The 56536-nt window shown below is 66.9% G+C and carries 55 protein-coding genes and 1 other RNA gene (2 of these 56 only partly in view); 30 read left to right on the forward strand and 26 right to left on the reverse strand.

All coding sequences use genetic code 11. From position 1 onward, the window contains the following. The 4 genes from DFLDMN_RS10085 to purN all read right to left on the reverse strand — a co-directional run. Positions 1-989: the 5' portion of an acyl-CoA desaturase gene (locus DFLDMN_RS10085; protein ID WP_423194834.1), read on the reverse strand. Its footprint begins 202 nt before the window's first position; only the first 989 of its 1191 coding nucleotides appear in the window; it begins with the start codon at positions 987-989; the stop codon falls past the left edge of the window. A 260-nt stretch (positions 990-1249) separates the two neighbouring features. Further along, on the reverse strand, positions 1250-2638 hold the full coding sequence (locus DFLDMN_RS10090; protein ID WP_423194835.1) for a mechanosensitive ion channel family protein: 1389 nt from the start codon (positions 2636-2638) through the stop codon (positions 1250-1252). 4 nt (positions 2639-2642) lie between these two features. Then, entirely contained in the window at positions 2643-4034 is a 1392-nt protein-coding gene (locus DFLDMN_RS10095; protein ID WP_423198371.1) for an RsmB/NOP family class I SAM-dependent RNA methyltransferase, read from the reverse strand. 2 nt (positions 4035-4036) lie between these two features. Next, entirely contained in the window at positions 4037-4702 is a 666-nt protein-coding gene (gene purN / locus DFLDMN_RS10100; protein WP_423194836.1) for a phosphoribosylglycinamide formyltransferase, read from the reverse strand. Positions 4703-4940: 238 nt separating this feature from the next. On the opposite strand from purN, the gene DFLDMN_RS10105 reads away from it, so the two are divergent. Continuing rightward, entirely contained in the window at positions 4941-5600 is a 660-nt protein-coding gene (locus DFLDMN_RS10105; protein WP_423194837.1) for a response regulator, read from the forward strand. A 102-nt stretch (positions 5601-5702) separates the two neighbouring features. Here the strand turns inward: DFLDMN_RS10105 and DFLDMN_RS10110 are convergent, their stop codons facing one another. Further along, positions 5703-7493 carry an ATP-binding protein gene (locus DFLDMN_RS10110; protein ID WP_423194838.1) on the reverse strand — a complete coding sequence of 597 codons (1791 nt, stop codon included), beginning with the start codon at positions 7491-7493 and terminating at the stop codon, positions 5703-5705. Positions 7494-7813: 320 nt separating this feature from the next. On the opposite strand from DFLDMN_RS10110, the gene DFLDMN_RS10115 reads away from it, so the two are divergent. From DFLDMN_RS10115 to DFLDMN_RS10150, 8 genes are all read left to right on the forward strand, one after another. Continuing rightward, positions 7814-8830, forward strand: a complete 1017-nt coding sequence (locus tag DFLDMN_RS10115) for a bifunctional riboflavin kinase/FAD synthetase (protein ID WP_423194839.1) — start codon at positions 7814-7816, stop codon at positions 8828-8830. 126 nt (positions 8831-8956) lie between these two features. After that, positions 8957-11836, forward strand: a complete 2880-nt coding sequence (ileS, locus tag DFLDMN_RS10120) for an isoleucine--tRNA ligase (protein ID WP_423194840.1) — start codon at positions 8957-8959, stop codon at positions 11834-11836. Continuing rightward, on the forward strand, positions 11836-12363 hold the full coding sequence (gene lspA, locus DFLDMN_RS10125) for a signal peptidase II (protein WP_423194841.1): 528 nt from the start codon (positions 11836-11838) through the stop codon (positions 12361-12363). Before ileS ends, lspA begins: the two co-directional genes overlap by 1 nt. A gap of 99 nt (positions 12364-12462) precedes the next feature. Continuing rightward, positions 12463-13662 carry a bifunctional phosphopantothenoylcysteine decarboxylase/phosphopantothenate--cysteine ligase CoaBC gene (coaBC, locus tag DFLDMN_RS10130; protein WP_423194842.1) on the forward strand — a complete coding sequence of 400 codons (1200 nt, stop codon included), beginning with the start codon at positions 12463-12465 and terminating at the stop codon, positions 13660-13662. A 63-nt stretch (positions 13663-13725) separates the two neighbouring features. Further along, the gene (locus tag DFLDMN_RS10135; protein WP_423198372.1) at positions 13726-14769 is read left to right on the forward strand and encodes an LLM class flavin-dependent oxidoreductase; all 1044 of its coding nucleotides are present in this window, start codon (positions 13726-13728) and stop codon (positions 14767-14769) included. A 59-nt stretch (positions 14770-14828) separates the two neighbouring features. After that, positions 14829-15329: a dUTP diphosphatase gene (gene dut / locus DFLDMN_RS10140; RefSeq protein WP_423194843.1), complete on the forward strand. Its 501-nt coding sequence runs from the start codon at positions 14829-14831 to the stop codon at positions 15327-15329. Positions 15330-15439: 110 nt separating this feature from the next. Further along, on the forward strand, positions 15440-15847 hold the full coding sequence (gene gloA / locus DFLDMN_RS10145; RefSeq protein WP_423194844.1) for a lactoylglutathione lyase: 408 nt from the start codon (positions 15440-15442) through the stop codon (positions 15845-15847). A 53-nt stretch (positions 15848-15900) separates the two neighbouring features. Further along, on the forward strand, positions 15901-16752 hold the full coding sequence (locus DFLDMN_RS10150; RefSeq protein WP_423198373.1) for a DMT family transporter: 852 nt from the start codon (positions 15901-15903) through the stop codon (positions 16750-16752). A 67-nt stretch (positions 16753-16819) separates the two neighbouring features. Here the strand turns inward: DFLDMN_RS10150 and trpS are convergent, their stop codons facing one another. The 5 genes from trpS to DFLDMN_RS10175 are packed head-to-tail and all read right to left on the reverse strand — an operon-like array spanning position 16820 to position 23883. Then, a complete protein-coding gene (trpS, locus tag DFLDMN_RS10155) occupies positions 16820-17842 on the reverse strand; it encodes a tryptophan--tRNA ligase (protein ID WP_423194845.1) in 1023 nt (340 codons plus the stop codon). A gap of 37 nt (positions 17843-17879) precedes the next feature. After that, positions 17880-18710, reverse strand: coding sequence for a ribosomal RNA small subunit methyltransferase A (gene rsmA, locus DFLDMN_RS10160; protein WP_423194846.1), 831 nt, complete (start codon positions 18708-18710; stop codon positions 17880-17882). An 18-nt stretch (positions 18711-18728) separates the two neighbouring features. Then, complete coding sequence (pdxA, locus tag DFLDMN_RS10165; RefSeq protein ID WP_423194847.1) at positions 18729-19853, reverse strand: 4-hydroxythreonine-4-phosphate dehydrogenase PdxA; 1125 nt, start codon at positions 19851-19853, stop codon at positions 18729-18731. A gap of 22 nt (positions 19854-19875) precedes the next feature. Further along, a complete protein-coding gene (locus DFLDMN_RS10170) occupies positions 19876-21363 on the reverse strand; it encodes a peptidylprolyl isomerase (protein WP_423194848.1) in 1488 nt (495 codons plus the stop codon). Positions 21364-21372: 9 nt separating this feature from the next. Continuing rightward, on the reverse strand, positions 21373-23883 hold the full coding sequence (locus DFLDMN_RS10175) for an LPS-assembly protein LptD (RefSeq protein ID WP_423194849.1): 2511 nt from the start codon (positions 23881-23883) through the stop codon (positions 21373-21375). 180 nt (positions 23884-24063) lie between these two features. Here DFLDMN_RS10175 and DFLDMN_RS10180 point away from each other — a divergent pair, with 180 nt between their 5' ends. From DFLDMN_RS10180 to DFLDMN_RS10260, 17 genes are all read left to right on the forward strand, one after another. Further along, positions 24064-25110 carry an aminoglycoside phosphotransferase family protein gene (locus tag DFLDMN_RS10180; RefSeq protein ID WP_423194850.1) on the forward strand — a complete coding sequence of 349 codons (1047 nt, stop codon included), beginning with the start codon at positions 24064-24066 and terminating at the stop codon, positions 25108-25110. A 3-nt stretch (positions 25111-25113) separates the two neighbouring features. Then, on the forward strand, positions 25114-25890 hold the full coding sequence (locus tag DFLDMN_RS10185) for an AzlC family ABC transporter permease (RefSeq protein ID WP_423194851.1): 777 nt from the start codon (positions 25114-25116) through the stop codon (positions 25888-25890). Continuing rightward, positions 25887-26222, forward strand: coding sequence for an AzlD domain-containing protein (locus DFLDMN_RS10190; RefSeq protein ID WP_423194852.1), 336 nt, complete (start codon positions 25887-25889; stop codon positions 26220-26222). The genes DFLDMN_RS10185 and DFLDMN_RS10190 overlap by 4 nt, the downstream gene beginning before the upstream one ends. Further along, positions 26219-27031, forward strand: a complete 813-nt coding sequence (locus tag DFLDMN_RS10195) for a nucleotidyltransferase family protein (protein ID WP_423194853.1) — start codon at positions 26219-26221, stop codon at positions 27029-27031. Before DFLDMN_RS10190 ends, DFLDMN_RS10195 begins: the two co-directional genes overlap by 4 nt. An 88-nt stretch (positions 27032-27119) precedes the next feature. Further along, a complete protein-coding gene (locus tag DFLDMN_RS10200; RefSeq protein ID WP_423194855.1) occupies positions 27120-28514 on the forward strand; it encodes an aminopeptidase P N-terminal domain-containing protein in 1395 nt (464 codons plus the stop codon). Continuing rightward, the gene (locus DFLDMN_RS10205) at positions 28511-29041 is read left to right on the forward strand and encodes a hypothetical protein (protein ID WP_423194856.1); all 531 of its coding nucleotides are present in this window, start codon (positions 28511-28513) and stop codon (positions 29039-29041) included. The genes DFLDMN_RS10200 and DFLDMN_RS10205 overlap by 4 nt, the downstream gene beginning before the upstream one ends. A 7-nt stretch (positions 29042-29048) precedes the next feature. Next, a complete protein-coding gene (locus DFLDMN_RS10210; RefSeq protein WP_423198374.1) occupies positions 29049-30368 on the forward strand; it encodes a UbiH/UbiF/VisC/COQ6 family ubiquinone biosynthesis hydroxylase in 1320 nt (439 codons plus the stop codon). 312 nt (positions 30369-30680) lie between these two features. Continuing rightward, positions 30681-31757, forward strand: coding sequence for a tRNA dihydrouridine synthase DusB (gene dusB, locus DFLDMN_RS10215; protein WP_423194857.1), 1077 nt, complete (start codon positions 30681-30683; stop codon positions 31755-31757). After that, the gene (locus DFLDMN_RS10220; protein ID WP_019447044.1) at positions 31754-31987 is read left to right on the forward strand and encodes a Fis family transcriptional regulator; all 234 of its coding nucleotides are present in this window, start codon (positions 31754-31756) and stop codon (positions 31985-31987) included. The genes dusB and DFLDMN_RS10220 overlap by 4 nt, the downstream gene beginning before the upstream one ends. 21 nt (positions 31988-32008) lie before the next feature. After that, a complete protein-coding gene (gene purH, locus DFLDMN_RS10225; RefSeq protein WP_423194858.1) occupies positions 32009-33583 on the forward strand; it encodes a bifunctional phosphoribosylaminoimidazolecarboxamide formyltransferase/IMP cyclohydrolase in 1575 nt (524 codons plus the stop codon). A gap of 202 nt (positions 33584-33785) precedes the next feature. After that, the gene (gene ruvC, locus DFLDMN_RS10230) at positions 33786-34331 is read left to right on the forward strand and encodes a crossover junction endodeoxyribonuclease RuvC (protein ID WP_423194859.1); all 546 of its coding nucleotides are present in this window, start codon (positions 33786-33788) and stop codon (positions 34329-34331) included. 6 nt (positions 34332-34337) lie between these two features. Further along, positions 34338-35564: a glycerophosphodiester phosphodiesterase gene (locus DFLDMN_RS10235; protein WP_423194860.1), complete on the forward strand. Its 1227-nt coding sequence runs from the start codon at positions 34338-34340 to the stop codon at positions 35562-35564. 21 nt (positions 35565-35585) lie between these two features. Continuing rightward, positions 35586-36167 carry a Holliday junction branch migration protein RuvA gene (ruvA, locus tag DFLDMN_RS10240; protein WP_423194861.1) on the forward strand — a complete coding sequence of 194 codons (582 nt, stop codon included), beginning with the start codon at positions 35586-35588 and terminating at the stop codon, positions 36165-36167. A gap of 37 nt (positions 36168-36204) precedes the next feature. Next, a complete protein-coding gene (gene ruvB / locus DFLDMN_RS10245; protein WP_423194862.1) occupies positions 36205-37287 on the forward strand; it encodes a Holliday junction branch migration DNA helicase RuvB in 1083 nt (360 codons plus the stop codon). A gap of 216 nt (positions 37288-37503) precedes the next feature. Continuing rightward, entirely contained in the window at positions 37504-38091 is a 588-nt protein-coding gene (locus DFLDMN_RS10250; protein WP_423194863.1) for a hypothetical protein, read from the forward strand. 35 nt (positions 38092-38126) lie between these two features. Further along, the gene (locus DFLDMN_RS10255) at positions 38127-38711 is read left to right on the forward strand and encodes a BPSL1445 family SYLF domain-containing lipoprotein (RefSeq protein WP_423194864.1); all 585 of its coding nucleotides are present in this window, start codon (positions 38127-38129) and stop codon (positions 38709-38711) included. Between the two features lie 293 nt (positions 38712-39004). After that, positions 39005-39667 carry a queuosine precursor transporter gene (locus DFLDMN_RS10260; protein WP_423198375.1) on the forward strand — a complete coding sequence of 221 codons (663 nt, stop codon included), beginning with the start codon at positions 39005-39007 and terminating at the stop codon, positions 39665-39667. A gap of 13 nt (positions 39668-39680) precedes the next feature. Here DFLDMN_RS10260 and DFLDMN_RS10265 read toward each other — a convergent pair whose 3' ends face one another. Genes DFLDMN_RS10265 through tyrS form a run of 4 tightly spaced genes read right to left on the reverse strand, consistent with a single transcriptional unit; the run spans position 39681 to position 42777 of the window. Beyond that, entirely contained in the window at positions 39681-40355 is a 675-nt protein-coding gene (locus DFLDMN_RS10265) for a histidine phosphatase family protein (protein WP_423194865.1), read from the reverse strand. Between the two features lie 40 nt (positions 40356-40395). Continuing rightward, positions 40396-41049 (reverse strand): YbhB/YbcL family Raf kinase inhibitor-like protein, encoded by a 654-nt coding sequence (locus DFLDMN_RS10270; RefSeq protein WP_423194866.1) that lies wholly within the window; start codon positions 41047-41049, stop codon positions 40396-40398. Between the two features lie 19 nt (positions 41050-41068). Next, positions 41069-41539 (reverse strand): D-aminoacyl-tRNA deacylase, encoded by a 471-nt coding sequence (dtd, locus tag DFLDMN_RS10275; protein WP_423194867.1) that lies wholly within the window; start codon positions 41537-41539, stop codon positions 41069-41071. Further along, positions 41536-42777: a tyrosine--tRNA ligase gene (gene tyrS, locus DFLDMN_RS10280; protein WP_423194868.1), complete on the reverse strand. Its 1242-nt coding sequence runs from the start codon at positions 42775-42777 to the stop codon at positions 41536-41538. The genes dtd and tyrS overlap by 4 nt, the downstream gene beginning before the upstream one ends. A 282-nt stretch (positions 42778-43059) precedes the next feature. On the opposite strand from tyrS, the gene DFLDMN_RS10285 reads away from it, so the two are divergent. Together DFLDMN_RS10285 and DFLDMN_RS10290 are read left to right on the forward strand one after the other, a co-directional pair. Further along, entirely contained in the window at positions 43060-44442 is a 1383-nt protein-coding gene (locus DFLDMN_RS10285; RefSeq protein WP_423194869.1) for a M23 family metallopeptidase, read from the forward strand. Between the two features lie 4 nt (positions 44443-44446). Beyond that, entirely contained in the window at positions 44447-45595 is a 1149-nt protein-coding gene (locus DFLDMN_RS10290) for an anhydro-N-acetylmuramic acid kinase (protein WP_423194870.1), read from the forward strand. A gap of 92 nt (positions 45596-45687) precedes the next feature. On the opposite strand, the gene erpA is transcribed toward DFLDMN_RS10290, so the two are convergent. The 5 genes from erpA to rplM form a co-directional block, all read right to left on the reverse strand. After that, complete coding sequence (erpA, locus tag DFLDMN_RS10295) at positions 45688-46056, reverse strand: iron-sulfur cluster insertion protein ErpA (protein WP_423194871.1); 369 nt, start codon at positions 46054-46056, stop codon at positions 45688-45690. Positions 46057-46225: 169 nt separating this feature from the next. After that, on the reverse strand, positions 46226-46738 hold the full coding sequence (locus DFLDMN_RS10300) for a bactofilin family protein (protein WP_423194872.1): 513 nt from the start codon (positions 46736-46738) through the stop codon (positions 46226-46228). Between the two features lie 74 nt (positions 46739-46812). Further along, the gene (locus DFLDMN_RS10305; RefSeq protein WP_423194873.1) at positions 46813-47562 is read right to left on the reverse strand and encodes a DUF6776 family protein; all 750 of its coding nucleotides are present in this window, start codon (positions 47560-47562) and stop codon (positions 46813-46815) included. Positions 47563-47745: 183 nt separating this feature from the next. Next, positions 47746-48138, reverse strand: coding sequence for a 30S ribosomal protein S9 (gene rpsI, locus DFLDMN_RS10310; RefSeq protein WP_423194874.1), 393 nt, complete (start codon positions 48136-48138; stop codon positions 47746-47748). 12 nt (positions 48139-48150) lie between these two features. Further along, on the reverse strand, positions 48151-48579 hold the full coding sequence (gene rplM / locus DFLDMN_RS10315; RefSeq protein WP_423194875.1) for a 50S ribosomal protein L13: 429 nt from the start codon (positions 48577-48579) through the stop codon (positions 48151-48153). Between the two features lie 726 nt (positions 48580-49305). Here rplM and DFLDMN_RS10320 point away from each other — a divergent pair. Then, on the forward strand, positions 49306-49728 hold the full coding sequence (locus DFLDMN_RS10320; RefSeq protein ID WP_423194876.1) for an OsmC family protein: 423 nt from the start codon (positions 49306-49308) through the stop codon (positions 49726-49728). A gap of 1 nt (position 49729) precedes the next feature. On the opposite strand, the gene rnpB is transcribed toward DFLDMN_RS10320, so the two are convergent. The 5 genes from rnpB to DFLDMN_RS10345 all read right to left on the reverse strand — a co-directional run bounded on the left by rnpB (position 49730) and on the right by DFLDMN_RS10345 (position 54600). Continuing rightward, positions 49730-50067, reverse strand: an RNA gene (gene rnpB / locus DFLDMN_RS10325) — RNase P RNA component class A. 15 nt (positions 50068-50082) lie between these two features. After that, positions 50083-50991 (reverse strand): DUF3025 domain-containing protein, encoded by a 909-nt coding sequence (locus DFLDMN_RS10330; protein WP_423194877.1) that lies wholly within the window; start codon positions 50989-50991, stop codon positions 50083-50085. A 197-nt stretch (positions 50992-51188) separates the two neighbouring features. Beyond that, positions 51189-52232 carry a dihydroorotase gene (pyrC, locus tag DFLDMN_RS10335; RefSeq protein WP_423194878.1) on the reverse strand — a complete coding sequence of 348 codons (1044 nt, stop codon included), beginning with the start codon at positions 52230-52232 and terminating at the stop codon, positions 51189-51191. A gap of 2 nt (positions 52233-52234) precedes the next feature. Beyond that, entirely contained in the window at positions 52235-53530 is a 1296-nt protein-coding gene (locus tag DFLDMN_RS10340; RefSeq protein WP_423194879.1) for a glycerate kinase type-2 family protein, read from the reverse strand. Then, entirely contained in the window at positions 53527-54600 is a 1074-nt protein-coding gene (locus DFLDMN_RS10345) for a tartrate dehydrogenase (RefSeq protein WP_423194880.1), read from the reverse strand. The genes DFLDMN_RS10340 and DFLDMN_RS10345 overlap by 4 nt, the downstream gene beginning before the upstream one ends. A gap of 174 nt (positions 54601-54774) precedes the next feature. Between DFLDMN_RS10345 and DFLDMN_RS10350 the strand changes: the two genes are divergently transcribed. Next, entirely contained in the window at positions 54775-55605 is an 831-nt protein-coding gene (locus DFLDMN_RS10350; protein ID WP_423194881.1) for a class II glutamine amidotransferase, read from the forward strand. A 111-nt stretch (positions 55606-55716) separates the two neighbouring features. Here DFLDMN_RS10350 and DFLDMN_RS10355 read toward each other — a convergent pair whose 3' ends face one another. Then, positions 55717-56451 (reverse strand): amino acid ABC transporter ATP-binding protein, encoded by a 735-nt coding sequence (locus DFLDMN_RS10355; protein ID WP_423194882.1) that lies wholly within the window; start codon positions 56449-56451, stop codon positions 55717-55719. Continuing rightward, positions 56448-56536: the 3' end of a glutamate/aspartate ABC transporter permease GltK gene (gene gltK / locus DFLDMN_RS10360; RefSeq protein ID WP_423194883.1), read on the reverse strand. 595 nt of this gene lie beyond the right edge of the window; 89 of the gene's 684 nt are visible here — the last part of the coding sequence; its start codon lies beyond the right edge, outside the window; the stop codon is at positions 56448-56450. The genes DFLDMN_RS10355 and gltK overlap by 4 nt, the downstream gene beginning before the upstream one ends.

Genomic DNA, 56536 nt, shown 5'->3' on the forward strand with positions numbered 1-56536 from the left:
TCGCGCTGCGTGGCGGCCAGCTTGGCCTCGTCGCGATGGAACCACTTGCGCGCCGGCTTCAGGTTGGCGTACTCGGCCACGCGCCCTTCCTTGAGCTTTTCGAGCTCCTGGCGGAACGCGCCCTTGACGGCCTTGGTGTAGCGCGCCATCACATCGTAGCGATTGGCGATGATGGCCTCGAGCGTATTGTGATCCACCGGGCGGGCATCGACCAGACGGGCCTTGGGCGGCGTCTTCTTGACCTTGGCCAGGCCGACCGACTGCATCGCGCGGATATACCACCAGCCCACGTCGAACTCGTACCACTTGACCGAGAACTTGGCCGAGGTCGGATACGTATGGTGGTTGTTGTGCAGCTCCTCGCCACCGATGATGATGCCCCACGGCGAGATGTTGGTCGAAGCATCCTCGCAATCGTAGTTGCGATAGCCCCACCAGTGGCCGAGACCATTGATCACGCCGGCGGCATGGATCGGGATCCACAGCATCTGCACGGCCCACACGCTCATGCCGACCAGGCCGAACAGCGCGAGATCGATGATCAGCATGATGGCCACGCCCTGCCAGCTGAAACGCGAATAGATGTTGCGCTCGATCCAGTCGTCGGGCGTGCCATGGCCAAACTTGGAGATGGTCTCCTTGTTCTTCGCCTCGGCGCGATAGAGCTCCGCGCCCTCGAGCAGCACCTTGCGGATACCGCGCGTCTGCGGGCTATGCGGATCTTCCTCGGTTTCGCATTTGGCGTGGTGCTTGCGGTGGATCGCGGTCCACTCCTTGGTCACCATGCCCGTGGTCAGCCACAGCCAGAAGCGGAAGAAATGCTGGGCGATCGGATGCAGGTCCAGCGAGCGGTGGGCCATGCAACGATGCAGAAAGATGGTAACGCCCGCGATGGTGATATGCGTCACCACCAGCGTAAAGATGACGATCTCCCACCAGGACCAGTTGGCAAGGCCGTTGGCGGCCCAGTCAAGAATTGTGTCGAACAAACTGTTCTCCGTCCATTAAACAGGGGTCTTGCGGCAAGGCATGACAATGCCAGCCACACACACGCAGCAGAAAAAAAACTGCAAAATCACCTGATTGCGATAGCTATCTTGACGCGCCTGGGGAACATGGGTTCCACGAGAATCTTCCCGCGGGGGGCCCAGGCGGTACACGGTACGAACCGCTGCAATCTGGCGGTTGTCTGGCGTGAGGTGTGGCGGTGCTGCGGCCCGCGACAAGCGACCCGCGACAAGCCATCATTCTACCGGATCGCAGCAGGCGGGACATCCGCTTTTTCCCCGACTTTGAGAGCCCTGTCGGGGGATGGTTCCGCGAGTGACGCTGGCAGCGCCCGAATCTCGCGCTGCGGGTACGGAATCGAAATGCCGTGGTCGCGGAAAACCCGCCAGATGGCGCGGTTCATTGCCGATTGCACGCCCAGCTTGCCGTTCTGCGGATCGGCGATATTGACCGCCACTTCGTATTCGATGCCGCTTTCGGCAAACGATACCAGGAACGCCGACGGTCTGGGCTCGGCCAGCACACGTGGCAGTTCCCGCACACAGCTCTCGAGCAGGCCAAGCACCATTTCGGGGTCCGCCGCATAGTCGGCCTGCACCCGCGTGGCCACGCGCACATTGGTATTCGAGAACGAGTGGTTCTGCACCGGCTGCGCCACCAGTTGCTCGTTCGGCACCAGCGTCTCGCCATCGCCGTTGCGCACCACGGTGTAGCGCGTGCGGATCTGCGCGACGATACCGGTGTACTTGTCCACCGTGATCTGGTCGCCGAGTTTGACCGAGCGGTCCAGCAGGATGATGAAGCCAGAAATATAGTTGCTGGCGATCTTTTGCAGCCCCAGACCGAGACCGACCCCCAGCGCGCCGCCGAACACCGACAGCACGGTGAGGTCGATGCCCACCAGCGACAGGCTCAGCAGGAGGGACACGAGCAGCAGCAATGCCTTGGCGATGCGGGTCAGCACCACCTTGAGGCTGGTGTCGATGCTGGTCGCGCCCATCAGGCGCTCTTCGAGCCACGAGCCGAACCACATCGCCACCAGCACCGTCAGCAGGATCCAGACCACTGCCAGCAGCGTATCGGCAAGCGTGACATCCTGCTTGCCGCCCACTGAGAAGCGTACCGCCTGCATCCACGCCACCACGTCCCAGAACAGCCCCAGCACGTAAAGCGCCATGGCAAGCCATACGACCGTGGTCAGCACCTTTTCCACCAGCACCAGCATGCCGTGCAGCTGCCCGTTGGCGGACAGCACGCGGCGCAGGATGTAAAAGGCGAAATACAGGAACATGATGCCGAACAACGGCACCAGCGCCAGCCGCAGCACGCTGACCGAGAGGAACGGTTCCAGCGCGAAGCGGGCACCGAGCACCAGCAGCCAGCCGAACAGCGGGAACATGGCCCGCTCCAGGCTGGTGGCGGCAAAGCGCAGCGCAAAGCTCGACGAGGCGTGGCGCTCGTCGAGCCGCTTCACCACATTGCGGGCCAGCAGCCACGCTACCGCGAGACAGCCGCCCAGTACCGCCAGTTGCCAGAAGAAGGCATGGCCGCCGGCATCGCGGAAGAGATCGTCCAGCATCTTGCCAAACGCGGGATGCGAGCGTGCAGGCTCGCCGGCGGGCTCGGCCATGGCGTCAGCGGGTCCGCTCCAGCACCGCCGCGAAGAAGCCGTCAGTGTGATGAATATGCGGATATAGCGCCAACATGCCGCTATCGGCAGGCAACGACGGGACTTCGATCTTTTGCTCCGCGAGCACCTCCTGCACCGGCACAAGGCGGAAATTGTCGTGGTTGGCGAGGAAATCGCGCACGATGGCTTCGTTTTCGGCTTCCAGCACGCTGCAGGTCGCATAGACCACCCGTCCGCCCCCTTTCACCAGACGGGCCGCCGAATCGAGAATCGCGCGCTGCTTGGCGGTCAGCTCCAGCACCGACTCGGGCGTCTGGCGCCATTTGAGGTCGGGGTTACGCCGCAAGGTGCCCAGGCCGCTGCACGGAGCATCGACCAGCACGCGATCGATCTTGCCGGCCAGACGCTTGATCTTGGCGTCACGTTCGGAGTCGATCAGCACCGGATGCACGTTGGACAGACCACTCCGCGCCAGCCGCGGCTTGAGGTTGGCCAGACGCTTCTCGGAGACGTCGAAGGCGTACAGGCGCCCGGTCGAGCGCATCGCCACGCCCAGCGCCAGCGTCTTGCCGCCGGCGCCGGCGCAAAAGTCCACCACCATCTCGCCGCGACGCGGCGCCACCAGGTGACACAGCAACTGGCTGCCCTCGTCCTGTACCTCCACGCCGCCGTTGATAAACAGCGGCAACTGGTTGAGCGCGGGCTTGCCGGCCAGGCGGATCCCCGCCGGAGCCATCGGGGTCGGGGCGGCCTTGATGCCGGCCGCCTCAAGCTCGGCCAGCGCCTGTTCCCGTGACACCTTGCCGAGGTTGGCACGCAGGTCGAGCGGTGCCGGGCGCAGCCAGGCGTCGCCCAGCTCGGCGGTGAAGGCCTCGCCGTGGCGCGCCAGCAGATCGTCGTAGAGCCACTCCGGCAGGTTGGTGCGCACGCGCGGGGCCAGGCTCGCGCGCTCGATCGTGGTCAGGCGGTCGAGCCAGGTGGCTTCGTCGGGATACAGAAACGGCGTGAGCGCATCGCGGCCGAGCGTGGCGGCGAGGCCGAGCAGGGCCAGCCGGCGCGTTGCCGCGCCCGTACCACTTTCGGCAAATTGACCAAATTCGACACGACGGCGCAATATTGCAAAAATGGCTTCCGCGATGATGCCGCGCTCGCGATGACCGAGCTTGCTGTTTTCGCGGAAGTAGTGGCTGACCACGGCATCGGCCGGCCGCGCAAACAGCAGGACCTTGCCGAGCAGGCGGTCGATGTGCTGCAGATGGAACGCCTGCAGGCCGCTGTGGCTGCGCGCGGAAGCGCCATCGGCACCAGCGGCGGCTGGTTTGCGGATCGGACTGGACTTGCCTTTGCTGCGCGAACGCTGGCGGTTGTCCTGGGGTGTTGCGGGATTACGACTCATTGTCATGATGGATTGCCTGCCGCGACTGGGCCTTGGGATAAAGCCAGCAGCCATTGCGGCTCGGCCGGTTGAACGTGTACGACGCCGTCCCGCACATGCAGGCGGTCTTCGACGAACCAGCGCACTGCGCGCGGGTAGATGATGTGCTCGCTGTCCAGCAGACGCGTCGCAAGCGACTCTGGCGTATCATTCTGCAGGACATCGAGTGCCGCTTGCATCACGATTGGGCCGTGATCGAGCTCCGGCGTGACGAAATGTACCGTCGCACCGTGCAGCTTGACCCCGGCATCGAGCGCCTGGCGGTGCGTGTCAAGACCGGGAAAACTGGGCAGTAACGACGGATGGATATTCAGCATGCGACCCGCATAATGCTCGACAAAAGCCGGCGTGAGAATACGCATGAAGCCAGCCAATACCACGAGATCGGGCTGCCATGCATCAATCGCCGCGCGCATGGCGGTATCGAATGCGGTGCGGTCGGGATAATGCTGATGGTTGACTACGATGGTGGGGATACCATGCTCGGCGGCAAATTGCAGGCCGGTGGCATCGGGGCGATTGGACAGCACGCCCGCCACGCGCGCGGGCCACTGCTCGGCGGCGCAGGCGCGGACGATGGCTTCCATATTGGTGCCACGCCCCGATATCAGGATCACAATATTTTTCATCGCGCAATTCTACCAAGCGATTGCGCAAACTCCCGCAAAGCGAGCAGATCAGGCGCTTAATTCACGGGAAACATGCATGAGCTGGCGTTTTGGCACGCCGGGGTGCCTGCAATTTACCCCGTGCGACGGATTGTGACGCCTCACTCGCTCTGTTAGAGTGGTCGCTACGTCCACGCGCCCCCTATGCCAAGGCGAGGTGACAACAAGGACGAGGCTGGGAAATTAGACGGGAATACGCATGTCGAACACTGCACCGACTTTGTTGGTGGTCGATGATCATCCTATGGCCCTCTCAGGCACTACCGCGTTTCTCGCGGAAGTCATGCCGGACGTAGCGGTACACGCCGCCGGCAGTGCCAAGGAAGCGCTCAATACGCTGCAACAGGGGTTACGCCCCGATATCGTGCTGCTCGATATCTGGCTAAACGACGGCACGGGCTTCGATGCCATGCAGACGTTCAAGACGGTGATTCCCGGAGCGCGATTCATCTTCATGTCGGCCGAGGCCACGCCGGAGATCGTGGGACGCGCGCGTGCGCTGTCCGCATGCGGCTTTGTCGGCAAGCACCTCGATGCCAACGCATTCACGGCCGCGGTGCGCAAGGTCCTGGCCGGCGATACCAGCTTTCCTTCCGACGAGGCCCTCAACGGCCGTGCCCAGTCGTTCGGCCCGGCCCACGGGATTCCCGTCACGCCCGCCGAGCTCGGCCTGACGCCGCGCCAGGGCTCGGTCCTGGCGTTGGTGCTGGAAGGCTTGCCGAACAAGGTCATCGCGCGCAAGCTCGGCCTGACCGAGAACACGGTCAAGGAACACGTCTCCGCCATCCTGCAACGCCTGGGTGTGCGTACGCGCATGCAGGTGATGTCGCGGATGGAGCGGTTCCGTCTGCGGCAGTAACGTCGCGGTCGCCCGGGCGCGGTCACTGCGCCGCCCGCGCGACGTGGGCGCCATCAGCCTCCCGCTACGTTACCCGCCGCCCCCCTCATTACCCGCCCCCCCTCAGGCAGCATGCAGCCAGCGCCGTAGCAGCATGCGCAGCGCCGCCGGGTCTACCGGCTTCGGCAACACGAAGTATCCCGCCTCTTCCGCGGCCGCCAGCGCGGCCGATTTCAGATCGCCGGTCAGCAGCGCGCTACGCGCCTGCGGCTGCGTGGTCTGCCAGCGTTCCAGCAGATCCAGCCCGTTTTCGCTTCCCGGCAGGCGCAGGTCGCAGAAAATGATGTCCGGCTTGAGCCCCTTCTGGAACAGCGCATCGGCTTCCGCGCCATGCGCGGCGCAGGCCACGCGAATGCCCCATGCCTCCATCAGCGCGATCCAGGCCTTGCGGATCTGGTTGTCGTCGTCCACCACCAGCACCGTGCCGCGCATGCGGTCCGGTTTGGCATCCTCGGCCCGCGCGTTGGCGCGCATGGCGCGGATGCTGGCGATCGACTCGGCCGGCGCCGGCGCCAGCGCGAACCAGAACACCGATCCCTTGCCCGGCACCGAACGCACGCCATAGGTACCGCGCATCAGGCGCACGCATTCCTTGAAGATCGCCAGGCCGAGGCCGAGTCCCTGGGAGGGATCGCGCTGGGGGTTATGGACCTGGTAATACGGCGAAAAGATATCGGGCAGATGCTCGGGCGTGATGCCCGCCCCGGTATCCCATACCTCGAGCCGGATATGCTTGCGGCGCTGGCGCGCCGTCACCAATATGCCGCCGCGCCTGGTGTAACGCAGCGCGTTCTGCACGAGGTTGAACAGCGCCCGGCGCAGCAGCACGGGCTCGGCCATCGCAAAGATCTCGTCGGGTACGCGCGGGTTGAGCGAGAGCCCGCTCTCGCGCGCGTCGGCCGCGAACTGGCTCATCACGTCGTGGATCAGTGCGTTCAGGTCGCAGGGTTCCAGCGTCGGCAGGACCTTGCGGCCTTCGAGCTTGGACAGGTCCAGCAGCGACCGGAACAGCAGATCGATGGTCTGCGTACCTGCCGCGACCTGTTCCACCAGCGGATGCAGCGAACTCGACTGGTTGCGCGCGCGCAACGCCTCCACCAGCATCACGAGCGCGTGCACAGGCTGGCGCAGGTCATGGCTCGCCGCGGCCAGGAAGCGCGACTTCTCCTCGCTGGCATGGAGCGCCCGCTCCTTTTCCTCCTGGAACTGCTTGGCCAGGCGGCGGGTGTCGCTTTCCACCTGGATCGCGCGCACCAGCGTGTGCTGCAGGTTCAGCACGTGGCGCGCCAGCATCAGCGCGTAGATGGCCAGCAGTAACTGGACATAGCCGCCGTGCCCCGGAAAGGCGAACTCCGCCAGCAGCACGTTGGGCACCAGGATGGGTACACCCGCGAAGACGAGGTTGGACGGCACCGGCGATTGCGAGGTGGCGCCGCCGGCCAGCACCCCAAGGGTCAGCAGGTAGAGCACGCTCGAGAACACCACCGAATGCGCATACAGGTGCAGCAGCGCCGAACTGCCCCACGTCACGCCGGTGACGAACGCGATCAGGCGCATGTTGTTCCACCACTTGCGCGTATGGGCGGAGCGGCTCAGCTTGCCGCTGTCGCGCTTGTAGCCGAAGTAGAACCAGCTGGCGCCGACCGTCAGGCCGAGCATGACGGCGCACCAGACCAGCAGCGCGACATGGTCGGCCTCATGCCAGAACGCCGCCGTGGTCAGGGCCGGCAGGATCAGCGAGGCGGCGATGGCCGTCGGCGAGACCCGGTGGACCGTGGCCAGCAGCCTGGCGCGCGTTTCGGTATCGAGCGGCGGTCCGGGTGGGGGCAGAAACTTGTTGAGCAGCGCGTTCAAAAGGGGAGCCCTGGCATCTGACGCGATTCACCGCCGCCGCGCACCCTGCCCCGCCAGATCGACAAAATCGACAGGATCGACAAGGCGCGCCGCTGGCTTCAAGTGTCGCGCGATTGGTATTCCGAGTGGCGCATATCATGCCGGCTTTTGCGCGCCGACGCCACGGCCGCGGCGGCACGATGGCGCACAAATGCCCCGGTTGTGGGCCGCGCGCCGCGCGCAGGCGGGCAACCGCCCGCCCAGGTCGCCACCAAATGGGGCAGGACGGGGCATTCGCCTTATAATGCCCCTTTTTCCCGAATCGCTTTTTCGCCGTCCTCGTGAAAGTCTTCCGCGGCTTGCCCAATGCCGAAAGCCGGGCGCCCTGCGCGCTCACCATCGGCAATTTCGACGGTGTGCACCGCGGCCACCAGTCGCTGCTCGCGCGCGCGCGCGCCGCGGCGGACGCGCGCGGCCTGCCGCTGTGCGTGATGACCTTCGAGCCGCACCCGCGCGAGTTCTTCACGCCGGACCGTGCGCCGACCCGTATCGCGCTGCTGCGCGACAAGCTCGACGCGCTGCGCCGCAACGGAGTGGACCGCGTCGTGGTGGAGCACTTCAACGCCCATTTTGCCGCCCAGTCGCCGCAGGCCTTCGTCGAGAACGTGCTCTGGCACGGTCTGCACGCGCGCTGGGTGCTGGTGGGCGACGATTTCCGCTTTGGCGCGCGCCGTGCCGGCGACGTGGAGTACCTGCGCGAGGCCGGCCGCCGCTTCGGCTTCGACGTCGAGCAGATGGGCTCGGTCTCGGAAGGCGGGGTGCGCATTTCCAGCTCGGCGGTACGCCAGGCGCTGGAGGAAGGCGACCTCGAACACGCGCGCCGGCTGCTTGGCCACGGCTATGCCATCAGCGGCCACGTGATCCACGGCCGCAAGCTGGGGCGCGATCTCGGATATCCCACGCTGAACCTGCGCATTTCGCACAAGCGCCCGGCCGTCAATGGCATTTTCGTGGTGCAGGTGCACGGGCTGGCCGAGCAGCCGCTGCCCGGCGTGGCGAGCATCGGCGTGCGGCCTACCATCGAGGACGCCGGGCGCGTACTGCTGGAGGTGCATCTGTTCGACTTCAGCGGCGACCTGTACGGCAAGCTGGTGCGCGTGGAGTTCATGAAGAAGCTGCGCGACGAGGCCCGCTTCGACAGCCTGGACGCGCTGACGGCCGCCATCGCCAAGGACAGCGCCGATGCGCGCGCGTTCTTCGGCCTGACCGCGCCCGACGCACCGGGCGGCGGCACTGCCCCGGACGCGCAGAGCCGCCGCCGCGACTTTGCCACTTCCGCCACGGACCGAATTAGGTAGCGGCGCCGGTACCGCCTGAGCGGTACCGGTGGCCCGCTTTCCGCCTGCTACCGCCCCTTACACCCAATGGATCGCGCGCGGCGATCCCAGTACCCGCCGCGCCCCACGAATCGCCCGAGAATCGACATGTCCGACGACAAACGCGCCAAGCCCGAGAAAAGCAAGTATCCGGTCAACCTGCTGGATACGCCCTTCCCCATGCGGGGGGACCTGCCCAAGCGCGAGCCGCTGTGGGTCAGGCAATGGCAGGAAAAGCAGCTGTACAAGAAGATCCGGGCAGCCCGCAAGGGCGCCCGGAAGTTCGTGCTCCATGACGGCCCGCCGTATGCCAATGGCGACATCCATATCGGCCACGCGGTCAACAAGGTCCTCAAGGACATGATCGTCAAGGCGCGCGGCCTGAGCGGGCTCGACGCGGTCTATGTCCCCGGCTGGGACTGCCATGGCATGCCGATCGAGATCCAGATCGAAAAGCAGTTCGGCAAGGGCCTGCCCGTGCAGGAAGTCCAGTCGAAGGCGCGCGCCTACGCGACCGAGCAGATTGCGCGCCAGCGCAAGGACTTCGAGCGGCTCGGCGTGCTCGGCGACTGGGCCAATCCGTACCTGACCATGAACTTCAGCAACGAGGCGGACGAACTGCGCGCGCTCGGCAAGATCATGGAGAAGGGCTATGTGTTCCGCGGCCTCAAGCCCGTGAACTGGTGTTTCGACTGCGGTTCGGCGCTGGCCGAGGCCGAGGTCGAGTACAAGGACAAGACCGATCTCTCGATCGACGTCGGCTTTCCGTTTGCCGAGACCGACAGGCTGGCCCATGCCTTCCACGTGCCCGTGGCGCAGCTCGAGGGCAAGCCGGGCTGGATCGTGATCTGGACCACCACGCCGTGGACGATCCCGTCCAACCAGGCGCTCAACGTGCATCCCGAAGTCGAATACGCGCTCGTCGACACGCCGCGCGGCTTCCTGATCCTGGCCACGGAACGCGTCGAGGAGCAATTGAAGACTTATGCGCTCGAAGGCAAGGTGGTGGCCACCGCGCGCGGCGATGCGCTGTCGGAGATCCGCTTCCACCATCCGCTCGCCAGGATGGACGCTGGTTACGACCGCCTGTCGCCGATCTACCTGGGTGACTACGTGACCACGGACACCGGCTCGGGCATCGTGCACTCGGCGCCGGCCTACGGCGTGGAAGACTTCCAGTCGTGCAAGGCCCACGGCATGCGCGACGAGGACATCATCAGCCCGGTCATGGGCGATGGCGTCTATGCCAGCACGCTGCCGCTGTTCGGCGGCCTGTCGATCTGGGACGCCAACCCGAAAATCGTGGCAACGCTGGAAGCGTCCGGCAACCTGTTCAATTCGCACCGGTACGAGCACAGCTACATGCACTGCTGGCGCCACAAGACGCCGATCATCTACCGCGCCACCTCGCAATGGTTTGCCGGCATGGATGTGGTGCCCGCCAACGAGGGGCCGACGCTGCGCGAGACCGCGCTGGCCGGCATCGAGGCGACCGAGTTCTACCCGTCGTGGGGCAAGCAGCGCCTGCACAATATGATCGCGCACCGTCCCGACTGGACGCTCTCGCGACAGCGCCAATGGGGCGTGCCGATGGCGTTCTTCGTTCACAAGGAAACCGGGGCGCTGCATCCGCGCACGCCCGAGTTGCTGGAGGAAGTGGCGAAGCGCGTCGAGCAGCATGGCATCGAGGCCTGGCAGGCGCTCGATCCGAAAGAGCTGCTCGGTGACGAGGCCGCACTGTACGAAAAGAATCGCGACACGCTCGACGTGTGGTTCGACTCCGGCACCACGCACTGGACCGTGATCCGCGGCTCGCATCGCGAGGACCTCTACGATCCGTCCGCCGACGAGGCCGACGGGCGCCTTGCGGACCTGTACCTGGAAGGGTCCGACCAGCACCGCGGCTGGTTCCATTCGTCGTTGCTGACCGCCTCGATGCTCTACGGCAAGCCGCCTTACAAGGCGCTGCTGACGCACGGCTTCACTGTCGACGGCGAAGGCCGCAAGATGTCGAAATCGGTCGGCAACACGGTCTCGCCGCAGGACATCGCCAACAAGATGGGTGCCGAGATCATCCGCCTGTGGGTGGCATCGACCGACTATTCGGGCGAACTGTCGATCTCCGACGAGATCCTCAAGCGTGTGGTGGAGGGCTACCGCCGCATCCGCAACACGCTCCGCTTCCTGCTTGCCAACCTCGCCGACTACGATCACGCCGCACACGCGCTGCCGGCGAGCGAATGGCTGGAGATCGACCGCTACGCGGTGGCACTGACCGAGCGCCTGCAGAAGGAAGTGCTGTCGCACTACCAGGCCTACGAGTTCCACCCGGTGGTGGCCAAGCTGCAGACGTTCTGCTCGGAAGACCTTGGCGGCTTCTACCTCGACGTGCTCAAGGACCGCCTGTACACCACGGCGGCCGACTCGCGCGCGCGTCGCGGCGCCCAGAATGCGCTCTACCACATCACCCAGGCCATGCTGCACTGGATGGCGCCGTTCCTGTCGTTCACGGCCGAGGAAGCGTGGCAGGTGTTTGCGCACGGCACCGAGCACCAGGACACCATCTTCACCAGCACGTACTACACGGTGCCGGCCATCGACAATGCCGACGACCTGCTGCAGAAGTGGCACGAGATCCGCAGCGTGCGCGCCGAGGTAACGAAGCAGCTGGAGGCCGTACGCGTGGAAGGCGAGATCGGTTCGTCGCTGCAGGCGGAAGTCACCATCGCCGCCGGCGGCCCGGTGCTGGCCGCGCTGCAGAGCCTCGACGACGACCTCAGGTTCGTCCTGCTGACCTCGGCCGCGCGCGTCACGGCGGCGCCCGAAGGCGGCGATCTGCTGGTCACGGTCACGCCGTCCGCGCACGCCAAGTGCGAGCGCTGCTGGCACTACCGTGCCGACGTGGGCCACAATCCCGCTCATCCCACCCTTTGCGGCCGCTGCGACAGCAACCTGTTCGGCGCCGGCGAACACAGGAGCCACGCCTGATGGCATCGTCCACGACGCGCACCTCGCGCCCCGCGCGCCGCGCCAAGGCCGCCAGCAGCACCACTCCGCTGCTCTGGATGGCCTTTGCGGTGCTGGTGGTGATCCTCGACCAGTTCTTCAAGATCGTGATCAGCCGGACCTTCCAGTACGGCGAATCGCGGCCTGTCACGAGCTTCTTCAACCTCGTGCTGGTCTACAACAAGGGCGCCGCATTCAGCTTCCTGGCCGATGCCGGCGGCTGGCAGCGCTGGTTCTTCACGCTACTGGCCGTGCTGGTCGCCGGTTTTATCGTATGGCTGCTGTATCGCCATAACGGGCAGAAGATGTTTTGCCTGGCCATCTCGCTGATCCTTGGCGGGGCGATCGGCAACGTGATCGACCGGGTGCTCCACGGCCATGTGATCGATTTCCTGGATTTCCACCTGCGCAACACGCATTTTCCGGCCTTCAACGTGGCCGACTGCGCGATCACGGTGGGCGCGGTCCTGCTGATCGTGGACGAACTGCGCCGCGTGCGCCGACATTGAAGCAAGACACCGCGCGCGGAAGGGTTGGGGAGGCGTGCCCGGGCGCCCGTCGCGCCGCGGCGGTATGATGCGCCATCCCCCTTCCAGAAGAGCTTTTCCATGGATCTGCGCGGCAAGCATATCGTCCTCGGCCTGTCCGGCGGCATCGCCTGCTACAAGTCGGCCGAACTGGTCCGGCTGCTGACCAAGGCCGGCGCCACCGTCCAGGTGGCCATGACCGAGGCGGCAACGCACTTCATCACGCCGGTGACCATGCAGGCGCTGTCCGGGCGCCCGGTCTACCTGTCCCAATGGGACGCCCGCGTGGACAACAACATGGCGCACATCGACCTCTCGCGCGAGGCCGATGCCATCCTCATCGCGCCGGCCTCCACCGACCTCATGGCCAGGCTTGCCCATGGCCTCTGCGACGACCTGCTTACCACGTTGTGCATCGCACGCGACTGCCCATTGCTGCTGGCGCCCGCGATGAACCGCCAGATGTGGGCGGCGCCCGCCACGCAACGCAACGCGGCCCAGCTGCGCGCCGATGGCGTGGCGATCCTGGGCCCGGGCAGCGGCGACCAAGCCTGTGGCGAGATCGGCGATGGGCGCATGCTCGAACCCGAGGAGATCGTCGAGGACCTGATCGCGTTCTTCCAGCCCAAGCCGTTGCAGGGCAAGCGCGTGCTGATCACAGCCGGGCCGACCTTCGAAGCCATCGATCCGGTGCGAGGCATCACCAATCTCTCGTCGGGCAAGATGGGCTTCTCGATCGCGCGCGCGGCACGCGAGGCCGGCGCCGAAGTCCTGCTGGTGGCGGGCCCCACGGCGCTGCCGACGCCGCGCGGCGTGGCGCGGACCGACGTACGCAGCGCACAGCAGATGCACGATGCGGTACTGGCTCAGCTGCGCGATATCGACGTCTTCGTGGCGGTGGCCGCGGTGGCCGACTGGCGGCCGGCCGAAGTCGCGGACCAGAAGCTCAAGAAAGCCAACGACACCGATACGCCGACGCTCCGCTTCGTGCAGAATCCGGACATCCTGGCCACGGTGGCGGCGCGTGCGGACGCCCCCTACTGCGTCGGCTTTGCCGCCGAGAGCGAAAACCTCGCGCAGTATGGCGAGCAGAAACGCCAGCGCAAGGGCGTGCCGCTGCTGGTGGGCAATATCGGCCACCACACGTTCGGCATGGACGACAACGAGATCGTGCTGTTCGATGCGGCCGGCATGACCCGGCTGCCACGCGCCGACAAGCTGTCGCTGGCGCGCCAGCTGGTTGCCGCCATCGCCACGCGTCTGCCGCGCGCACTGCCTTGACCCCCGCATCATTCGCCGGAAATCCGCATGACCACGCCCCCGTATGGCACTCCTGAACCGGGCATGCCCCCATCGACCACGCCGTCACCGGGCCGCCCGCGCCTGCGCCTGTCCGTACTCGATCAAAGTCCGGTGATTGCCGGGCACACCGCGCGCGACGCGCTCGCGGCCACGGTCGACCTCGCGCAGATGGCCGACGAGCTTGGCTATACGCGCTACTGGTGCGCGGAACACCATGGCCTGCACGGCGTCTGCAATCCCGCGCCCGAGGTCATGCTGGCGCGCCTCGGCGCGGCCACGCGGCGTATCCGGCTGGGGTCCGGCGGGGTGATGCTGCCGTACTACAGCCCGTTCAAGGTCGCCGAGCAGTTCCGCATGCTCGAAGCGCTCTTCCCGAACCGCATCGATCTCGGCGTGGGCCGCGCGCCCGGCGGCGATATGCGCACCGCGCAGGCGGTGGCCATGGGCCAATACAATCGCGGCGACCAGTTTGCCGAGCAGGTGCGCGACCTCGCATGGCTGCTGGGCGGCGAAGTCCCCGCCGGGCATCTCGCGGACGGCGTGCTGCTGCAGCCGGTTATCGATACGCGCCCGGAACTCTGGGTGCTTGGCTCGAGCGACTACGGCGGCGCGCTGGCCGCACAGCTCGGTCTGCGCTTTGCATTCGCACACTTCATCAACGCCCATGGCGGCCATGCGGTGGCGCGGCAGTATCGGGAACGGTTCGAAGCCGGCTACGCGGACGCGCCCTACAGTGCGGCAGCCGTGTTCGTGATCTGCGCCGATACGGAACGCGAAGCTGACGCGCTGATGCAGGCGGTCGATATCCGACGCCTGCAGATGGCGTATGGCGTCAACGCACCCATCCCGTCGCTTGCGCAGGCCGCCGACTTCGCGCCCAATGAACGCGACCGCATGATCATCGAGCGTGAACGGCCCCGCACGATCTGCGGCACCCCGCAGACGGTGACGGAGAGCATGCTGGCATTGCGCGAGCGCTTTGCCGCGGACGAGCTCGTGGTGCTCAGCGTGACCGCGAGCTATGCGGCGCGCCAGCGTACCTACGAGCTGCTGGCGGCCGCCTTCGAGCTGGACCCTGCCAATTAGCGGGGCGCGGCCCGACTCGCGCTATCATCCCCGTTTTGCCGCAGCCAAACCCGATATCCATGAGCGCTCCGCTGAACCCTTCCGTTGAAATCAAGGTCCTCGACACCCGCCTGAACGACTGGGGCCTGCCGGCCTACCAGAGCGACATGGCCGCCGCCATCGACCTGCACGCGTGCGTGGACGGCCCGGTCACGATCGAAGCCGGCACGCCCGCCCAGCTGATCCCGGCTGGCATCGCCGTGCACATGGGCAACCCGTACATGGCCGCGACGATCGTGCCCCGCTCCGGCCTGGGCCACAAGAAGGGCCTCGTGCTCGGCAATTCCATCGGCGTGATCGATGCCGACTACCAGGGTCAGATCATGGTCAGCGTGTGGAACCGCAATGCGGCGGGAACCGAGCCGATCGTGATCCAGCCGGGCGAACGGATCGCACAGATGATGTTCGTACCGGTGCTGCGCCCGGTCTTCACTACGGTCAGCGAGTTCTCCGCGGACAGCGCCCGCGGCGCTGGCGGCTTTGGCTCGACGGGCGTGCATCACGCCGGCACCCGCGCCTGAGCGGCGGTGGGGCCCGTCTGCGGCGATCGGCGTAACCGGCATAAAATGGCGGGGATAACGTAACGCCGCCACTCCGGCAGGCGTCCATTCCTCCTCAGAAGGCCCCCATCATGCGAATTCTCCATACCATGCTCCGCGTTGGCGACTACCAGCGCTCGATCGACTTCTATACGCGCGTGCTCGGCATGCAGTTGCTGCGCGAGAGCGACAACCCGGAGTACAAGTACCGTCTCGCCTTCGTCGGCTATGGCCCCGAGAGCGAAGGCGCGGTGATCGAACTGACCTACAACTACGGCGTCGACAAGTACGATCTCGGCTCGGCCTACGGCCATATCGCGCTGGAAACCGATAATGCGGCCGCCGCGTGCGACCGCATCCGCGCAGCCGGCGGCAAGGTCACGCGCGAGGCTGGTCCGGTCAAGGGCGGCACCACGGTCATCGCGTTCGTCGAGGATCCGGACGGCTACAAGATCGAGCTGATCGAGCGTCATTCGACGCGCGACGCCGCGCGTCCGTGAGCACGACGGCGCCGGCCGTCCGGCGTCCACTCGATGGCCTGGCCGTTGGCCTGATGGTCGTGTTGTGTGCGGCGTGGGGTCTGCAGCAGGTGGCCATCAAGGTCACCGCCCCGCATGTCGGCCCGGTACTCCAGGCCGGCCTGCGTTCGGCGGTCGCCGCGCTGCTTGTCTTCGCCTTTGCCTCCTGGCGCCGGACGCCGCTCTGGCAGCGCGACGGCACCCTCGGACCGGGCTTGCTCGCAGGCCTGCTGTTCGGTGCCGAATTCCTCTGCATCTTCATCGGCCTGGGCTACACCACGGCGTCCCGCATGGCCGTGTTCCTCTATACGGCACCCATCTTCACCGCGCTCGGCCTGCACCTCACGGTGGCGAGCGAACGGCTGCGCGGTGCGCAATGGCTCGGTGTCGTCGCCGCGTTCGGCGGCATGGTGCTCGCATTTGCCGACGGCATGACGGCCTCGGTATCGCACGCGAGCACGCTGCCGGGCGATGCGCTCGGCGTCCTGGCCGGGGCGCTATGGGCCGCCACCACCATCGTCGTGCGCGCCAGCAAGCTGGCCGGCGCACCCGCCAGCAAGACGCTGTTGTACCAGCTCGCGGTCTCCGCGGTGGGACTGATCGTGCTGGCGCTGATGATCGGACAGCATCACGACGCGCGCGTGAACGGCCTGGTCCTGGCCAGTCTGTTCTATCAGTCGGTATTGATTGCGTTTGCGAGTTATCTCGCCTGGTTCTGGCTGCTGCGTCAGTACCTGGCGTCGCGGCTGGCGGTATTCTCGTTCCTTACGCCGTTATTTGGCGTCGCCTTTGGCGTGCTGCTGATGAACGATGTGGTGGGGGTACGGTTTGCCGTGGCGGCGATGATGGTCCTGGGCGGGATCGTGCTGGTCAACCGCAAGGGTTGAGCCGGACGCCCTCCCCCGCTTGCGCGAGGAGAGGACAGGCCGCGGTCACGCTTGACCGCGACCGGGGTCAGAACGAGAACATGCCCAGCGCGGCACGCACTTCGTCGAGCGTCTGCTGCGTCAGCTCGCGGGCTTCGGCGGTTCCCTTCTTGAGAATGTCGAATACATAGCCGGGATCCTTCGCCAGTTGTTCGCGGCGCTCGCGGATCGGGCGCAGCAGCTCCTGCAGGATGCCCTCGACCCGGCGCTTGAGCACCATGTCGCCCAGGCCACCACGGCGATAGTGCTCCTTGAGCGCTTCCACTTCCTCGACATTCGGGTCGAAGGCATCGAGGTAGGTGAATACGACGTTGCCTTCGACCTGGCCGGGATCGGACACCTTGAGGTGATTCGGGTCGGTGTACATGCGGTGCACCGCTTCCTTGATCTGCTCCGGCGAGGCGCCCAGCGGAATCGCGTTGCCCTGCGACTTGCTCATCTTGGCCTTGCCGTCCACACCCGGCAGGCGGCCGTGCTTCGGGATCAGCGCGGCCGCTTCCGGCAGCACCGTGCGTCCCACCTGATGATTGATGCGGCGCACGATCTCGTTGGTCTGCTCGATCAGCGGCGCCTGGTCCTCGCCTACCGGCACCAGCACGGCCTTGAAGCCCGTGATGTCGGCGGCCTGCGATGCCGGATAGCACAGGAAGCCCGCCGGGATATCGCGGCCGAAGCCGCGCGCCTGGATTTCTTCCTTGATGGTCGGATTGCGCTCGAGGCGCGCCACCGTGACGAAGTTCAGGTACATCAGCGTCAGCTCGGCCAGCGCGGGCAGGTGCGACTGCACCGTGATGGTGGTCTTGGCCGGATCGATCCCCACCGCGAGGTAGTCGAGCGCGACCTCCAGCACGTTGCGGCGCACCTTGTCCGGGTCGTGCGCGTTATCGGTCATGGCCTGCGTGTCCGCCAGCAGCAGGTACTGCTTGTGCGAGTCCTGCAGCGACACGCGGCTCTTGAGCGAGCCGATGTAGTGGCCGAGGTGGAGCGGGCCGGTGGGGCGGTCGCCGGTCAGGATGACGGGACGCGGATCGGAAGTCGTTTGGGCTGTCATGGCGTCACAGGGGAATCGAGACAAATTCTTTTGGGGCTTACAGGGCGGCACGCGTGCCGGCGCCAACCAGTCGTGCGAGTTCGACGTATTCGGCGACCGGGACCTCCTCGGCGCGGCGGCCGAGATCGAAGCCGAGCGCGTCGAAGTCGACCTGGTCGCGCAGAAACGACAACGTATTGCGCAGCACCTTGCGTCGCTGCGAAAACGCGGCGGCCACCACGTCGCCGAGCACGTCGACGTTGCAGGCGGCATACGGCGACTGCAACTGGCCGTCGGGCAGCCGCGGCCAGGGAATCATGCGCACCACCGCCGAGTCGACCTTCGGCGGCGGATTGAACGACGCGGGCGGAACGTCGAGCACATGCTCCATGTGATAACGCACCTGCAGCATGATCGACAGGCGGCCGAACGCCTTGCTGCCGGGCGTGGCAACCATGCGCTCCACGACTTCCTTCTGCAGCATGAAATGCTGGTCGCGCACCTGGTCCGCAAAGTTCATCAGGTGAAACAGCAACGGGCTGGAGATGTTGTACGGCAGGTTGCCGACGATGCGCAGCGTGCGCCCGGGCTCGACCAGCCTGGCGAAATCGAACTGCAGCGCATCGCCCGCATGCACATCGATGCGGTTGCCATAACGGCGACGCAGCCGGTCGACGAGATCGCGGTCAAGCTCGACCACGTGCATGCGCGGCAGGCGCTCGAGCAGCGGATCGGTGAGCGCGCCGAGGCCGGGACCGATCTCGACCATCACGTCGTTGGGCTGCGGATCGATGGCATTGACGATGCCATGGATGATGCCGTCGTCGACGAGAAAGTTCTGACCGAATCGCTTGCGGGCCACATGGCCCTGATGAACGTTTGAACGCATGATATCTGGAGCCTGGCGTCAGCGCGGCAGATGCCGTCCGCCGCCATCGCTCGCCTGGTGGTCTCCCATGGTGCCGTTGCCGCCGTTGCCGCCGATACCGTTGGCATGGCCCGTCATGGCGATTGCACAGAGTATGGCCTCGATCATGCTGCCATGCTCGGCGCGGCCGCTGCCGGCCAGGTCGAGCGCGGTACCATGGTCCACCGAGGTCCGGATGAACGGCAGCCCGAGCGTCACGTTGATGCCGTGCCCGAACGTGCCGTATTTGAGCGGCGCGAGTCCCTGGTCGTGGTACATCGCCAGCACGCAGTCGGCTTCGCGCAGGTGGCGCGGCTGGAACAGCGTGTCGGCCGGATACGGGCCGCGCGCGTCGATGCCGGCGTCGCGCGCCAGTTCCAGCGCGGGCCCGATGATGTCGATTTCCTCGCGCCCCATATGGCCGCTCTCGCCCGCATGCGGGTTGAGGCCGGTCACGAGAATGCGCGGACGCGCGATACCGAAGCGCCGGCGCAGGTCGCTGTCCACGATGGTGAGCGTCTCCAGCAGCAACGGCACCGATAACGCGTCCGGCACCGCGCGCAACGGCAGATGGGTCGTGGCCAGCGCCACGCGCAGCATGGCGTTGTCATGCGCGGGTTGCGGCCCGGCGAGCATCATCACCACGCGCGGCACGCCGGCACGCTCGGCAAGATATTCGGTATGCCCGGTGAACGGGACGCCGGCGTCGTTGATCGTGCTCTTCTGCACAGGCGCCGTGACCAGCGCGGCAAACCGCGGCGCGGTACCCGGCTCGCCCAGCAGACCGTCGATGGCGGCATCCAGCAGGGCCAGCACATAGCGGCCATTGCGCGCATCGAGCCGGCCCGCTTGGCAGGGCACGTCCAGCGGGATGTCCTCGATCACCACGTCGCCCTCGCCCAGCCGCCGTGCCCACGCGTTGCCCACCCCGAGCGCCGCGGCACGGGCCGCCAGCAGGCGCGCATCGCCAAGCACGTGAAAGCGGTAGCGGCCGTCGTGATTGCCACCGGGCCGGCGCCCGTTATGGTGGGGCCCGGCCAGCTGCAACAGCGCGCCGATCGTGATGTCGGGGCCGATGCCGGCGGGTTCGCCGGTGGAGATGGCAAGCGCGAGCGGTTCAGGCATGTCTGGTCACGAGCCGCGCGTCTCAGCGCTGGCGGTTGATCCGGTATTCGACGTACGCGGCGCTGCGCAGCTGGCGCACCCAGTCGTCGTAGGCGGCGCGCAGCTTCTGCTCGCGTACCTCGGCGCGGGCGAAATCGCGCTGCTTCTCGGGCGACACCTCGGTCTCGCGGCGGTTGAGCACCTGGATCAGGTGCACGCCGAACTGCGTGACCACGGGCTCGGAAATCTCGCCCGGACGCAGCCGGTTCATGGCCTGTTCGAACTCGGGCACGAGCTCGCCTGGCGACACCCAGCCCAGCTCGCCGCCGTTGGAGGCGGAGCCGTCCTGCGAATAGCGGCGCGCGATGTCGGCAAAGTCCGTCCCGTGCGTGATGCGGTCACGCAGGCCCTGGAGCTGGCGCGTGGCTTCGGCCTCCGGCATGTTGGGGCCGGTGCGAATGAGGATATGGCGCACCTGCGTCTGCGCGATATGGTTGGTGGCCTGCGGCGTCGAGGCCGACGGCGCCGTGCGCTTGGCGGCCAGCTTGATCACGTGGAAACCGTTGGCGCTTTCCACGACCTCCGGCGCCACTGCGCCCGGCTGCAGATCGACCACGGCATTGGCGAACAGCGCCGGCAGGCGGCCAATCTCGCGGAAGCCGAGCTCGCCGCCCTGGGCCGCTTCGGGGGCCTCGGAGTTGGCCTTGGCCAGCGCGGCAAAGTCTGCGCCACCCTGTGCCTGCTTGAGCAGACCTTCGGCCTTGGCCTTCAGTTCGGCCTTCTGCGCCTCCGAGGCGCTCTCCGGCACGCGCACGAGAATCTGCGCGACGTTGAACTCGGTGGGGCCGCTCACGGCCGCCGGCTGGCCGCTGCGCGCGGCCAGGTAGTTGTCGATTTCGCCGTCGTAGACCTGCACCTTGGCATCGACCTCGCGCTCGCGCAGGCGGATCACCTGCACCTGCTTGCGCAGTTCGTCCCGATACTTGGTCCAGCTCATGCCGCTGGCCTCCACGCGATTGCGCAGTTCGGTCGCGCTCAGGCGGTTCTGCTGCGCCACCGACTCGATGGCGCGGTCGACTTCCTGGTCCGTGACGCGAATGCCGGCTTCCTGCGCGGCCTGCGTCTGCACGCGTTCCATCACCAGGCGCTCCAGCACTTCGCCGAGCAGGTCGGCGCGCGGCGGCACGTCGCGCTGGGCGGTGCGCAACTGGTTTTCGATCTCGTCGGCGCGGTCGAGCAGTTCGCGACGGGTGATCACGCTGTTATTGACGATGGCAACCACCTCGTCGACCAGCTGCGAACGCTTCTCGCCCGACTGCGCCGACGGCACGCCCAGTTGCGGCTGGCTCGGCGCCACCGTGCGCTCCTGTCCGGCCTGCGGCAGGAAGATGCCGGTGGTGCGGCCGCCACCGCCGCCGGGGGCACGCAGTTGCGCCGCCGCAGGCACCGCCATGGCAGCCAGCACAGCCGACAGCAGCACGCGCTGCCACGAAGAAAACAGTGAAAACACGGCAAAAACTTGACGTTTCATCTTGTTCCGTCATTCATAGTGATCGAACTGGGATGTCGGCACCGGACGTGCGGAAACGGGCTCGTAGCCCGGCACGTTCAGGCGCAACATGTCCAGCGGATTGGAGCCGATCTTCGACAGCCCGCGGAATTCCACCTGCAGGAAGAAGCGCCCGGTGTAACCATCCGAAGTGTTGCGGAAGCGCTGGTAAACGAAGCGGCCCACCCAGCAGTCCGCCGCGTACTCAAAACCTGCCAGGGCATCGACGAGCTGATTCGCCGCCTTGTCGAATGCCACCCGGCCGATGCCGTAGGTGCGGCGCGTCAGCGGCCACTGGCCCGACAGCTCGATCTGGTCGATCGCGGTATTGTCCGTCACCGAGGTGGGACGGCGGTAGCGGTAGCCCACATTGACCAGCTTGCGCGATTCCGGACGCCACGAAAACGCCACGTTGGAGTAGTTCACGCGGTCATCTTCAGGACTGTACTGGATTCCGGCATCCAGGTAATAGCCCCGGAATAGCTGGACGGTCGTGGCCGCCAGCAGGTCGGAGTAGCTCGGCTTGGTATCCTGGGCCGTGCCCGATAGTTGCACGCGCTGGCCCGTGAAGTCGAAGCGCTGCGCGATGGTGCCGCGGAAACGCTCGACACCGGTATCGGATTCGATCAGGCGCGTAGTCAGGCCCGCCGTCAGCTTGTTGTTATCGGCGATGCGGTCGTAACCCGTGAACGGATTCTCGGTGAATATCTGACCGTAGCCAAAGTCTGTCTGCGAGGTATCGAACAGCGGAAACAGACTCTGGTCGCGGAACGGCGTGTAGACGTAGAAAAGGCGCGGCTCCAGCGTCTGCGTGAAACTGCGGCCAAACAGCTTGCTGACACCAGGCGCATCGCGCTCGAAGGTCATGCCCGAGTCCAGGCTGATGGTCGGCACGGTCCGGTTCAGGGTATTCGGTGCACCCGGCGTATTGGTGCCCGCATCCATGTTGTACTGGGCGGCATTGAAAATGACCTTGGGCGTCACGAACCAGCCGGCGCGCACGATCGGGTAACTGATCGACGGCTGGAGGAACAGGCGATCGCCCTCTGGCTGCTGGAAGCCCGTGGTCAGCAACGGAATGCGGAAGCGCGAGTAGTCCCCTTCAACCTGTACATCAAAGCCACCGAGGTTGTAGCGTGTATAGCGCGCGTTCAACTGCGGCTCACGCTGATACGACGGCTCGCTTGGCGACAAGGTCTGGAACTTCTGCACGCGTGCCAGGAACGTGAAGTCCTGCCAGTTGTACACCACCCCGCCTTCCTGGGTGTACTGCCGCAGCGTCGACTGCGCGACCGTACGCGTCAGGTCGTCGGGAAACTGGTCGTCCGAGACCTTGTTCACGTTGGCATAGGCGGACAGCCCTGGCGCCAGCTTCTGCGTATGCTGGATCGAGTACGACCACCGGTTGCGGTCCGCCTTCTTGTCATCCGGCAGGATGTCCGCGCGGATGCGGCCGCTGTAGGTCTCGCCCAGGTACCGATAATCGCCACCAAGCTGCACCCCGCGCGATGACAGGATCCGCGGATACAGCGTCAGGTCCCGGTTCGGCGCGATGTTGAAGTAATACGGCGCGGTCAGGTCGAAGCCAGAGCGCGAGCTGTAGCCGAACAGCGGCGGCAGGAAGCCGCTGCGCCGTTCCTCGTTGAGCGGGAACGTAAAGGCGGGCGATGCCGCGATCGGCACGTTGAAAAAGTGCAGCACGCCGCCATAGGCGGTGCCGACCTGCCGATCGCTGTCGAGATCGATCTTGCTCGCGCTGAAATACCAGTCCGCGTTGTCGGGCGAACAGGTCGTGTACGACGCGTGCTTGATGGTGCTGCGGTCCGGATCGAGAAAATCGATGCGTTCCGCGTGGCCACCGCCGCCCGTCTGCTGGAAATAATAGTCCGGCGACAGCATGTAGCCTTCGTTGGCCTCGATGCGCATCTTCGCCTCGGGACCGACCGCCACGGTGCCGTTCTTCGACAGCCGCGCGTTGCCCACCACGTGCGCCTCGTCGGTGTCCTGGTCGTAGGTCAGCCTGTCGCCCTTGACCACGGCGCCGTCGCGCCGCAGTTCGGCATTCCCTTCCAGGTCCACTCCCTTCTCGCTATACCCCGTCATGCGATCGCCCGAGACGAACGCCGGCGCATTCGGATTGGGCGCGCTCTTCTGCGGCGTCAGGCCAAAGTTGCTTGCCGCCCCCGGCGCAGCCGTCGCCGTGGCGGGCTCGGCCAGGCGCGGCACCAGTTCGCCCGCTTGCGGCGGCGGCGGCGCGGCTTCCGGGGTCTGGGTGACGGTGTCTTCGGGCAGGATGTCCGGAATCGAGGACGCGGCCCCGTACTGGGCATGAACATTCACCGACAGACCGGCCATGGCCAGCACGAGCGGCCGCAAGGCACTGGCCGGCAGCACGGCGCGCAGGCGCCGATACACGTCCGCGTGGCGTCCGGGCGTTCGGGTAGCCGTCTGGTGCGGTGATCGTAGCGGTGATCGTTGCGGTGATCGTCGTTGTTCGGTCATGCGAGCGGGTGGTCGTTCAGCCGGGGGCGGGCAGCGCGTGCGGTCCGCCAGAAGCAGGCCACAACGCCCGCCAACCCTTGCCGGAGCAGGCTGCCGGGCACAGGCGGCCCCTCCCGGAGGCCACCCGGTGCCCGGGTTCGGTCGGGTATTATACGGGCCATCCCATTCACCCTTTCCGGCATGGCAGCACTTTCTCTCGAGTCGGGCCACGACCCGCGTCTCGCCCAACTGAAAACCTGGGTCTCCGGACTCGGCCCGGCCTGGACGATCGACGCCGATTCCTGCGCCCCGGCCTCCGCCGATGCGAGCTTCCGGCGCTATTTCCGCGTACGTACCGGCCACCCGCGCCATCCGACCGCGATCGTCATGGACGCACCGCCCGCGCACGAGGACTGCAGGCCGTTCATCCACGTGGCGGCGCTGTTCGGCGCGGCCGGCGTGACGGTGCCCACCGTGCTGGCGCAGGACCTCGATCAGGGCTTCCTCCTGCTGGCGGACCTCGGTAACCAGACCTACCTGTCCCGCCTCGACGAATCCTCGGCCCACGGCCTCTATGGCGATGCCGCCGCCGCGCTGGTCAGGATCCAGGCCGCCACGCGCGCCGGCGAACTGCCGGCATACGACCGCGCGCTGCTCCAGCGCGAGCTTGACCTGTTTCCGCAGTGGTACATCGCGCGCCATCTTGGCGTCACCCTCGACGACGCCCGGCAGGCGGACCTGCGCGAGGTCATGGACGTGCTCATCGCCAACAACCTGGCCCAACCGCAGGTATACGTCCATCGCGACTATCACTCGCGCAACCTGATGGTGATGCCCGATGGCACCAACCCCGGCATCCTCGATTTCCAGGATGCCGTGATCGGCCCCATTACGTATGACGCGGTCTCGCTGTGGCGCGACGCCTATATCGAATGGGACGAGGAGCGGCAGCTCGACTGGCTGATCCGCTACTGGGAACGCGCGCGCAAGGCAGGTCTGCCGGTCGCGGCCGACTTTGGCGAGTTTTACCGCGACTTCGAGTGGATGGGCCTGCAGCGGCATCTCAAGGTCCTGGGCATCTTTGCCCGCCTGTATCACCGCGACGGCAAGGATGGCTATCTTGCCAACCTGCCGCTGGTGCTCAAGTACACGCGCCAGGTGGCGGGCCGCTATACCGAACTGCGTAAGCTGGTGCGCCTGCTGGACGCACTCGACGGAACCGAGAGCCCGGCCGGCTACACGTTCTGACCGATGCCTGACGCGCTTCCCGACGCAGGTTCCGACCCTGTCACCATCGCCACCCCGGGCGCCGAATGGTGGGCCGGGGTCCGCACGCTGCTGCCGATGCTGATCGGCGTGGCACCGTTCGGCCTGATCTACGGCGTGCTGGCGGTCAATGCGGGCATGCCCGCCTGGCTGGCCTGCGCGATGAGTGCGACGGTGTTCGGCGGTGCCTCGCAGATGATCCTCACCCAGTTGTGGGCCGGGGGCACGCCGGCACTCATCATGGTGTTCACGGTGGCGATGGTGAACCTGCGCCATGCGCTCTACTCCGCAACCATGGCGCCTGCGCTGGCGCATCTGCCGCGCCGCTGGAAGGCGCTGATCGCCTATCTGCTCACGGACGAAGCCTTCGCCGCCATGACGCGCAGGCTGGCCGATACCGGCGCGCGCATGCGCTACCGTCACTGGTTCTTCTTCGGCGCGGGCATGTCGCTGTGGACGTGCTGGCAGCTGTCGACGCTTGCGGGCGTGCTGGTGGGGGCGCAGATCCCGACCGACTGGCCGCTCGACTTCTTCCTGCCACTCACCTTCATCGCGATCATCGTGCCGGGGCTCCGGCACCGCGCCCAACTGGCGGCCGCGCTCGTAGCCAGCGGGCTGGCCGTGGCGTGCCATGGCATGCCGCACAAGCTCGGCATCATGGCGGCCGCCCTCGGCGGCATCGCCGCCGGCATGCTGCTGCTGGGCGGTGAGCGTGGCCGGCACGACAGGAACGGGCGCCCGCGCGAGGAGACCGCCGCATGAGCCCGGCCGCGCTGTTCATCGTCTTTCTCGCTGCCGGTGCCGCCACCTACCTGATCCGGCTGTCCTTCATCGCGGTGGAAGGCCGCGTGCGGCTGCCCGCCTGGTTCCGCATCGCACTGCAGTTCGTGCCCGCGGCCATGCTGTCGGCGCTGATCGCGCCCGACCTGCTGATGCGGGACGGCGCGCTCTTCCTGAGTCCGCACAACACGCGGCTGCTGGCCGGCCTGGTGGCGATCGGGGTGGCGGCGCGCACGCGCAGCGTCGGCTGGACCATCGTGGCCGGCATGGCGGCGCTGCTCGCCCTGGAATCCTTGCTGCAGGTGTCACCATGAAAGCCATGATCTTTGCCGCGGGCCGCGGCGACCGTATGCGCCCGTTGACCGATACCTGCCCCAAGCCGCTGCTGCCGGTCGGCGGCAAGCCGCTGATCGTATGGCAGATCGAGGCGCTCGCCCGCGCCGGCCTGACCGATATCGTCATCAACCACGCCTGGCTGGGTGCGCAGATCGAAGCCACGCTTGGCGACGGCGCGCGCCATGGCGTGCGCATTGCCTATTCGGCTGAAGGCACCGCGCTGGAGACCGCCGGCGGCATCGCGCGCGCGCTGCCGCTGCTGGCTGACGGCGCCGATTCGGCATCCACCGCATGGGGCGGGACCGCCGGCAGAGCGGCCGGCAGGACGGTCGACATGAGCGCAGGCATGAGCGCAGGCACGAGCGCCGGAGACACCGCCGGCGACATTTTCCTTGCGGTCTCCGGCGACATTTTCTGCGACTACGACTACCGCGCGCTGCTACCTCGCGCCGAGGCCATGCGCGGCGCGGACCGGCCGCGCATGCACCTGGTGATGGTGCCGAACCCGCCGTTCCATCCGCGCGGCGATTTCCTGCTCGATGGCGCAGGCCGGCTCCACCTGCCCGACGGCGCGGCCGCGGGCGAGCCCATGACCTTCGGCAATATCGGACTCTACGACACGCGCCTGTTCCGCGACATCGAGCCCGGACAGAAGGTGCCGATGACGCCGTACTACCGGGCCGCCATCGCCGCCGGCAGCGCCACCGGGGAACGCTTCGGGGGGCGCTGGGAAAACGTCGGCACACCGGCCCAGCTGGCCACGCTGGACGCGGCGCTGCGCGGCTGATATCGGACCCGCGCGCCGCGCGGCGCACGCATCACGCGGCCGGGAGGTTTAGAATCGGGATCATTCGCCCACAGCATTCCCGAACTCCATGACCGCTCCCGATCCCGCCCTTCTCGATGCCTGCCGCGATCGCCGCAACCGCGTGCTGCAACAATTGCGCAACGGCGGCGGTGGCGTCGCGATCGTGCCGACCGCGCCCGAGGCCATGCGCAACCGCGACAGCGACTATCCGTACCGGCACGACAGCTACTTCTACTACCTGACCGGCTTCACCGAGCCCGAGGCCGTGCTGGTGCTGGTGGCCAATGCCGACGGCAGCGGCCGCAGCATCCTGTTCTGCCGCCCCAAGCACGAGGAACGCGAGATCTGGGACGGCTTCCGCCACGGCCCCGAGGGCGCGCGGGCGGCATTCGGCTTCGACGAAGCGTATTCGGTCGAGGAAATCGACGCCAAACTGCCCCCGCTGCTGGCCAACCGCGCGCAGATCGCCTATCCGCTGGCGGCTTCCACGCGCACCGACATGCAGGTCAGGCGCTGGCTCGACGGCGTGCGCGCCCAGGGCCGGGCCGGGGTGTCGTCGCCCTCGGTTGCGCTGGACGTACGCACCTGGCTCGACGAAATGCGCCTGTTCAAGGATGCCGGCGAGGTGGCCATCATGCGGCGCGCGGCGGAGATTTCGGCGCAGGCGCACGTACGCGCCATGCGCGCCTCGCGCGAAGGCCTGCGCGAATACCATCTCGAGGCCGAGCTGCTGTACGAATTCCGCCGCCATGGCGCGCAGAGCGTGGCGTACAACTCGATCGTCGCGACCGGCGCCAATGCGTGCGTGCTGCACTATCGCGCCGGCCCGGCGGAACTGCGCAACGGCGACCTGTGCCTGATCGATGCCGGCTGCGAACTCGATGGCTACGCCTCCGACATCACGCGTACGTTCCCGGTCTCGGGCCGTTTCTCGCCCGCGCAACGCGAACTCTACGACCTCGTGCTGGCGGCGCAGGATGCCGCCATTGCGCAGACGCGTGCCGGCGTACCCTACAACGTGCCGCATGACGCCGCCGTGCGCGTGCTTGCCCAGGGCATGCTCGATACCGGCCTGCTCGACCGCAACAAGGAAGGCACGCTCGACGACGTGCTTGCCAGCGGCAGCTATCGTCGCTTCTACATGCACCGCACCGGCCACTGGCTCGGCATGGACGTGCACGATGTGGGCGAGTACCGGGTGCCGGGCCCGCCCCCGGCCGAGCACGACGGCGAGCGCCCGTGGCGACCGCTGGCGCCGGGCATGGTGGTCACCGTGGAGCCGGGCCTCTATGTGCGGCCGGCCGAGGATGTGCCCGAGCGCTACTGGCATATTGGCATCCGCATCGAGGACGACGCGGTGGTGACCGCCGGCGACTGCGAACTGCTGACCCGCGGTGTGCCAGTCAAGGCCGACGAGATCGAGGCCATCATGCGCGACAACGCCACGGGGGGCGCACGATGATCGGCTGGTTGCGCAAACTGTTTCCCTCCGCCCAGCCGGGCGGCCAGGCTCACGACCACGCGGGCGACCGTGCCCCCGTTACGGCGCGCCGCGCCAGTACCGGCGATCCGTTCGTCATCAATCTCTACGACGACCGCGCCGTGGTGCACCGGCCCGACGGGCAGCGCGAGGAAATCGCCTGGGACGCGCTCGAACGCGTAGTCGTGCGCGTCTCCGACCGTGCACCGTGGGCCGGGACCGCATGGTTGATCCTGGCCGGCGATACCGGCAGCAAGCAGGGCTGCGTGGTGCCGCTCGATGCCGCCAATCACGACGCGCTGGTCGCGCACCTGCGGACGCTGCCGGGCTTCAATCAGCAGAAGCTCGATAACGCGCTGCGCGACGCCGCGGCCGGCCGCTCCCGCACGGACGCAAATCTCTGGAAGCGCGGCGACGCGTCGCGCAACGTCGGCGAGACACCTGCCACGCCCGACAGCCATGGAGCAGAACATGGAACCGACCACAGCGAGCGCGGCGGCCATGCCTGACCGGTCCATGACGCCCGCGGCGCCGGCGGTGCCCGGCGCGCCCGAGGGGGCCGAGCCGCGCGATATCGTCATCGTCGGCGGCGGGCCGGTGGGCCTGGCGCTGGCGGCGCGGCTGCTGCGTACCACCGCATGGCGGCTGACGCTGATCGACGCAGCCACGCCCGCGCGCGCCGCGCGCGATCCGCGCGCCATCGCCCTGTCGCACGGCAGCCGGCAACTGCTCGAGCAGATCGGGGCCTGGCCGGTGCCGATGCAGCCGATCGAACATATCCACGTCTCGCAGCGCGGCCGCTTCGGCCACGTCAAGCTCCACCACGATGACTACGGTGTGCCGGCGCTTGGCTATGTGGTGCGCTATGGCGACCTGTGCCAGGCGCTGGAGCGCGCCGTGGGCCGCGCGGCGGAGGCTGCCCCGGGCCGGCTGGAACGCGTCTTCGAAACCCGTATCGACGACGTGATGCAGGAGCGCGCGCCCAGCGATCGGGCCGCGGGGAGCGGACAGCGGGCACACACCGCACACCCGGCGCATGCCGCCCATGCCGACCGCACCGCGGTACGCCTGACCGGCACCTCGCACGGCGACCACGAAGGCCTGCCGGTGGCCTTCTCCGCGCGCATCGTGGTGCAGGCCGAGGGCGGCCTGTTCCACCAGCAGGTGCGTCGGCACCGGCACGCCGCCGCGCAGGGCCGCCGGCGCGACTACAGCCAGACCGCGATCATCGGCCACGTCACGGCATCGCGGCCGCTCCCGGGCTGGGCGTGGGAACGCTTTACCGAGGAGGGCCCGCTCGCGCTGCTGCCACACGAGGATCACGGCACCTCCGGCTACGCGCTGGTGTGGTGCTGCCCCCCCGACGCGGCCACGCGCCGGCTCGCACTGCCGGAAGCGCAGTTCGTGCGGGAGCTCGGCGAAGCCTTTGGCACGCGGCTCGGCACGTTCGCGCTGCACGGCAAGCGCCATGCCTATCCGCTCGGGCTTAACGCCGCGCCGGTGACCGTGGACGGACGTGTCGCGGCAGTCGGCAACGCCGCGCAAACCCTGCACCCGGTGGCCGGACAGGGCCTCAACCTCGGTCTGCGCGATGCCTTCGCGCTGGCCGACTCGTTGCGTGCCGGCTGCACGCCGCAGGCGCTGGAAGCGTTTGCCGCGCGGCACCGCGTGGACCGCGCCGTGACCATTGGCGTGACCGATCTGCTGCCGCGCGTGTTCGGCGTGGGTGGCCCGCTGGCCGCGCATGCGCGCGGGGCCGCGCTGGCGGCACTGTCATGCACCGCGCCGCTCAAGCACGCGCTGGCACGGCAGATGATGTACGGCGTGCGGCGCTGATCGGCCCGTCATTCCGGCAAGGGTCCGGCCGCACTCCGGGCCATTGTTGCGGCGGCGGGCAGCGCCGCCGCGCCGATCGACGATATTTGCTCAATTCTTGAGCAGCCGCCCCGGTTTGGCGGTAAAATCGCGCCCTCTCGCCTGCAAACCCACCTCCACCGGACCACCCTCCGGCATGGAGGCGCGCCTGCATGGTGTGCCCGTCCAGTGCGCCGACTTTCCGGGCGAATGCCGTTGTCCGGACGCGTTGTGTGCCGGACGACTTTCCAACACTTCCCGACCGCGACCGGATCCGTCGCCTCGCAACCTATCGTGCAAATCGGCCCGCATCGTCTCCGTAACAACCTGTTTGTCGCGCCCATGGCGGGTGTGACCGACCGGCCGTTCCGCCAGTTGTGCAAGCAGCTCGGCGCCGGCTATGCCGTCTCGGAGATGGTGGCGTCCAACGCGCAGTTGTGGAAGAGCGAGAAGACCATGCGCCGCGCCAACCATGCCGGCGAGGTCGAGCCCATCGCGGTGCAGATCGCGGGTGCCGAGCCCGCCATGATGGCCGAGGCCGCGCGCTACAACGTCGATCGCGGCGCGCAGATCATCGACATCAACATGGGCTGCCCCGCCAAGAAGGTCTGCAATGTGGCGGCCGGCTCCGCCCTGCTCCAGAACGAACCGCTGGTCGCGCGCATCGTCGAGGCCGTGGTCGGCGCGGTGGGCCAGCGCGTGCCCGTGACGCTCAAGATCCGCACCGGCTGGGACCGCGAGCACCGCAATGCGTTGCGTGTGGCGCGTATCGCCGAAGACGCCGGCATCAGCATGCTGACCGTGCACGGCCGCACGCGCGCCGATCTCTATCACGGGGAAGCCGAGTACGACACCATCGCCGCGGTCAAGGCGGCGGTGCGGATTCCGGTGGTGGCCAATGGCGATATCACTTCGCCACACAAGGCGCGCCACGTGCTGACCGTGACCGGCGCCGATGCCATCATGATCGGCCGCGCGGCGCAAGGACGGCCGTGGCTGTTCCGCGAGATCGAGCATTTTCTCGCCACCGGCGAGCTGCTGCCCTCGCCCGAGGTGGCGGAGATCCGCGCCATCATGAACCACCATCTGGCGGACCACTACGCGTTTTACGGCGAATTCACGGGCGTGCGCACCGCGCGCAAGCATATCGCCTGGTACACGCGCGGCCTCAAGGGTGCCAACCTGTTCCGGCATCGCATGAATACGCTGGAATCGACCGACGCGCAGCTCGAGGCCGTCAATGCCTTCTTCGATGAACAGGCGCTGATCTCGGATCGCCTGGTCTATGTGGAAGAGCCCGGCGGAGCCGCCGGCGAGGACAGACAAGAAGACTTCGACAACAACAAGAAACGGGAATTGCTTGCCGCATGAGCCGCAACGCCATCGACCAATGCATCCGGGACAGCCTGGATACCTACTTTCGCGACCTCGACGGCGAAGAGCCGTCGAACATGTACAACATGGTGCTGGAGGCCGTCGAGCGTCCGCTGCTGGAAGCCGTGATGGTGCGCGCCGAGCGCAACCAGTCGCTGGCCGCCGCCTATCTCGGCATCAATCGCAACACGCTGCGCAAGAAGCTGCAGCAACACGGTTTACTTTGAATTGAAGCGTTCCCCCCAGCCATGATCAAGCAAGCCCTTCTCTCCGTATCCGACAAGACCGGCATCGTCGACTTCGCGCGCGAACTGAACGCGCTCGGCGTGGTGCTGCTTTCCACCGGCGGCACCGCCAAGCTGCTGGCCGATGCCGGCCTGCCCGTCACCGAGGTAGCCGACTACACCGGCTTTCCGGAAATGCTCGACGGGCGCGTGAAGACGCTGCACCCCAAGGTGCACGGCGGCATTCTCGCGCGTCGCGATCTGCCCGAGCACATGGCCGCGCTGGCGAAGCACGACATTCCGACCATCGACCTGCTGGTGGTGAATCTCTACCCGTTCCAGCAGACCGTGGCCAAGGACGACTGCACGCTGCCGGACGCGATCGAGAACATCGACATCGGCGGCCCGACCATGCTGCGCTCGGCGGCCAAGAACCACCGCGATGTGACCGTGATCGTCGATCCGGCCGACTATGCGCCCGTGCTCGACGAAATGCGCGCCAACGGCAACCAGGTGGGCTACGACACCAACTTCCGCCTGGCCACCAAGGTCTTTGCGCACACCGCGCAATACGATGGCGCCATCACCAACTACCTGACCAGCCTCGGTAGCGACAAGACGCACGCCGGTCGCAGCGCCTACCCGCAGACGCTCAACCTCGCCTTCGAGAAAGTGCAGGAAATGCGCTACGGCGAAAATCCGCACCAGTCGGCCGCGTTCTACCGCGACCTCAAGGTCATCGACGGCGCGCTGGCCAATTACGTCCAGCTGCAGGGCAAGGAACTGTCGTACAACAACATCGCCGACGCCGATGCGGCGTGGGAGTGCGTGAAGTCGTTCGACGCGTCCGCCGGCGCGGCCTGCGTCATCATCAAGCACGCCAACCCGTGCGGCGTGGCGCTGGGCGTGAACGCGCTGGAGGCCTATGACAAGGCGTTCAAGACCGACTCGACCTCGGCCTTCGGCGGCATCATCGCGTTCAACGTCGAGCTCGACGAAGCGGCCGCGCAGGCGGTTGCCAGGCAGTTCGTGGAAGTGCTGATCGCGCCGTCGTTCAGCACCGCCGCGCGCAACGTGTTCGCGGCCAAGCAGAATGTGCGTCTGCTGGAAATTCCGCTCGGCAAGGGCGTGAACCAGTACGACCTCAAGCGCGTGGGCGGCGGCCTGCTGGTGCAGAGTCCCGATGCGCGCAACGTGCAGCCGTCCGAGCTGCGCGTGGTCACGCGTCGTCATCCGACGCCGAAGGAGATGGACGACCTGATGTTCGCGTGGCGCGTGGCCAAGTTCGTCAAGTCGAACGCCATCGTGTTCTGCGGCGGCGGCATGACGCTCGGCGTGGGCGCGGGCCAGATGAGCCGTGTCGACTCGGCGCGTATCGCCAGCATCAAGGCCCAGAATGCCGGCCTGACCCTGGCCGGATCGGCGGTGGCGTCGGACGCGTTCTTCCCGTTCCGCGACGGCCTCGACGTGGTGGTCGATGCGGGCGCGACCTGCGTGATCCAGCCGGGCGGTTCGGTACGCGACGACGAAGTGATCGCGGCCGCCGACGAGCGCAATGTCGCCATGGTGCTGACCGGCGCGCGGCATTTCCGTCATTGAGTTGACCCGGCGCTGATATCGCGCTGCGCCCGGCGGATGCGAGGCGGGCGCGGCGCCGCGACAAGCCCGGGCGCGACCCTGGGTGCGAGCGCCACCCCCGCATCATCCCGCCGCGCACGCGGCGGCGCGGATGGGAAGGCAAGCGGTTAAACTACCGCCATTCGGCTTTCCCATCCCACCCCATCCCCATGCCACCCAGCCCATGCGTATCCTAGGCATCGATCCCGGCCTCCGCACCACCGGCTTCGGCGTGATCGAGAAGCATGGCACCCGGCTCGCCTACGTGGCATCGGGAACCATCAAGAGCGACGGCGAATCGGGCCTGCCCGAGCGGCTCAAGACCCTGTACGACGGTATCAGCGAGGTGGCGCGGGCCTATGCCCCCGACTGCGCGGCCATCGAGAAGGTCTTCGTCAACGTCAATCCCCAGTCGACGCTGTTGCTTGGCCAGGCACGCGGCGCCGCCATCTGCGGGCTCGTGGGGCATGGCCTGCCCGTATTCGAATACACGGCGCTCCAGCTCAAGGTGGCCGTGGTGGGCTATGGTCGCGCCAACAAGGAGCAGGTACAGGAAATGGTGACGAGACTGCTGGCATTGTCGGGCCGGCCAAGTTCCGACGCGGCCGATGCGCTCGGCGTGGCGATCTGCCATGCGAATGGCGGCGATACGCTCAATGCGCTCTCGGGCCTCGCCCCCGAACTCGTGCGCAAGGGCCTGCGCGTGCGGCGCGGCCGTCTGGTCGGGTAAGCGCCCATGCGTCCCTTTGCCCAACGCCCGGCCCTGCGCCGCATCGCCATCCACCCCATCGCCGTCCACCCCATCGCCATCCACCCCATCGCCCCGCGCCGCGGCGCGCTACGCTGGCTCGCCGGCGTAGCCGTTATCGCGCTGGCGGCCTGCACCACGCCTGCGCCGGCCCCCGCCCCGAGCGCGCCCACGCCACCGCCCGCGCCGGTGCGGAAGGCGCTCGTGATTGGCCACCGCGGCGCTCCCGCGCTACGGCCGGAACACACGCTGGCGTCCTATGCCAAGGCCATCGAGGATGGCGCCGATTTTATCGAGCCCGATCTCGTCCCGACCAAGGACGGCGTGCTGGTGGCGCGCCACGAGAACGACATCAGCACCACGACCAATGTCGCCACGCTGCCGCAGTTTGCCGACCGCCGGCGCATCAAGGTGGTCGATGGCGAGCGGCTGACCGGGTGGTTCACCGAGGACTTCACGCTCGCCGAGCTGAAGACCCTGCGCGCACGCGAGCGCATTCCGCGGCTGCGCGCCGCCAATACGCGCTATGACGGCCAGTTCGAGATCGCCACCTTCGACGAGATCCTCGCGCTGGCCGCCCAGGCCGCACAGAAGCGCGGGCGGCCGGTCGGCCTCTATCCCGAGCTGAAGCATCCGAGCTACTTCCGTGGCATCGGCCTGCCGCTCGAAGAGAAACTCGCCGCCGCCCTGCAAGCCAGCGCCTACGCGCGCGGCGCGCCGGTCTATGTGCAATCGTTCGAGCCAGGCGCGCTGCGCACCATGCGCCGGCTGCTGGGCAACACCATGCCCAACGTGCGCATCACGCAGCTGATCGCGGGCGGCAGCCATCGTCCCGCGGACTGGCGGCTCGCCGGCGATACGCGCACCTATGCGGACATGCTGACCCCGCTCGGCCTGCGCGAGGTAGCGACGTACGCCAACGGCATCGGCCCCGAGAAGAGCCTGGTGATCCCCCGCGACGCACAGGGCCGGCTCGGCGAGCCCACCGCGCTGGTGCGCAATGCCCATGCCGCCGGCCTCGTCGTGCATCCGTACACGTTCCGGCCCGAAAACAGTTTCCTGCCCAAAGCGCTGCAGGCAGCCGGCGATGCGTCCACGCGCAACCCTGCCGGCATGGTGCGCGAGGTTGACGCCTACCTGGCAGCCGGCGTCGACGGCATCTTTACCGACGACCCCGCACTGGGCCGCCGCGCGGTCGACCAGCCCGCCCCCTGATACCTGGAGATTTCCGCCATCATGATCGGACGCATTGCCGGCACCCTGATCGAGAAGCATCCCCCGCACCTGCTGGTCGACTGTCACGGCGTCGGCTACGAGGTCGATGTGCCGATGAGCACGTTCTACAACCTGCCTGCCGTGGGACAACCGGTCACGCTGCTGACGCAACTGATCGTGCGCGAGGACGCGCACCTGCTCTACGGCTTTGGTACCGCGGCCGAACGCAATACCTTTCGCGAGTTGATCAAGATTAGCGGCATCGGCGCGCGCATGGCGCTGGCCGTGCTGTCGGGGCTGTCGGTTGCGGAACTGGCCCAGGCCATCACGCTGCAGGAAGCCGGACGGCTGACGCGCATTCCCGGCATCGGCAAGAAGACGGCCGAGCGGCTGCTGCTGGAACTCAAGGGCAAGCTCGGTGCCGAGCTCGGTCACGCGCCGGGCGCCACCCCGGTGGCCGATACGGCCGTCGATATCCTCAATGCGCTGCTGGCGCTTGGCTATTCCGAGAAGGAAGCCAGCCTCGCCATCAAGCAGGTACCGGCCGGCACGGGCGTCTCCGACGGGATCAAGCAGGCGCTGAAGGCGCTCTCGAAGGGCTGAGGCGTAGAATGACGGCCAACCCGCTCCAGACCGCCTCATGATCGAAACCGACAAGCTGACCGGCGCCGCCCGCCATCCCGATGGCGCCCCCGAGCGCGTGATCGCCGCCACCGCCGCCTCCACCCAGGAGGAAGCGTTCGAGCGCGCGCTGCGGCCGAAGCTGCTCGACGAATATGTCGGCCAGGAAAAGGTCCGCGGCCAGCTCGATATCTTCATGCATGCGGCACGCAAGCGCCGCGAGGCGCTCGACCACGTGCTGCTGTTCGGCCCGCCGGGCCTCGGCAAGACCACGCTGGCTCATATCATCGCGCGGGAAATGGGCGTGAACCTGCGCCAGACCTCGGGGCCGGTGCTCGAGCGGCCCGGCGACCTCGCCGCGCTGCTGACCAACCTCGAAGCCAACGACGTTCTCTTTATCGACGAGATCCACCGGCTGTCGCCGGTCGTCGAGGAAATCCTGTACCCCGCGCTCGAGGACTACCAGATCGACATCATGATCGGCGAGGGTCCGGCCGCGCGTTCGGTCAAGCTCGACCTGCAGCCATTCACGCTGGTAGGGGCGACCACGCGCGCCGGTATGCTGACCAATCCGCTGCGCGACCGCTTCGGCATCGTGGCGCGGCTGGAGTTCTATACCGCCGAGGAGCTCGCGCGCATCGTCACGCGTTCGTCGCAACTGCTCGGCGCCCGCATCGAGCCGCAGGGCGCGCTCGAGATTGCGCGCCGCGCGCGCGGCACACCGCGTATCGCCAACCGCCTGCTGCGGCGCGTGCGCGACTACGCCGAGGTCAAGAGCGACGGCACCATTACGCGCGAGATCGCCGATGCGGCGCTGGCGATGCTCGACGTCGACCGCGCCGGCTTCGACCTGATGGACCGCAAGCTGCTGGAGGCCGTGCTGCACAAGTTCGGCGGGGGCCCGGTGGGGATCGACAACCTGGCCGCCGCCATCGGCGAGGAGCGCGACACCATCGAAGATGTGCTGGAGCCCTACCTGATCCAGCAAGGCTTTTTGCAACGCACGCCGCGCGGCCGCGTCGCCACCGCCTCGGCCTATCGCCACTTTGGCCTCGCCTCGCCGCAGGACGGCAACGACGGCGGCCTCTTCGACGCTTCCTGACCCGCCACTCCGCTGCGCCCTGACGCCTGCGCGTCGGGGCACATCCGTGACCGCCCCGAACTCCCCCCGCGTGCCGCAACACTTGCGCGCAGGCGCGTCAATTAAACGTTTTCAACCGCCCCTCCAAATTTTTTCGAAGTGGATTGCCGGTCCCTGACCACTTGTCCACAATGGCTGCATCGTTTCCATGACCGCGCCCAGCGCGCCGATAACGCCATGATCGTCACTTCCCGCCTTGCCTGCCGTCTTTCGCTCATCATCCTGCTCGCGGCGACGGCCGGCACCGTTTCCGCACAGGCAGCCAAGCCGCCGGTGGGTATCGCCGAAGAGGCAGTAGTCAGCGGCAAGGTCGTGGAGATCGATCCCCAGTCGAAAGCGGTGCTCGTGCAGGGCCCGCGCGGCAATCTGGTCGAGCTGGTCGCCGGCGACGAAGCACGCAACTTCGGCAATATCCGCAAGGGCGACATCGTCACTCTCAAGCGCGAGGCTGCCATCGTGGCCAGCCTGGACCCGGTGGGCAGCAAGGATGTGGCCATGATGGAACAGGTCGAGCGCACCTCGCGCGCGGCCGAAGGCGCCAAGCCCGGCATCATGCGCGAGATCACCACCACTGTGACGGCCGAGATCACCAAGGTCGATACCAGCCGGCGCACCGTCACATTCCGCGGCCCGCGCGAGACGCTGCGCACGGTCAAGGTCGAGGATCCGGCCATCGACCTGACGGGCATCAAGCGCGGGCAGATGGCCAGGATCGTTTTCCGTGAGGTGGTATCCATCACGGTGCAGTCACCCTCGGCAGGTTGAGCGGTCCCATCGGCAGTTTGCTCTGGAGGTCATCCATGAATCGACGTCATTTCGTGACCCGCGTCGCCGGGTCGGGCCTCGTGGTTGCTACCGCGTTCGCCGCGGGCTGCACCACCACGGGAACCAGTACGCCCTCGGACGCCGCGGCCAGGCGGCAGGAGATCGATGCCGGCGTGGATGGCGCGCTCAACCGGCTTTATGGCTCGGTGGACGGCGCACGGGAACTCGCCTCGCGCGCGCAGGGCATGCTGGTCTTTCCGCGCGTGCTGTCCGGCGGGCTGGTGATCGGCGGCGAATACGGCGATGGCGCGTTGCGCTCCAAGGGCGCGACGGTCGGCTATTACCGCACCATCTCGGGCTCGTTCGGACTCACCGCGGGTGGCCAGTCCAAAGCGGTCATCATCATGTTCATGACGCCCGAGGCATACAACAAGTTTGTGCAGAGCAGCGGCTGGACCGTTGGCGCCGACGCCAGCGTCGCGCTCGCCAAGGTCGGTGCAAACGGCAAGCTCGATACGGTGACGGCGCAGCAGCCGGTGATCGCGTTCGTGCAAACCAATGCCGGCCTGATGTTCGACGCCTCGCTGGACGGCTCGAAGATCAGCAAGCTCCAGCTCTGATTCGCCTTCGGCACCCTGCGCGTGTGCGCGCGCAGGGCTTTGCCCTGTCCCGGCATCCCCCCCCTTTTTCCGCCGCCGGCACCGTCGCCCGCCCGCTGGCATAATCGCGCGAACGTCGCCCCGACCGGAACCGCGAAATGCCCGCCCCCGAAGTTGCCTCCCGAGTCGCCCCCTCTGTCACCACCCCCGTCACCACCCCGGTCACCACCCCACCGGCCACGGACAGCGCCACCCACCCCGTGCCCGCTCCCGCTGCATCCACGGGCCGGGTCTATCGCTACTACGACCTTGTCATGGTCGCGTTCGTCACGGTCCTGCTCTGCTCCAACCTGATCGGCGCCGCCAAGGCAGCCCAGGTCACCCTGCCGGTACTGGGTCCGGTAACCTTCGGCGCCGGCGTGCTGTTCTTTCCCATCTCCTACATCTTCGGCGACATCCTGACCGAGGTGTACGGCTACGGCCGCGACCGGCGCGTGGTATGGGCCGGTTTTGCCGCGCTCGCCTTTGCCAGTTTCATGAGCTTCGTGGTGCTGGCAATGCCGGTGGCGCCGTTCATGGCCGACTACCAGAAGAGTCTGCAGGATGTGTTCGGCAATACCTGGCGCATCGCGCTCGGCTCGCTTGTCGCGTTCTGCTGCGGCAGCTTCGCCAACAGCTACGTGCTGGCCAAGATGAAGCTGTGGAGCGGCGGACGCTGGCTGTGGACACGCACCATCGGCTCGACGCTGGCGGGCGAGCTGGTCGACTCGTCACTGTTCTACGTGATCGCGTTCTACGGCATCTGGCCGCTGGAGAAGGTGGTGCAGGTCGCGGTGGCGCAGTATGTGCTGAAGACCGGCTGGGAAGTCGTGATGACCCCCGTCACCTACAAGGTGGTCGGCTTTCTCAAGCGCGCCGAGAACGAGGACTGGTTCGACCGGCACACCAATTTCACCCCGTTCCGGCTGCGCGTCTGACACGGGCCGGTACTCAGGGCACGCGCTTGTCGACCTCGTCGAGGGCCAGTGCGGAGAGGTGATTCACATCGGCCCACTGCAATAGCGTCAGATGGGTGCTGTCGCTGCGCAGGCGGTTGACGCTGGCATTGAGCAACTCATGCTGGCGTGGCGCCTCGAGCGTCATACCGGTGGCTTCGCGGTAGAGGCAGTCGAGCACGCCGCCGTGCGCCACCAGGGCGATGCGCTCGCCCGGATGGCGCCGCGATAACGACAGCGCGATCTCGACCGTGCGCTCCTGGAAGGTCAGCAGCGACTCGCCGCCGCGCGGCGCGTAGTCGGGCACGCGCGCCTGCCAGCGCGCAAAATCCTCGGGCCGCTGTTCGGCCACCTCGGCATAGGTCATGCCCTGAAGATCGCCGTAGCAGCGCTCGCGCAGATCCCGCTCGGGACGGACCGCGAGGCCGAGCGCCTCGGCCAGCGGGGCCGCCGTCTCGAGCGCGCGGCCCAGGTCGCTCGCATAGATCGCGTCGATCGGCTCGCCCGTGAGCGCCGTGGCCAGGGCACGCGCCTGCGCGCGGCCGGTATCGTTCAGCGGCACATCGAGCTGGCCCTGCAGGCGCCGCTCGCGATTCCAGGCGGTTTCGCCGTGACGGATCACGATCAGGTGGGTATAGGCCATCGAGTGCGGGCCGGGGATTTGCGACATGCCGGTCGGTTCCTTGGGGCGTCTGCTGGGGTGCCGGAGTTTAGCGGATCAGATCGGGGTTGAGGGTGTAGGTGCCGGTATAACTGGCCTGCGCCAGCACATGGCCCTGCATCGCGGCCAATACCTGCGCGCCCGTGAAGTTGCCCTCGACCGGCAAACGGTCGAGGTCGAGTGCATATACCGTGAATTCGTAGCGGTGGACCACGGTGTCGTTCCAAGGCGGGCATGGGCCGTCGTAGCCGAAGTAGTCGCCGCACATGTCGGGATCGTTGGCCAACCACGCCGTCAGGTCGTTGAGGCCATGGCGCAGGCCACCCGCGGTGGCGGTGCCGACCAGGGCCTCGGGGCCCGGCTTGCCGCGCGCGATCACGCCGTCGCTGTGCGTGCCTGCGGAAATCGTGTCAAGGCCCGGTGGAATATCGACAAGCACCCAGTGATAGAACGTGGCGCGCGGCAGCGATGCCGCCAGGGGCCGGCCCTCGTCTCCCGCCGGCGCCATCGCTGCCAGCGCAGGCATGTCGGGATCGCGGCACAGCAGCGCAAACGAGCGCGTACCGGCCGGCACCTCGTCCCAATGCAAACCCGGATTGCGGTTCGCCGACAGCGCGACATGGCTGCCCGCATCGGGCACCTGGAAGGCGAACTCGCCCGGAATCGGCGTGTCGTTCGCGAAATCCTTGCTCCAGAGTTTCATCGATGGCTCCTGCTGAGGGTCATGCCGCGCTGGCAGGTGGCACACGCAGCCAGAACGTGACGGGACCGTCGTTGACCAGGCTGACCTGCATCATCGCGCCGAACTCGCCGGTCTGCACCGACGGGTGGGCGGCACGGGCGCGCGCAACGAAATGATCGTACAGGCGGCGGCCGTCCTCGGGCGAGGCCGCCGGCGTAAAGCTTGGCCGCGTGCCGCTGTTGGTATCGGCCGCCAGCGTGAACTGCGAGACCACCAGCAGCCCGCCGGCGGTGCCGTGCCCGTCGACGTTCTGCACGGGCAGGTTCATCCTGCCGTCGGCGTCCGCGAACACGCGGTATGACAGGAGCTTGGCGAGCAGTCGCTCGGCCTGGCTCTCGCCATCGCCGCGTTCGGCACAGACCAGCGCGAGCAGGCCCGGGCCGATTTCGCCGGTGATCCGGTCGCCGACGGTGACGCGCGCCTGCGAGACGCGCTGGATCAATGCGATCATGCCAGCGTCACGCGCGCAAAACGGCGCTTGCCCACCTGCACCACATAGGTGCCGGCCGCCACCTTGGTGGACTTGTCGGTGACCGCCGTGCCGTCGATACGCACGCCGCCCTGCTCGATATTGCGATTGGCCTCGGACGTCGAGGGCACCAGGTTGGCCTGCTTGAGCAGCTGCGCGATGCCAAGCGGTGCGCCCTCGAGCTGCACGCTCGGGATGTCATCCGGAATGCCGCCGCGCGCGCGATGGTTGAAGTCCTCCAGCGCACGCTCGGCGTCGGCGGCGCTGTGAAAGCGCGTGACGATCTCCTGCGCCAGCGCCACCTTGCAGTCGCGCGGATTGCGGCCCAGCGCGATCTCCTGCTTCATCAGGTCGATCTCGCTCATCGGCCGGAACGACAGCAGCGTGTAGTACTGCCACATCAGTTCGTCCGAGATGCTCATCAGCTTGCCGAACATGTCGTTCGGCGCCTCGGTCACGCCGATGTAGTTGTTCTTGGACTTCGACATCTTCTCCACGCCGTCGAGGCCTACCAGCAGCGGCATGGTCAGGATGCATTGCGGCTCCTGGCCGTACTCCTTCTGCAGTTCGCGCCCGACCAGCAGGTTGAACTTCTGGTCGGTGCCGCCGAGCTCGATATCGGCCTTGAGCGCGACCGAGTCGTAGCCCTGCATCAACGGATAAAGGAACTCATGGACCGAAATCGGAATCCCAGACCGGAATCGTTTGGTGAAGTCGTCGCGCTCCATCATGCGGGCCACCGTGTATTTGGCCGCCAGCTGAATCATGCCGCGCGCCCCGAGGGGATCGCACCACTCGCTGTTGTAGCGGATCTCGGTCTTGTCCGGGTCCAGCACGAGGCTGGCCTGGCGATAGTAGGTCTGGGCGTTGGCCTCGATCTGCTCGCGCGTAAGCGGCGGCCGCGTGCTGTTGCGGCCCGACGGATCGCCGATGGTGGAGGTGAAGTCGCCGATCAGGAAGATCACCTGATGGCCGAGGTCCTGCAGCTGGCGCAGCTTGTTGAGGACCACGGTATGGCCGAGGTGGATGTCCGGCGCGGTGGGATCGAGCCCGAGCTTGATACGCAGCGGCACGCCCGTGGCTTCGCTGCGGGCCAGCTTCTGCAGCCATTCGGCCTCGATCAGCAGCTCGTCGCAGCCGCGCTTGGACACTTCCAGCGCGTGCATCACCGACGGCGTCAGGGGATATTTGGCCGCGTTGGCCGGGGGGACATCAGTCATGACGTAAGTCGTTGAAATACATGGAAAATCCGCGCTGACAAGCGGGCGGATTCTAGGTATAATCCGCGCTTTCGCTGTCATTGCCAGTCAGGCTGGGTCCTACAAGATCCCTGGATCGAAGGACCCCGGCAACCGCCGCAGGACAGCCGCAACATCCGCCAATTCTAATGGCGGACACACATAGACCAGACAGAAACATGGCCGCGCCGCACCTCGGGGGAGGAAGGCAGACGACACACATCGTTGCGGACGCGTGCCCGAACCAAGGCTGAATTTTACGTGATGTGGTCCAGACTCCGCGAAGTTTTCGCGCGCGAGCTGGTGGTGCTCGTCGACCCCACCAACCCTTTGCACGCCCGCCGGCGCAAGCAGCTGACTGCTTCCGTGGGTACCGTGTTCACCCTCGGCATGGCCGCGGCGATGGGCGTTGCCCCCCGCAATGCCTATGACGATCCCGATGCGCCGCGCGTGCAGCAGTCGCTGCGCCTGCCGGACCTGCGTGAGCAACTGGCGCAGCTGACCGACGCCGATACCGGTGTCTATATCCGCCAGGAACATATGCAGCGCGGCGATACCATCGCCTCGCTGCTGCGCCGCATGGGCGTGGAAGATCCCGATGCGCAGGCGTTCATCCTGAAGAACCGTACCGCACGCGCGCTGTTCGATCTGGACCCGGGCCAGGGTGTGCAGGCCGAGGTCGACGACAGCAACCTGCTGGTTTCGCTGCAGGCCAATCTCGGCGGCGATGCCGCCACCTCGCGCGAGCTCGTGATCGAGCGCGTGGCCCGGGAAGGTGCCGATTTCACCTACAAGGCACGCGTCAACACGGTCGCCAACGATGTGCGCTACGAAATGGCGTCGGGCGCCATCGGCAGCGGTGGCTTCTTCAAGGCCATGGACGCCGCCTACGTGCCCGACGAGATCGTCGCGCAGATGATCTCGATCTTCTCGGGCGTGATCGACTTCCACCACGATATTGCCAGCGGCGACCGCTTCCGCATCATCTATGAAGCCGGTTTCCGCGACGGCAGCTTCGTGCGCAATGGGCGCGTGATCGCGGTCGAGCTGATCAACCGCAATGCCCTGCACCAGGCGCTGTGGTTTGCGCCGGAAGGCGGCCGCGGCGCATACTACACGTTCGACGGGCGCAGCATGAAGCGGCCGTTCCTGCGTTCGCCGGTCGAGTTCTCGCGCGTATCGTCCGGTTTCGGCGGCCGCGATCACCCGCTCCATCACCAGTGGGCCCAGCACAAGGGCGTAGACTTTGCCGCGCCGAGCGGAACCAGGGTGTTCGCCACCGGCGACGGCACCGTCGAGTTCGTCGGCCAGCAGAACGGGTACGGCAATATTGTCGTGCTCGAGCATGCCGGCCACTATTCGACCTACTACGCCCACCTGTCGCGCTTTGCCAACCTGCGCCAGGGCCAGCACGTGACACAGGGCGAGGTCATCGGCTACGTCGGGCAGACCGGCTGGGCGACCGGGCCGCACCTGCACTACGAATTCCGTTTCAACGACGTGCCGCAGAATCCGCTGTCGATCACGCTGATGGAAGCCCCCGCCCTGACCGGCAAGGCGCGCCAGGAATTCCTGAGCTACACCAGCGGCATGCTCAGCCGCATCAACGCGCTGCGCACTTACAACGTCCTGACCGCCGCCAACTGACCATATGACCGCACCGTCCGCCGCGCACGACCTGCAACGCTATATCGGACTGATGTCCGGTACCAGCATGGACGGCGCGGACGGCGTCCTGGTCGACCTGTCGGGTGCGCGGCCGGTGGTCCTGGCCGCGGCCCATCAGCCTTTCCCTGCCGAACTGCGCGAAGCGTTCGGCGCGCTCCAGCAACCCGGCGACGACGAAATCCATCGCGAGGCCATGGCCGCCAATGCGCTGGCGCGCGTGTATGCGGACTGCGTGGCCACGCTCCTGCGGATGGCCGAGGTGGGCGCGTCCGGCGTCGCCGCCATCGGTGCGCACGGCCAGACCATCCGGCATCGCCCGGGCCAGTACGACGGCATCGGCTACACGCGCCAGAGCCAGCATCCGGCGCTGCTGACCGAGCTGACCGGCATCGACGTGGTGGCCGATTTCCGCAGTCGCGACATCGCGGCCGGCGGCCAGGGCGCGCCGCTGGTGCCGGCGCTGCACGCGGCGCTGTTCGGCGCGCCGGACGAGACCCGCGTGGTCTGCAATATCGGCGGCATCTCCAATATCAGCATCCTCCCCGCGGCCCGCAGCGGGCGGCCGGTGTCGGGCTTCGATTGCGGCCCCGGCAATGCGCTGCTCGACGACTGGGTGCATCGGCACCGCGGCGTACCATACGACGACAACGGTCACTGGGCCGCCACCGGCCAGGTCGATGATGCGCTGCTCGCACGCTGCCTCGACGAGCCCTATTTCCGCCTGCCGCCCCCCAAGAGCACCGGTCGCGACCTGTTCCACCCGCGCTGGCTGCAGGAAGGCCTGGCCGCGAGCGGCGCGCGCGTGCCGGCGCCGGCCGACGTGCAGGCCACGCTCGCGGCCCTCACAGCCGAGGCCATCGCGCGCGACGTCAGAGCGCACGCCAGCGATGCCAGGCGCCTGATCGTCTGTGGCGGCGGCGCGCGCAACGGCTACATCATGGACCGCCTGGCGCGGGCGCTGCCAGGCGTCACCGTGCAAACCACCGACGCCTTCGGGGTGCCCGTGTCGCAGGTCGAGGCGATCGCGTTTGCGTGGCTGGCACGTCAGTGCGTGCATCGTGCCGCGGGTAACGTGCCGACCGTCACCGGCGCGGCCGGACCGCGCGTGCTGGGCGCGTTGTATCCACGCTGACGCGGAAGCAGAGTGGCGCCCACATGTCGCAGCCATAAAAAAAAGCGCACCGAAGTGCGCTTTTTTTGGCCTGCCTGATCGGAACCGGACGATCAGACCGAGAACGACGAGCCGCAACCGCAAGTGGTGGTGGCGTTCGGGTTCTTGATCACGAACTGAGCGCCGTTGATGTCTTCCTTGTAGTCGATCTCGGCGCCGACCAGGTACTGGTAGCTCATCGAGTCGATCAACAGCGTGACGCCGTTCTTGATCATCGTGGTGTCGTCTTCATTGACGTCTTCATCGAACGTGAAGCCGTACTGGAAGCCGGAGCAACCGCCGCCCTGCACGAAAACGCGCAGCTTCAGGTCGGCGTTGCCCTCTTCCTCGATCAGCTGCTTGACCTTGTCGGCCGCGCTGTCGGTAAAGACGAACGGTGCCGGCACGTCCTCGGTAACGGGTGCCTCTGCGACTGCGTTCATGGGGGGTTCTCCTGGTTAGATACGCTCGTATTCTAAGCGCTACGGAAAGATCGTGCCGAAACCCCTCGGATTCAAGGGGCACTGCGGTGCGGCGGGCGGCCAGGCGTGCCCAGACCGAACATTCGCTATGGCACACCGCACCCCTGCCTTGCAGGGGCCGGCGGGAGGTTCAGGCCGCCGCTTCGCGCGGGCCGGCACCGTCATCGGCCCCATCAGCCCCATCGGCCGGCCGGGCGGCGTCGTTGGCGGTTTCGGTTGCGGCCGTGGCGACCAGCGGGGCGGCGGCTGCCGCGCCGTTGCCCGTCAGGTTGGGCAACGCCTTCGGCTCGCCCTGGATAAGGGGCACCAGCCGCCCTTCGACAATTGCCCCCTGGTGCATTTCCAGCGCCGCATAGTGCACCTCACCATAGACGCGCGCATTCGGCTGGAGCTCAAGCAACTCGCCCGCGTGCACCGGGCCCGTCACGCTGCCGTTCAGAATCAGGTGGCCCACCCGCACCTCCCCCTCGATCACGGCTTTCTCGCTCAGCACGAGCATGCTGGGCTTGCCCTCGGCGCCGGTCACGTTGCCGCGTACACGGCCGTCCAGTCGCAATCCCCCGGCAAAGGTCACATCGCCCACGATGACGGAATCCACCCCGATCAGCGTATCGATCGACAATCCTTTCTTCTTCGAGAACATATTGTTTTCTCCTGGTTGCTGCCTGCTACGTGCTGCCTGATGCTTGATGCTTGATGCCTGATGCTTGCCCGGCTTCAGGGCGTGGCGGATTGCGTCGCGCGGACCTGTCCGTTCTGGACGATACGCACACTGACGGCGCGGATCTCGGCATCCTGCGGCACCGCCAGGTTGCCTTCGATCCGTTGGTAATGCTGGAACCTCACTTGCGGCAGGCGGGGTCCGTTCGGCTGCGGCGCCGACACGGTGAGCGGCTTGCCGCCGCGCACCGCCGAAATCGTAAACTCCAGGTCGCCCTGGAATTCGGGCTGCGGCACGAAGGCGCGCGACCCGCCTTGCATGATCAGCAGCCGGTAATGCAGCGTCTGCGGCTGGACTTCGTCGCGCGTCACGCGGAAGCTGCGCACGTGCACGCCGGCGGCATCGCCCGATGCATTGCCCGCGGCCGGCAGCAGCGTCTCGAAGAAGCCCAGATCTTCCTTGAGCTGGGCGGCCTCCGCTTCCGCTGCCTTCAACTGGTCCGCCAGGCGTTCCTGCGCAGCGCGCGCCATGCGCAGTTCGGCCTCGACGGTATCGGCACCCGCGCGCAGCCGGTCGCGTTCGGCGGTGACGGCCCGCAACTGCCCGCGCAATTGTTCGTTGGCGCCGCCCAGGTCCGGACTGCGATGCATGCGCTGGCCGGCGTCGTACGCCCACACGGCCAGGCCGATGGCCAGGGCCACTACCACCGCGACACCCATCAGCCAGCTCCGCCAGGGGCGATGGGCCCGGATCACCGCGCGCGAGCCGCGCAACCCGCGGCGTGGCCGCAGGGGCCGGTATTTCATGCTACCTCCCGCAACTGCGCCGCATGGTGTCGGCGGGCCAGCATTATCCCTCCAAATCCATGACAGGCGCGGGTTTCACTGACACTTTCAGCTAATTCGGCGAACTTGCGACGAAAAAAAACCGCACGCAATGCGTGCGGTTTTTCTGTTCTCCCGGCATCCGGCAAGCCGGATTCCGACGCATCAGCGCTTCGAGAACTGCTTGCGGCGACGTGCCTTGTGCAGACCGACCTTCTTACGCTCGACTTCACGAGCGTCGCGGGTCACGTAGCCTGCCTTCGACAGCGCCGACTTCAGCGTGGCGTCGTAGTCGATCAGCGCACGGGTGATACCGTGGCGCACGGCGCCGGCCTGGCCGGTTTCGCCGCCACCGGTCACGTTGACCTTGATGTCGAAGGTCTGTGCGTGAGCGGTCAGCTCGAGCGGCTGGCGCACGATCATCAGGGACGTTTCGCGAGCGAAATATTCCTGGATGGGCTTGCCGTTGACGACGATATCGCCCTTGCCCGACTTGATGAAGACACGAGCCACAGCGCTCTTGCGGCGGCCAGTACCGTAATTCCAGTTACCGATCATGGATTGGCCCCCTTAGATGTCCAGCTGCTTCGGCTGCTGCGCTTCATGCGGATGCTCGGCTTCGGCGTACACCTTCAGCTTCTTGATCATCGCATAGCCCAGCGGGCCCTTCGGCAGCATGCCCTTGACAGCCTTCTCCAGGGCGCGGCCCGGGAAACGCTGCTGCATCTTGCCGAACGTCGTTTCGTAGATACCGCCCGGATAGCCCGAATGGCGATAGTACTTCTTGTCTTGTTCCTTGGTACCCGTGACGCGCAGCTTGGCTGCGTTGACGATGATGATGTAATCACCGGTGTCGACGTGCGGAGTGAATTCCGGCTTGTGCTTGCCGCGCAGTCGGCGTGCCACTTCGCTGGCAACACGGCCGAGGACCTTGTCCGTCGCGTCAATCACGTACCAGTCACGCTTTACCTCATGAGGCTTGGCGGAAAAGGTCTTCATGATTTTTCCTGACTATAGAAATCTGCCCGGGGTGACGGTCGCCGTTTTAGCGTCCTGTCGGTGGCCGGTCCTTCTGGACCTCGCCTTCCTGCTTGTATTTGCAGGCTCTCCCTGATTCTTCTTCCGTGGGCAATGACCGGAAAAGTCGACGATTATACTGTGAGGCCCCGAGTGGGCACAAGCAAGAATGTGGCAAATCGTCAAGATCCTTCGACCGGAAGGTGCCCGGGGGCGTCATGCGGGCACAGGATGGCAGGACGGAAAAGACGAAAGACGAAAGCGAACGAAAAAAAACCCAAGCCGGTTGAGGCCTGGGTTTGAATCCACCAAAGGAGGAGGGTGGAGGAGACACTGGGAGAGCGACGGGCTGGCGAGGCGGTGCGGCGGTTCACTTTGCAGTGTTCGCTTTCGCACATCAGGCCTCGGTAAGAAGGCCGTCGTTCAATGGTTCGAATTATACATGGCCAACGCCGCATGGCAAGAAAATTTGCACTGCGAAATGTGTTTTCGCCATATAAAATGAACAATGACGCACTCGATAACGAAAAGATAGCTTTATAAACAATGATTTAGCAGCGTAGCAGGGTTGATGTTCGGCTGCCACAGTAGAGGAAACCCTCAGATTTCTTGGGGAAATCCCTCCCACCCGTCAGTAGGGAGCGCCGTCGGACTCTTGCAGAAAGCAAGATTCGTCTTCATCTTTTTGAACAAACAGGAACGAACACAATGGAATGCAAAGTGACATGGATGGGCCCGGAAGGCATGAGCTTCGTGGCCCAGACCGGCAGTGGCCATATCGTGGCGATGGATGGCGCGCCCGACGGGGGCGGCAACAACCTGGCACCGCGCCCGATGGAAATGGTGCTGCTGGGCACCGGGGGCTGCACCGCCTATGACGTGGTGCTGATTCTCAAGCGCGGGCGTCAGGATGTGCGCGGCTGCAGCGTCAAGCTCGAGGCCGAGCGTGCGGGCGAGGACCCGAAGGTGTTCACGCGCATCAACTTCCACTTCGTGGTGACCGGCCGCAATCTGAATCCGGCGACGGTAGAGCGTGCCATCACGCTGTCGCACGAAAAATACTGCTCGGCGTCGATCATGCTGGCCAAGACGGCCGAGATCACGCACACCATGGAAATCATCGAGGGATAAGACGCAAAGCAGGCCGGTAAGCCGGATTCTGTGCGCCCGGCGCCTTGCGGCGACCGGGCGTGACAATCATTCCTCTAGGCCGACCGTTACCGGCCGGCTCCAGCTCCCTACCCGCAGGCTCGGCGGGCCGCTTCATTGCCTGCCTATTTGGGATTGCTCCGGGTGGAGGTTACCGCGTTTCACCCTTGCCGCCAGGCGAACCCGGCGGCAAGACTCGTCTCTGTGGCCCTATTCCGCACGTCACCGTGGATGGCTGTTAGCCAACACCCTGCCCTGTGGAGTCCGGACTTTCCTCCCCTTGCCCCTTGCGGGACAAGCAGCGATTGTCTGGCCTGCTTTGCGGGCCGCAGTCTATCACCGACGGCGCCCTGGACGAAATACCGACGTGTCGGCATAGAACGCGGGATCGGTATTGTCGTCACACCAGCCAGGGATTCCCATGACGGGCAGCGGGGCAAAACCGCGCCCGCCCCGCAGCGTCGGACTGGCCGACTGCAATGAGGCAGCCAGCGCCTGATCGATCTCGGCGAGGGTGCTGCGCGGCGATAGTGCCAGCGGCCACGCGTGGGCCGTCACGGACTTGTAGGGCGAGACCAGTTTCTCGAGCAGCGCGTGGCCGAATGGCACCACCGCACAGCGCTCGCCCCAGGCCGCGCGTGCCGTCACGAAGAGCGTTTCCCACTGGAATGCGCGCAGTGCTGTCTCCAGCGCCGCGTCCTCGTACAGGAATACCACGGCGTTCTCGTCGAACAGCGTAGCCGCGTCGCGCAGGCCGCCACGCCCCGCCTGCACGCCGGCGCGGCCGATCTCCTCGGCCTGCAGCCGGTTGAGCAGGCGCTTGGTGGCCGGGAAATGCCGCCACATTAGCGCGTTGAAGGTGTCGTGCAGGTTGGCGCGTGTGGGCACCGCGCCGGTGGCGAAGATATGCGATTCGTAGGCGATGCCGGCTGGCAGCTCGTGCTGCGGCACGAAGCGCAGCGGCAGGCCACGCGCATTGGTGAGGCCGCGGGCGTGGCGATTGAGCGCTGCCAGCATGGCCGGGGTGGCCGGCGCGTGAACGGGCGCGGCAGGGTCGCGGCCGCCGCGAAGATCGGTCCGCGCTGCCGCCGCCGGATCGTTGGCACCATCGGTGGCACCATCGGCGGCACCAGCGGCGGGACCATCGGTGGCACCATCAGCGGGACGATCGGTGGCACCATCAGCGGCACGATCGCCGCGCAGGTCGGCGCCGAGGGCCGCGCCGGTTGCCGCAAATGGCTGCAACCAGGGTCGCGTCCAGTCTATTGCCTGGATTGCCTGAATCGCCTGAATTGCCCCGGTCCTTCCAGTTGCCCCGGTCCCTCCAGTCGCACCGTTCCCTCCAGTCGCACCGTTCCCTCCAGTCGCACCGTTCCCGCCCATCGCTCCTCCCGCGCCAAGCGCCGCGCGGTCGGTCGCGCCGTGCGCCGCGCGCGTGCCGGTCACGCCGACGGGCGTGCCTTCCAGCGCAGCGTCTCGCCGCCGCGCAGCGGCACCAGCGTGGTGTCGCCGTAAGGCAGCTCGGCCGGCAATTCCCAATCCTCGCGCACCAGCGTCAGCGTGCCGCTGTTGCGCGGCAGGCCGTAAAAGGCCGGGCCATTGAAGCTGGCGAAGGCCTCGAGCTGGTCGAGCGCGCCGGCGTTGTCGAACGCCTCGGCATACAGCTCCATCGCATGCAGCGCGGTGTAGCAGCCCGCACAACCGCAGGCGTGTTCCTTGAGCCCGCGCGCATGCGGTGCGCTGTCGGTACCGAGGAAGAAACGCGGGCTGCCCGATGTGGCGGCCTTGACCAGCGCCTCGCGGTGCAGCTCGCGCTTGAGCACGGGCAGGCAGTAGTAGTGCGGCCGGATGCCACCGGTAAAGATGGCATTGCGGTTGTACAGCAGGTGGTGCGCGGTGATGGTCGCACCGACCGGCCCCTCGGCCTCGCGCACGTAGTCGGCCGCGTCCTGGGTGGTGATGTGTTCGAAGACGACCTTGAGCGCGGGGAAGTCGCGCCGCAGCGGTGTCATCACGCGGTCGATAAAGACGGCCTCGCGGTCGAAGATATCGATATCGCCATCCGTCACCTCGCCATGCACGAGCAGCGGCACGCCCTCGCGCTCCATCGCGGCGAGCGTGGCGGCACAGCGGCGGATATCGGTCACGCCGGCGTCGCTGTTGGTGGTGGCACCGGCCGGATAGAGCTTGACCGCATGGACGAAGCCGCTCGCGCGCGCAGCCACGATCTCTTCGGGCGGGGTGTTGTCGGTCAGGTACAGCGTCATCAGCGGCTCGAACTTCATGCCTGCCGGCAGCGCGGCGAGGATGCGCGCGCGATACGCACGCGCCTGCTCCACCGTGGTCACGGGCGGCTTGAGGTTGGGCATGATGATCGCGCGCGCGAACTGGCGCGCGGTGTCCGGCAGCACGGCGGCAAGGGCGGCGCCGTCGCGCAGGTGCAGATGCCAGTCGTCCGGGCGGGTGAGAGTCAGCGTTTGAGTCATGGTTACAGAATCAGGATGGCGCGGTAGTCGTTCACGTTGGTGCGCGTGGGGCCGGTGACGACGAGGTCGTCGAGCGCGGCAAAGAAGCCCCATGCATCGTGCGCATCGAGCTGGCGCCGGGCCGGCACGCCGGCGGCCTCGGCACGCGCGAGCGAGGACGGATCGGCCAGCGCGCCCGCATTGTCCTCGGAGCCGTCGATGCCGTCGGTATCGGCCGCGATGGCATGCACATTGTCTGCCCCGCCGAGTTCGAGCGCGAGCGACAGCAGGAACTCGGAGCAGCGGCCGCCGCGCGCGCCGGTGGCGCCGGACGGCAGCGTCACCGTGCATTCGCCGCCCGAGATCAGCGCCACCGGCGCGGCAAACGGCGCATTGTACGCGCGAATCTCGCGCACCAGCGCCGCATACACCTGCGCCACCTCGCGTGCCTCGCCAGTCACCGTATCGCCCAGCACCACAGGCTGCACGCCGTGCTGGCGGAACAGCGCCGCGGCGGCTTCCAGGCTGCCATGGGCGGTGGCGATCATGCGGTTGTCGACACGCGCGAACAGCGGATCGCCGGGCTTCGGCGTCTCGTCGATCTCGCCGCGCGCGCCGCGCTCCAGATGCGATTGCACGCTGGCGGGCACCGTCGCGCCAAAGCGCTTGAGAATCGCCAGCGCATCCGCATAGGTGCTTGGATCGGGCACGGTCGGTCCCGACGCGATCGCGCTGGGATCGTCGCCGGCCACGTCCGACACGATCAGCGTGGTCACCGGCGCGCGGCTGGCCTGCGCCAGGCGGCCGCCCTGGATGCGCGAGATGTGCTTGCGCACGATATTCATGTCGGTGATCGGCGCGCCGCAACGCAGCAGTTCGCGCGTGGTGGCCTTGAGGTCGGCCATGGGAATGCCCTCGGCCGGCAGCGACAGCAGGCTCGACCCACCGCCCGACACCAGTACGATCAGCCGGTCGTTCTCGCCCAGGCCCTGCACGCTCGCCAGGATGTCCGCGGCGGCACGCTCGCCGGCCTCGTCGGGTACCGGATGGCCGGCCTCGATCACGCGGATATGTTCGGTCGGCAGTCCATGCGCATAGCGCGTGACCACCAGCCCTTCCAGCGTGGCGCGGCCCTGGTAGGCGCGCTCCACCGCCAGCGCCATCGAGGCTGCCGCCTTGCCGGCGCCCACCACCAGGGTGCGGCCGCCGGCATGCGGCGGGGGCAGGTGCGCGGCGACGATCTCGAGCGGATCGGCGGCGGCGACCGCGGCGCGGAACGAATCCAGCAGCAGCGCGCGCGGAGCGGCAACGGCGCTCACAGCGCCTCCGCGATCGCGCGCCCGAGGTCGGCGGTGCCAGCGGTGCCGCCGATATCGCGTGTGAGCGGCGCGTGTCCCGGACCGGCGGCCAGCACCTTTTCGATTGCCGCCAGCACAGCCGCGCCGGCCTCGGCATGACCGAGGTGCTCCAGCATCATGCCGCCGCACCAGATCTGGCCAATCGGGTTGGCAATGCCTTTGCCCGCGATATCGGGCGCGGAGCCGTGGACCGGCTCGAACAGGCTCGGATAGGTGCGGTCGGGGTTGATATTGGCCGACGGCGCCACCCCGATCGTGCCCGTGCAGGCCGGGCCGAGGTCGGACAGGATGTCGCCGAACAGGTTGCTGGCCACCACCACGTCGAACCAGTCCGGATGCTGCACGAAGTGCGCGGTCAGGATGTCAATGTGGTACTTGTCGACCTTGAGACCGGGGTAGTTGGCCGCCATCGCCTCGACACGCTCGTCCCAGTACGGCATGGTGATCGAGATGCCGTTCGACTTGGTGGCCGAGGTCAGGTGCTGCCTGGGCCGTTTGCGGGCAAGTTCGAACGCGAACTTGAGGATGCGGTCGACGCCGTGTCGGCTCATGACCGTTTCCTGCACCACGATCTCGCGCTCGGTGTTGGGGAACATGCGACCGCCGATGCTCGAATACTCGCCCTCGGTATTCTCGCGCACCACGTAGAAATCGATATCGCCGGGCTTGCGGTCGGCCAGCGGGCTCTTGATCCCGGGCATCAGGCGCACCGGGCGCAGGTTGACGTACTGGTCGAAGCCGCGGCGGAACTGCAGCAGCGAGCCCCACAGCGACACGTGGTCGGCCATCTTCGCGGGCCAGCCAACCGCCCCGAAATAGATCGCGTCGTACCGGGTCAGGACGTCGAACCAGTCATCCGGCAGCATCTTGCCGTGCTTTTCGAAGTAGTTGTAGCTCGAAAAGTCAAAATGATCCCACTGGAAGTCGATGCCGAAGCGGCGCGCGGCGGCGTCCATCACGCGGATGCCTTCGGGCATCACTTCCGTTCCAATTCCGTCTCCGGGAATGACAGCGATCTTGTATTGGCTCATGGCTGGGAAGGTCGGGGGGCTGAACAACGCGTCTGAACCACAGGTTTGCGCAACCGTTCAGATCACAGGGGCAACACGTATCGGGAGCCGCCGCTTGGCAGCACCCTGCACGCGCGGGATAATGTCCGCATTCTATTGCAAAGCGGCGGCCCCCTGCCGCGCCCGGTATCCGCCATGTGCCAGTTGCTAGGCATGAACTGCGCCACGCCGACCGACGTGACGTTCTCCTTCACGGGCTTTGCCGCACGCGGCGGCCTGACCGATCATCACGCCGACGGCTTCGGCGTGGCCTTCTTCGAGGACAAGGCCTGCCGCCTGTTTATCGATAACCAGTCGGCGGGCACCTCGCCGGTGGCCGACCTGATCAAGCGCTACCCGATCAAATCGAAGAACGTCATCTCGCATATCCGCAAGGCAACCCAGGGCACCGTGCGGCTTGAGAACTGCCATCCGTTCATGCGCGAGCTGTGGGGGCGGCACTGGATCTTTGCCCACAACGGCGACCTCAAGAACTTCAGCCCGTTTCTCTCGGGCGTCTACCAGCCAGTGGGCGATACCGACAGCGAGCTGGCGTTCTGTACGCTGATGCAGGGCCTGCGCAAGCGCTTTCCGGGCTCGCAGCCCCCGCTCAACGAACTGGGCCATGCGCTGGCCGATATCACGCGCGACATCACGCTGCACGGCGTGTTCAACTTCCTGCTCTGCAACGGGCAGGCGTTGTTCGCGCATTGCTCCACACGCCTCTACTACATCGTGCGTCAATGGCCGTTCTCGACCGCGCACCTGATCGACGCCGACCTGTCGGTGGACTTCGCCCAGGTGACCACGCAGGACGATCGCGTGGCCGTGATCGCCACCGCCCCGCTGACCGATAACGAAACCTGGACCCAGTTTGCGCCGGGCGAGCTGATCATGTTCGAGAACGGACTGCCGACCATGACGCTGACCGTGCCGATCCCGCCCGAGGTCCAGGCCCGGAACGCGGCCAATATTGCCTGCACCTGAGTCGCCCGCACCTGAGTCGCCCGCGTCTGACGCGTCCGCCGCGGTGCGGCGACCATGAAAAAAGGCCCCGCATGCGTTGCGGGGCCTTTTCTCTTGGCGACGCGGATCCGCTCAGTGCTGCAGGATCTTCGACAGGAACTGGCGCGCACGTTCGGAGCGGGCTTCGATATTGCCGAAGAACTCCTCCTTGGCGCAGTCCTCGACGATCTTGCCGGCGTCCATGAAGATCACGCGGTTGGCCACCTTGCGCGCAAACCCCATTTCGTGGGTCACGCACATCATGGTCATGCCTTCCTGCGCGAGCTGCACCATCACGTCCAGCACTTCGTTGACCATTTCCGGGTCGAGCGCCGAGGTCGGCTCGTCGAACAGCATGCAGATCGGGTCCATCGACAGCGCGCGGGCGATCGCCACGCGCTGCTGCTGGCCGCCGGACAGCTGGCCCGGGAACTTGGCCGCCTGGCTCTTCAGGCCCACGCGCTCAAGGTACTTGAGACCCTTGGCGGTCGCCTCTTCCTTCGAACGGCCGAGCACCTTCATCTGGGCGATGGTCAGGTTCTCGGTGATCGAGAGGTGCGGGAACAGCTCGAAGTTCTGAAACACCATGCCCACGCGCGAGCGCAGCTTGGGCAGGTTGGTCTTGGGCGAACCGACCGAGGTACCGTCGACGAGGATGTCGCCCTTCTGGAACGGCTCCAGCGCGTTGACGGTCTTGATCAGCGTGGACTTGCCCGAACCCGACGGGCCGCAGACCACCACCACTTCACCCTTGGCGACCTTGGTGGTGCAGTCGGTCAGCACCTGAAAAGCGCCGTACCACTTGGAAACGTTGTTGATTTCGATCATACAGCCACCTTTTTCTGGTAACGCTTGACCAGCAGCGAAGCGGAGAAGCAGATAACGAAGTACACGGCGCCGGCAAACAGCAGCA

Source organism: Cupriavidus sp. H19C3, assembly GCF_049393815.1.
Taxonomy (GTDB): Bacteria; Pseudomonadota; Gammaproteobacteria; order Burkholderiales; family Burkholderiaceae; genus Cupriavidus.

Coding starts and splice junctions, on each gene's coding strand:
- DFLDMN_RS10090 (WP_423194835.1), bottom strand. CDS start 2,638: ATGGCCGAGCCCGCCGGCGAGCCTGCACGCTCGCATCCCGCGTTTGGC.
- DFLDMN_RS10095 (WP_423198371.1), bottom strand. CDS start 4,034: ATGAGTCGTAATCCCGCAACACCCCAGGACAACCGCCAGCGTTCGCGC.
- purN (WP_423194836.1), bottom strand. CDS start 4,702: ATGAAAAATATTGTGATCCTGATATCGGGGCGTGGCACCAATATGGAA.
- DFLDMN_RS10105 (WP_423194837.1), top strand. CDS start 4,941: ATGTCGAACACTGCACCGACTTTGTTGGTGGTCGATGATCATCCTATG.
- ileS (WP_423194840.1), top strand. CDS start 8,957: ATGTCCGACGACAAACGCGCCAAGCCCGAGAAAAGCAAGTATCCGGTC.
- lspA (WP_423194841.1), top strand. CDS start 11,836: ATGGCATCGTCCACGACGCGCACCTCGCGCCCCGCGCGCCGCGCCAAG.
- coaBC (WP_423194842.1), top strand. CDS start 12,463: ATGGATCTGCGCGGCAAGCATATCGTCCTCGGCCTGTCCGGCGGCATC.
- DFLDMN_RS10135 (WP_423198372.1), top strand. CDS start 13,726: ATGCCCCCATCGACCACGCCGTCACCGGGCCGCCCGCGCCTGCGCCTG.
- dut (WP_423194843.1), top strand. CDS start 14,829: ATGAGCGCTCCGCTGAACCCTTCCGTTGAAATCAAGGTCCTCGACACC.
- gloA (WP_423194844.1), top strand. CDS start 15,440: ATGCGAATTCTCCATACCATGCTCCGCGTTGGCGACTACCAGCGCTCG.
- DFLDMN_RS10150 (WP_423198373.1), top strand. CDS start 15,901: ATGGTCGTGTTGTGTGCGGCGTGGGGTCTGCAGCAGGTGGCCATCAAG.
- trpS (WP_423194845.1), bottom strand. CDS start 17,842: ATGACAGCCCAAACGACTTCCGATCCGCGTCCCGTCATCCTGACCGGC.
- rsmA (WP_423194846.1), bottom strand. CDS start 18,710: ATGCGTTCAAACGTTCATCAGGGCCATGTGGCCCGCAAGCGATTCGGT.
- pdxA (WP_423194847.1), bottom strand. CDS start 19,853: ATGCCTGAACCGCTCGCGCTTGCCATCTCCACCGGCGAACCCGCCGGC.
- DFLDMN_RS10170 (WP_423194848.1), bottom strand. CDS start 21,363: ATGAAACGTCAAGTTTTTGCCGTGTTTTCACTGTTTTCTTCGTGGCAG.
- DFLDMN_RS10175 (WP_423194849.1), bottom strand. CDS start 23,883: ATGACCGAACAACGACGATCACCGCAACGATCACCGCTACGATCACCG.
- DFLDMN_RS10180 (WP_423194850.1), top strand. CDS start 24,064: ATGGCAGCACTTTCTCTCGAGTCGGGCCACGACCCGCGTCTCGCCCAA.
- DFLDMN_RS10185 (WP_423194851.1), top strand. CDS start 25,114: ATGCCTGACGCGCTTCCCGACGCAGGTTCCGACCCTGTCACCATCGCC.
- DFLDMN_RS10190 (WP_423194852.1), top strand. CDS start 25,887: ATGAGCCCGGCCGCGCTGTTCATCGTCTTTCTCGCTGCCGGTGCCGCC.
- DFLDMN_RS10195 (WP_423194853.1), top strand. CDS start 26,219: ATGAAAGCCATGATCTTTGCCGCGGGCCGCGGCGACCGTATGCGCCCG.
- DFLDMN_RS10200 (WP_423194855.1), top strand. CDS start 27,120: ATGACCGCTCCCGATCCCGCCCTTCTCGATGCCTGCCGCGATCGCCGC.
- DFLDMN_RS10205 (WP_423194856.1), top strand. CDS start 28,511: ATGATCGGCTGGTTGCGCAAACTGTTTCCCTCCGCCCAGCCGGGCGGC.
- DFLDMN_RS10210 (WP_423198374.1), top strand. CDS start 29,049: ATGACGCCCGCGGCGCCGGCGGTGCCCGGCGCGCCCGAGGGGGCCGAG.
- DFLDMN_RS10220 (WP_019447044.1), top strand. CDS start 31,754: ATGAGCCGCAACGCCATCGACCAATGCATCCGGGACAGCCTGGATACC.
- purH (WP_423194858.1), top strand. CDS start 32,009: ATGATCAAGCAAGCCCTTCTCTCCGTATCCGACAAGACCGGCATCGTC.
- ruvC (WP_423194859.1), top strand. CDS start 33,786: ATGCGTATCCTAGGCATCGATCCCGGCCTCCGCACCACCGGCTTCGGC.
- DFLDMN_RS10235 (WP_423194860.1), top strand. CDS start 34,338: ATGCGTCCCTTTGCCCAACGCCCGGCCCTGCGCCGCATCGCCATCCAC.
- ruvA (WP_423194861.1), top strand. CDS start 35,586: ATGATCGGACGCATTGCCGGCACCCTGATCGAGAAGCATCCCCCGCAC.
- ruvB (WP_423194862.1), top strand. CDS start 36,205: ATGATCGAAACCGACAAGCTGACCGGCGCCGCCCGCCATCCCGATGGC.
- DFLDMN_RS10250 (WP_423194863.1), top strand. CDS start 37,504: ATGATCGTCACTTCCCGCCTTGCCTGCCGTCTTTCGCTCATCATCCTG.
- DFLDMN_RS10255 (WP_423194864.1), top strand. CDS start 38,127: ATGAATCGACGTCATTTCGTGACCCGCGTCGCCGGGTCGGGCCTCGTG.
- DFLDMN_RS10260 (WP_423198375.1), top strand. CDS start 39,005: ATGGTCGCGTTCGTCACGGTCCTGCTCTGCTCCAACCTGATCGGCGCC.
- DFLDMN_RS10265 (WP_423194865.1), bottom strand. CDS start 40,355: ATGTCGCAAATCCCCGGCCCGCACTCGATGGCCTATACCCACCTGATC.
- DFLDMN_RS10270 (WP_423194866.1), bottom strand. CDS start 41,049: ATGAAACTCTGGAGCAAGGATTTCGCGAACGACACGCCGATTCCGGGC.
- dtd (WP_423194867.1), bottom strand. CDS start 41,539: ATGATCGCATTGATCCAGCGCGTCTCGCAGGCGCGCGTCACCGTCGGC.
- tyrS (WP_423194868.1), bottom strand. CDS start 42,777: ATGACTGATGTCCCCCCGGCCAACGCGGCCAAATATCCCCTGACGCCG.
- DFLDMN_RS10285 (WP_423194869.1), top strand. CDS start 43,060: ATGTGGTCCAGACTCCGCGAAGTTTTCGCGCGCGAGCTGGTGGTGCTC.
- DFLDMN_RS10290 (WP_423194870.1), top strand. CDS start 44,447: ATGACCGCACCGTCCGCCGCGCACGACCTGCAACGCTATATCGGACTG.
- erpA (WP_423194871.1), bottom strand. CDS start 46,056: ATGAACGCAGTCGCAGAGGCACCCGTTACCGAGGACGTGCCGGCACCG.
- DFLDMN_RS10300 (WP_423194872.1), bottom strand. CDS start 46,738: ATGTTCTCGAAGAAGAAAGGATTGTCGATCGATACGCTGATCGGGGTG.
- DFLDMN_RS10305 (WP_423194873.1), bottom strand. CDS start 47,562: ATGAAATACCGGCCCCTGCGGCCACGCCGCGGGTTGCGCGGCTCGCGC.
- rpsI (WP_423194874.1), bottom strand. CDS start 48,138: ATGATCGGTAACTGGAATTACGGTACTGGCCGCCGCAAGAGCGCTGTG.
- rplM (WP_423194875.1), bottom strand. CDS start 48,579: ATGAAGACCTTTTCCGCCAAGCCTCATGAGGTAAAGCGTGACTGGTAC.
- DFLDMN_RS10320 (WP_423194876.1), top strand. CDS start 49,306: ATGGAATGCAAAGTGACATGGATGGGCCCGGAAGGCATGAGCTTCGTG.
- pyrC (WP_423194878.1), bottom strand. CDS start 52,232: ATGACTCAAACGCTGACTCTCACCCGCCCGGACGACTGGCATCTGCAC.
- DFLDMN_RS10345 (WP_423194880.1), bottom strand. CDS start 54,600: ATGAGCCAATACAAGATCGCTGTCATTCCCGGAGACGGAATTGGAACG.
- DFLDMN_RS10350 (WP_423194881.1), top strand. CDS start 54,775: ATGTGCCAGTTGCTAGGCATGAACTGCGCCACGCCGACCGACGTGACG.
- DFLDMN_RS10355 (WP_423194882.1), bottom strand. CDS start 56,451: ATGATCGAAATCAACAACGTTTCCAAGTGGTACGGCGCTTTTCAGGTG.